This window comes from Ectothiorhodospira haloalkaliphila ATCC 51935 (assembly GCF_000633935.1).
GTDB classification, from domain to species: domain Bacteria; phylum Pseudomonadota; class Gammaproteobacteria; order Ectothiorhodospirales; family Ectothiorhodospiraceae; genus Ectothiorhodospira; species Ectothiorhodospira haloalkaliphila.
In genome coordinates this window covers 346,460-404,130 of record NZ_KK214996.1, presented here as the reverse complement: position 1 = coordinate 404,130, position 57,671 = coordinate 346,460, and the positions used below count along the sequence as shown (strand labels likewise).

Sequence of the window (57,671 nt, the reverse complement as noted above, 5' to 3'; positions counted from 1 at the left end):
CGGCCGCGGCCATGTCGGCGCGCCCGGCGTTCACCATGGGCAGGATGGACTCGAAGCGATCCGGCACCAGGATGCGCAGCTCCACCCCCAGATGCTCGGCAAACGCCGAGGCCAGGTCATATTCGAAGCCGCTGGTGCCGTTGGCCCAGGGTTGATAGGTGGTATTGCCCAGGCGCGTGGCCACCACCAGTTCACCCTTGGCCAGCACACGGTCCAGCTCGGTCACGGGCCGCGCCAGGACAAACAGCAGGGTGAGGGTCACCAGCAGCAGGAAGGCGACAATCTCCATGCGCTGTGCCAGGGTCAATGCGGGGCGTCGGCGTCTCAAGGGCTTAAAAAGACATGGGCGGATGGGCTATAATGCCTGACTTCGCCAAGACCGTCAGGAGAGGTGCCGGAGCGGTCGAACGGGGCGGTCTCGAAAACCGTTGTACGCGCGAGCGTACCGAGGGTTCGAATCCCTCCCTCTCCGCCATAAGTTGTGCCCAAGCCCCTGTCCCAGGGGCTTTTTGCTTTCCATCACCGGAAGTACACGATGACCTCGCCCACTCCCTTTACCTCCCGGGTGACCCGCGTCAGCTGTCGCGCCAGGGCGCGCGCGCCTTCCAGGGTTTCGAAGTTTTCGGGGGAGAGGTGCAATTCCAGGTGGATTCGGCCGTCCAGGTAGTGCAGCACCACGTTGTCCAGCGGTAGCGCCCCGGGGACGGATTGCCACTGCAGGTTCAGCTGTCGCATCAATTCGGATCGGCAGGGCAGGTGGCTGCTGGGGGCGTGTGTCCGGTCATCCTCCGGGTCCACATGCACCAGCACCTCGCGCAATTCGGGACGTGACTGCCGCAGGGTCTTGGCCACGGATTCGCTGATGCGATGGCCCTCGGAGACGCTGATCCTTGGGCCCACCATGATGTGCACATCGGCCAGTAGCGCACTGCCCATACGCCGGGTTCGCAGTTCATGAACGCCATGGATACCGTCCAGGTGCCTGACCGAATCCAGCATCTGTTGTTGTTCTTCCGGCCCCACGCCGGTGTCGATCAACTCGCTCACGCTGTTCCAGATCAGCTTGGCGCCCATCAAGCTGATCAGCAGGGCCACCAGCACGGCGGCCACGGCATCCATGAAGGCAAAACCCGCCAGGGTGGCCCCAATGCCCACCAGCACCACCAGTGACGAGACCACGTCGGAGCGGTGGTGCCAGGCATTGGCATGGAGCAGGCTGGAGTCGATGCGCCGCGCCGCCCGCACGGTGTAATGGTAAAGACCCTCCTTGGAGATGATGGCTAGGGCCGCCAGGGCCAGGGCCGCAGGGGCCGGGCTGAGCAATTCCTCCGGCGACTGCAGGCGCCGGAAGGCATCCAGGGCGATGCCCAGGGCGACACCGATGAGGGCCAGCCCCACAATCACGGTGGCCAGTGTCTCGATGCGGGCATGTCCGTAGGGGTGGTTGTCGTCCGCCGGGGCATTGGCCTTGCGGGCGGCAAACAGTACCATGAAGTCACTGAGCAGGTCCGACAGGGTATGTACGCCATCGGCGATCAATGCCTGAGACTGTGCAAGAAAACCGCCCACCACCTGAGCCGTAGCCAGGGAGGCATTGGTGGCGGCCCCCACGAGGGTCACGCGGCGCGTGGTGCGGTACCTTTCCTCGCTGGGATGGGTATCTGACATGGGGCTCCGTGGGACATCATGGGCCATGGCTGGCGGGAGCCGCTGGCCCGCATCGCCCCGGTGGATCTCCCGGGAAGTGTATCCCCCATGATAACCCGATTATATCGGGCGATGGTATTCCGGGGGATTCTTGGATGCCTTAGAGTGAGGGGATGCGTAAAAGACTCCACCCAAGCGCCGGCAACGTGGTACTGGTTTACGCCCTGATCGCGGGACTATGGATCATCACCTCAGGCTGGCTACTGGATCTGGCCCTTGATGACGGGACAGTGCAGGTTCGTCTGGAGATCGCCAAGGGCCTGCTCTTCGTGCTGGTCACGTCCGTACTGCTGTATGGATTGTTGCGTTCCTGGGCCCATCGCCTTGAGGATAGCGAGCGTCTCATGAACATGGCCGCCGGCCTGGCCCATGTGGGCGGCTGGCAGGTGGACCTGCAAACCGGCGTGGTGCACTGGTCGCGGGAGGTCTGCCGCATCCACGATATGCCCCCTGGCACCCGGGTCAAAGTGGAAGACGGTATCGCGTTCTATGCCCCGGCCTACCGGGACAGGATTCGCCAGGTATTCCGGGCATGCGCCGAGGAAGGCATCCCTTACGACGAGGAGATGCAGATCCTCACCCGCGAGGGCAAGCCCGTCTGGGTGCGCACCATTGGCCGGGCCGTGCGCGACGAGCAGGGGCGGATCACTCGGGTTCAAGGAGCCTTTCAGGACATCAGCGCCCGCAAGCGCGATGAGGCGAAACTGCGCCAATGGGCCACGGTGTTCGAATCCAGTGACGAGGGCATGATCATCACCGATGATCGCGCCCGCATCCTGATGGTGAATGCCTCCTTTACCCGGATCACGGGTTATGGCCCGAAGGAGGCCGTGGGGCGCAATCCCAGCCTACTCAGTTCCGGCCGCCATACCCGGCTCTTCTTTCGTCGCATGTGGGACACCATCAGTCTGACGGGGGGCTGGCGGGGCGAGTTGTGGAATCGTCGCAAGAGCGGTGAGCTCTATCCCCAATGGTCCACCATCAATGCCGTACGCGATGCCGAGGGTCGCCTGACCCATTTCGTTGGCGTCTTTTCCGATATTTCCGACCTCAAGAGCTCTCAGGAGCAGATCGAACGGCTGGCCCACCGGGATGCCCTGACCAACCTGCCCAATCGACTGTTGTTCCGCACCCGCCTGGAGCAGGCCCTTATCCGCGCTCGCTCCCATGCCTCGCAGGTGTCGGTGTTGCTGCTTGATCTGGATGGCTTCAAGCACATCAATGATAGCCTGGGCATCCGCATGGGCGATCAACTGCTCTCCAGCCTGGCCGAACGTTTCACCGCTATTTTGCAGCGTGGCGAGACCCTGGCGCGCATGGGCAGTGATGAATTCGCCATCCTGGTGGAGCAGGGGGCGGATGAGGAAGCCCGGGTGGAGCAGGTGGCCGAGGCGATCATTCAGGCGGTGCAGCTCCCCGTGAAGATACGCAACAACGATGTCTTCATCACTGCCAGCATTGGTATCGCCAGCTTCCCTCAGGACGGCCACGAACAGGATCAACTGCTGCAGCACAGCGATGCGTCCATGCATCATGCCAAGCAGGCGGGCGGTAATACCTATGCCCAATACAGTCGGGATTTCACCGATTACGCTCGGGATCGCGTGCTTCTGGCAGCCGATCTGCGTCAGGCGCTGGAGCGCAACGAGCTGGTATTGCACTATCAGCCCCAGGTGGATCTGATCAGCGGGGAGGTGGTGGGCCTTGAGGCCCTGGTTCGCTGGGAGCACCCGACCCAGGGCATGATTTCGCCGGGTCGCTTCATCCCCATGGCCGAGGATACCGGCCTGATCCTGCCCCTTGGGCGCTGGGTGCTGCGCCAGGCCTGTGTGCAGGCCAGGGCTTGGCGGGAGGCCGGGCTCGATTTTGGCACCGTGGCCGTGAACGTGTCGGGAGTGCAGGTGCAGCGCAGCGATTTCGTGGAGACCGTGGGTGCGGTGTTGCGGGAGACCGGGGTGGACCCGGCGCTGCTGGAACTGGAAATCACGGAAAGCTTCGTGATGGACCGCCGTCAGGGCTCCGAGGAGTTATTGCGCCAGCTCAAGTCCCTGGGCGTCTTCCTGGCAGTGGATGACTTTGGCACCGGCTATTCCTCATTGTCCTACCTCAAGTCACTGCCGTTCGATGCCCTGAAAATCGATCAGAGCTTCATTCGCGGCATTTCCCTGAACCCCCACGATGCAGCCATTGCCAGTGCCATCACCACGTTGGGTGGGCACCTGAACATGGAAGTGCTGGCCGAGGGGGTGGAAACGCGGGAGCAGCAGGAGGCCCTGCTGGCCCTCGGCTGCCACCGGGCGCAGGGGTATCGCTTCAGTCACCCGGTGGCCGCCAAGGACATTCCGGAGATACTGCGCCGTGCAACGCTGATGCCGGACGACGCAAAGATCCCCCATCACTGACGAGCCAGGAACCCGGGGCCGGGAGGGCTTCTGGCGGTCAGTCCGTGATGGCCTTATAGTGGGGGAGTCCATCCACTTCGGCCCAAGCGGTCAGTCCACCATGCCATCCGATCAGACCCCAGACGACACCCACGAGCCCCAGGATGCCCCCCAGGAGGATGCTGGGGAGGTGCTTGAGGGCGCTGGGCCAACGCAGGATTTCGCTGGCCATGTGGTGGGTATTGGTGCCTCTGCCGGAGGGCTCGAGGCTCTGGAGCGTTTGTTCGAGTCCATGCCTGACGGAACGGGCGCGGCCTTTGTGGTGGTTCAGCACCTCTCCCCCGACCACAAGAGCCTGATGGCCAACCTGCTGGCCCGCCATACCAGCATGCCGGTGATCACGGTTCGTGATGCCATGGAACTGGAACCGGAGACCATCTACCTGATCCCGCCCGGCAATCTGATGACCATTGCCGAGGGCCACTTGCGCCTCAGCCCCAAGAACCCCCGGGCCCTGTCCCTGCCCATTGATCTGTTCTTTTCCTCCCTGGCCAAGGAGTTCGGTCACCGCTCCATCGGTGTCATCCTGTCGGGTACCGGGTCTGACGGTACCCGGGGCTCCGTGGCCATCAACGACGCCGGTGGACTGCTGCTGGCCCAGGATCCGGAGAGTGCCAAGTTCGACGGCATGCCACGCAGCATCATCGCCACGGGTCTGGTGGACGAGGTGCTGCCCCCGGACACCCTGGGCGAACGGATCCGCGATCATATCGAGCAAAAGCCCGACACCCAGGTGACGCCGCCTCCCAAGACCGCCTCTGACCTGGATTCGGGTTCGGCCCTGGAGGGAATCTTCCATTTGCTGCACAACCACGGCGGGGTCAACTTCCGGGACTACAAGCCGGCCACGGTGCTGCGCCGGATCGAGCGGCGCATGCAGGTACGCCATGTGCCGGATTTCGAACACTACCTGGAATTGCTGGAGGGGGATTCGGGAGAGGTGTCGGTATTGCGGCGGGAGATCCTCATCCCGGTGACCAATTTCTTCCGCGACCCGGAGGCCTTCGACACCCTGGCCAGCAAGGCGGTGGAGAATATTGTCAGCCAGTCCGGCAACAACCATTCCATCCGTGTGTGGGTGGCGGGTACGTCCACCGGCGAGGAGGCCTATTCCATTGCCATCCTGTTTGCCGAGGCCTTCGAGCGGGCCCACCGCTGGCCGGACCTGAAGATCTTCGCCACCGACGTGGAGCAAAAGAACGTGGATGCCGCCAGCGCTGGCACGTTCTCCGAGGCCATCATGGCAGAGGTGTCACCGGAGCGGCTGGAGCGCTTCTTCATCAAGCGGGGCAGCCACTTCGTGGTCAAGCCGGAACTGCGTCAGACCCTGGTCTTTGCCCGCCATAACCTGGTGGAGGATCCCCCCTTCACGCGCATGGACATGGTGTCCTGCCGCAACGTGCTGATCTACTTCCTGCCCGCCACCCAGGAGCGGGCCCTGCGGCGGTTGCAGTATGCCCTCGCACCAGGCGGTTACATGTTTCTGGGCAGCAGTGAATCCCTGGGCGAACTCAGCCCGGATTTCACGCCGGTCAGCAGCAAGTACAAGCTGTTTCAGATGCTGCGCAGCGCCCCGCTGCCCATGGAGTCACACCATGCCAGCGTCCCGCCGATCAAGAGGGGCACGCATGCGCCCGCTGGGCGCCAAAGCAAGGCGTTTCGCTCCCGGGATGCCTCGGCCATTGAGTCCGCGCAGCAGGTCTTGCTGCAGGAACACGCCCCGCCCAGCATCCTGCTGTCGGAGTCGCTGGAACTCATCCATGTGTTTGGGGAGGCTCAGCAATTCCTGCATTTCCCCTCCGGCAGCATCACCCTGGAGATCTCCAAGCTGCTGCCCTCGGGAATCGTTCCCGTGGCCCAGGCCCTGCTGCGTCGGGCATCCAAGAGCGGCGAGGTGATCCGCTCCGAGGCCAGCACCTTCAAGATGCCCGATGGCAGCACCGAGCGCCTGCGCCTGAATGTGCGCCGTCTGGACGGGGATGAGCGCAGCAGTACCTTCCTGTTGCTGTCCTTCGAATCCCAGGATGCCGTGATCCCGGAGGGGAGCGACAACGAAACCCACTCCCTGGACATGAGCGTGGAGGCTGTGGATCGTATCAACTCCCTGGAGCAGGAACTGGGGGCCACCCGGGAGAGCCTGCAGGCCACCATTGAAGAACTGGAGGCCTCCAACGAGGAACTGCAGGCCACCAACGAAGAAATGATGGCGGCCAACGAAGAGTTGCAAAGCTCCAATGAGGAACTGCAATCGGTGAACGAGGAGCTGTACACCGTCAATGCGGAGAATCAGGAGAAAATCCAGATCCTCAATCGCCTCAACGCGGACATGGACAGCATGGCCAAGGCAGCCTCCATCGCCACCTTGTTCCTGGATGAATCCATGCACATCACCCGTTTCACCCCCGAGGCGCAGCAGATCTTCAAGATCCGTGACGGGGATGTGGGGCGACGCATCGACGACTTTACCCACAACTTGATGTACCCCGGGCTCATGGATGACTTGCGCGAAAGCCTGCGGGAAGGGCGCATGAACGAACATGAGGTGTGTTCGGAATCAGGCAATTACTATCTGGTGCGCATCCTGCCTTACACCCTGCAGGGAGCCGCCTCCCGGGGGGCAGTGATCACCCTGGTGGACATCACCTCGGTACGGGATGTGGTGCGCCTGCAGGCAGTACTGGATTCTCAGACCCATCAGGTGGCGGTGCTGGACAGCAGTGGCATGATCCAGATCGTCAACAAGGCCTGGCGAGAGGCCTCCAGGGCACAGGCGAAGGATCCCATGGTGGCGGCTGGTCCGGGGGATAATTTCCTCGAGTCCTGCTATGCGCGCAGCGCCCAGTCGAGTGAGAAAGAGGAGTACGCCGTGAAGGCAGAGCGGGGCCTGCGCCAGGTGCTCAAGGGAGCTAGCGAGGGGTTTGGCCTGGAGTATCGTTATCCGGGTTCGGATCCTGCCCGCTGGTTCCTGTTGCAGGTGGGCAAGGTGCACCACCCGGAGGGTGGAGCCATCGTCAGCCGTCTGGAGATCACTGACTGGATGGCTGGTCCGAAGTGATGGTTGGGCAGTCCCAGTGGAAAACGAGTTGATTCGGGGGCACGGGGCGGCTGAAGAGAAAGCCCTGGGCCAGGTCGCAGCCTTCCTTGAGTAGGAACTGGACCTGCTCCTTCTGCTCCACCCCCTCGGCCAGGGTTTCCAGGCCCAGGCTGCGCCCCAGGCCGATGATGGCGCGTGTGATGGCCTCGCCATTGGTGTCCAGACCGATGTCCTGGATAAAGGAGCGGTCGATTTTCAGCCGGTCCAGGGGCAGGCGCTTGAGGTAGGACAGGGACGAGTATCCGGTGCCGAAGTCGTCCACCGAGAGCTTGACCCCCATCATCTTGAGTTTCTGTAATACGGACTGCGCCTTCTCCGGTGCCCGCATGATCAGGGATTCGGTCACCTCCAGTTCCAGGCACTCCGCAGGCAGGTTGTATTCCGCCAGGCAGTCGCGCACCGTGCTCACCAGCATGTCCCGCTCCAGTTGTTGCACGGAGAGGTTCACTGCCACGCAACTGACGTCCCGGCCTTCGTCTCGCCAGACCCGCATCTGCCGGCAGGCCTCACGCAGCACCCAGGCGCTGATCTCGCCGATCACCCCCATCTCTTCGGCCAGAGGGATGAAATGTCCGGGTGACACCAGCCCCAGCGTGGGGTGTTCCCAGCGGGCGAGGGCCTCCACCCCAAGCAATGAACCACCCTTCAGCCTAACCTGGGGCTGATAATGCACCCGTAGTTCGTTCCGCGCCGCGGCGCCGCGCAGGGCGGATTCCATCTTCAGTCGATCCATGACGCCTTCCGAAAGGCTCGGGACAAAAAACTCATAGGCGTTACGCCCCTGAGTCTTGGCCTCGTACATGGCCATGTCAGCATTCTTGAGCAGTGCATCGGCGTCCACCCCGTCGTCCGGATAGGTGGCCACGCCGATGCTGGCGGTAATCACCAGTTCATGACCCTCCAGCAACATGGGGGCCTCCAGCACATTCAGTAACTTTTCACACAGGGTGTTGATTTCCTGAACGTTGATCTCATCTTCCAGCAGCAGCACAAACTCATCCCCGCCCAGCCGGCTCAGGGTGTCCGAGGCACGCACGGTGTTCTTCATGCGCTGGGCCACAGTCTGCAGGAGCAGATCCCCCAGGTTGTGGCCCAGGGTGTCGTTGATGGTCTTGAAGCGGTCCAGGTCCAGGAAGAGCAGGGTGAGTGTGGCATTCTTGCGCTCTGCCCGACGCAGGGCATGCTTCAGGCGGTCTCGCAGCAGGGCCCGGTTGGCCAGTCCGGTGAGTGGGTCGTAATGGGCCATGAACTCCAGTTGCTGCTGAGCCTCCTTGATCTGGCCAATGTCGCTGAATACCCCCACATAGTGGATGATTTCGCCATCATCGTTGCGCACGGCGCTGATGGTGAGCCATTCCGGGTAGATCTCGCCGTTCTTGCGTCGATTCCATATCTCGCCACGCCAATGGCCCAGCTGCAGCAGGTTGCGCCACAAACGCTGGTAGAAGCTGGTATCCTGCCTTCCCGAATGCAGCAGGGCCGGTGTCTGGCCCAGGGCGTCCTCTTCCGTGTAGCCGGAGATGCGTGTGAAGGCCGGGTTCACAGCCACGATGCGCCCCTGCATGTCCGTGACCATGATGCCTTCATCGGCAGCCTGAAAGACCCGGTCGGCCAGCCGCAGGCGTTCTTCGGCGCGGTTGCGTTCGGTGATGTCATGCACCACCGAGTGCAGCAGTTCCCGTCCTTCCACCTGAATCCTGCCGCTGTATACCTCCACCTGGCGTCTTTCGCCCGTGGCCAGACGATGCACGAAACGGAAATGCCTATGCCCGCCGCGCTGGACCCGGGCCATTTCTGCCTGAGTTTCCTTGTCTGACAGGGCGTTGATGTCGCTGATGCGGTGGTTACGCATCTCCTCGCGGGTCCAGCCATAGAACTGGCAGGCCCCAGGATTGGCGTCCACGATTTGCCCATCCTCCGGGTCCACCAGGAGCATGATGGAATGAGTGTTCTCGAACAGACTGCGGTACCGGGCCTCGCTCTCGCTCAGGGCTGCCTCCGTGGCACGGCGCTTCTTTTCCAGCTCCAGGTGTTGCAGGGCGTAGGAGAAGTCCTCGGTGATGTCCTGGACCAGCCGGTCTATTTGGGGGGTGAAGCCTGCCTGGGTGTCGGAGAAGAAGCTGGCCACGCCCACCAGACGATGGTCGCGGATCAGCGGGTAATGCCCGAAGGTCTGGATCCGGTTGGCCTGTGCCCACTGGCGCCATTGGGGCGGCGTGTCCGGATCTTCCCGGTTGGCGTAAACGTAAGGCTGCCGGTTGATCAGTTCCCAGGCCTCGTCAAGGGGCATGGTCTCTATCTGTTCGGGCTTGAGGCCCTTGCAGGCACGGGGCTGGGGAGGATTCTCGCCGTTGCGCAGGCTGATGACGCAGGCGGTGAAGCCGCCGTGCTCCACGGCAATGCGCGCCAGGTTGTCCAGCAGGGGTTGTTCGTCTTCAATGCGGACGATGGCCTGATTGACCGCGCTCAGGGTGGCATACAGCAAGCTGACCTGAGCCACCTCCAATTCTGCGCGCTTGCGGTCGGTGATGTCCCGGTTGATGCCCCGGCGCCCCTGATAGCTGCCATCTTCGGCGATGACAGGCTGGCATTCGTGTTCGATCCAGCGGATTTCGCCATCCAGATGGCGCAGCCGGAACTCCATGAGCTCATGGGGCAGCTGATCCCGGCACTCCTGGATGTCTTGCTCATGCTGCTGCCAGCGTTGCCGGTCCTCGGGCTCAAGGAGGCGGGCAAACAGCCCCGGGTCCTCCATGAAGGCCTCGGGAGGATGACCGCTGACGGCCAGACACCCGGGGGAGACATAGCGATACCGCTCTTCGGGGCCATACCAGTAGTCCCACACCGGTGAGTAATCGGCCAGGACGCGGTACCGGGCCTCGCTCTCGCTCAGCTCCTGGTGAGCATGCTGCAGTTCCGCCTCGTGACGCAGGTGCTCGGTGAGATCCACCACGGCGCATACGAATTCATTCTCCCCTCCCTGACGCCCCGGCAGACGGGCTACATGCAATTCGCCGTGAAAGGTATCGCCCTCGGTGCGCACGAAGGTGAAGCCTTCGCAGAAGGCCTTGCCCTGTTCCCCAGCCTGGATGAGGATCCGGCTCAGATCCCCCTCGTTATCATGATGGACCAGCCGGCGCAGAAAGTGGTGCCGCAGATGGGAGTGGCGCAGCCCGAACAGGTGGGCCGCCTGGTGGTTGGACTCCAGGATCAATCCGGTCCGATCCACCACCAGGGCCGCCACGGGGATGCCGGAGAAGAAGGCGGAGTAGCGCCCCATGGAACGCTCGGCCAGCAGCTGGGCCTCACGCAACTCGGCGTTTTGCACCTCCAGTTCGGCCTGGTAGATGCGCAGGTGCTCGGTGACCTCGGCCAGGTCGATATGGCCCTTGTCAAAAAGATCCTGGGAAAGATCAAAGTCGCCGGCGCGCAGGGCCTGCTCGGCCCGGGCGCGAATCGCCGCGTCAATCTTCTTGGTGGGTTTGTTGCGGGACATAGGCGCCGGTTACGGGTTCACCGGTGTTGAGTGTGCTACCGTTAGGCCCTGTGAATACACTGGCAAGGCCACTGTTTTGTGAGCTGGTTCACGTCTTGCTGATCCGCATGATACTTCATTTGTGAAATCCTCGCCCATCCCCGGGCCTCAGGCCGATCCAACAGTATGAACAACACTCAGTCTGAAATAATCGATTCCTTGCCGGTGATTGATCCGCGTCGGTTTCGGGATGCTCTGGGTCGCTTTGCCACCGGCATCACGGTGATCACCTGTCTCGATCCACAGGGAGAGGTGCCCAACGGGTTCACGGCCAATTCCTTCAGTTCCCTGTCGCTGGATCCGCCGCTGGTGCTGTTCAGCCTGCGCCGCGATGCGGGATGTCTGGGGGCCTTCGAGCGTGCCAGGGCCTTTGCCGTGAATGTGCTCGCGGAGGATCATCAGGGCCTCTCGAACCGGTTTGCGGGCAAGGAGGCAGGACGCTGGGAGGGCCTGGAGTTCGAGGCCGGGCAAACTGGCGCACCGTTGCTGCCGGGAATGCTGGCGCAGTTTGAATGCCGCACCGAGATGATTCATGACGGCGGCGATCACCGTATCTTCGTGGGCCGGGTGTTGCGACTGACCATGCCCCGCGAGGGTGAGCCGCTGGTCTACTATCAGGGCGATTACCGTTTTTTGGCCAGGGATTAACCGGGTCCGGAAGGATGTGCCCGTCGCATGGGCGCGGGCCGTTTCGGGAGGCTCTCCAGCATGGCCACCACTGGCCCCGGGCGACCGAAATAGTAACCCTGGTGGGTGTGGCAGCCATGCCGGCTCAGCCATTCCCAATGCTCCCGGGTTTCCACCCCCTCGGCGATCACCCTCAGGCCCAGTGTGCCTGCCAGGGCCACAATGGTGCGGGCAATGGCGGCATCGTTGGGGTCGGTGAGCACGTCACGAACGAATGACTGGTCGATCTTCACATCGTCCAGGGGCAGCTGCTTGAGATAGCTCAGGGAGGAATAGCCGGTGCCGAAGTCGTCCAGGGCGAACGAGATGCCCCGGGCCCGCAGTTGCCGCATCTTGCTGATCACGTCCTCCACGTCTTCCACCAGCAGGCTTTCGGTGATCTCCAGCTTGAGGCGACGCGGGTCTGCACCGGTCGTGTTCAGGGCGCGCAATACTCCGGGCACGAATTCCGGATGCCGGAACTGGCGGGCGCTCACATTGGCGGCGAGCTTCAGGTGCTTCAGGCGAGGGTCCCGGGCCCATTCGGCCAGTTGGGCGCAGGCCGCCTCCAGCACCCACTGTCCGATGGGCAGGATCAGCCCGGTATCCTCCGCCAGGGCAATGAACTCGCCGGGCGGCACCAGGCCCCGCTGCGGGTGTTGCCAGCGCAGCAGGGCCTCGGCGCCCGTCAGTGTACCGTCGTCGTCCACCAGTGCCTGGTAATGCAGTACGAACTGTCCCTCCGCGAGTGCCCGGCGCAGATCAGCCTCCAGGGCGGCCCGGGCCGTCACCGACGCCTGCATGCCCGGGTCGAACAGCCGCTGCGTGTTACGACCTGCCGCCTTGGCCTGGTACATGGCCAGATCAGCCCGTTTCATGAGTTCGTCCGCGCTCATCAACTCCCGATGGAACAGTGTGATGCCCACACTGGCCGTACTGTGATGCTCCTGCCCATCCAGCAGATAAGGATGGTTCAGGGTGGCCAGAATCTTGTCGGCGACGATCTCCGCCTGTTGCGTGGCCTCATGAGGGTGGTGGCTGAGCCTGCGCAGCATGACCACGAACTCATCACCCCCAAGACGGGCCACAGTGTCGCTCTCGTGCACGCAGCCGCTGATGCGCCTGGCCGCCTGCATGAGCAACAGATCTCCCTGGTCATGGCCCAGGGTATCGTTGAGGATCTTGAAGTTATCCAGGTCAATGAACAGCAGGGCCCCGTGATGGTGCCCCTGATGGCAGTGCTGCACCGCCTCCTGAAGATGCTGGGCGAGCAGGCGACGGTTGGGCAACTGGGTCAGCGGATCGAAAAAGGCCAGCGTCTTGATCTCGTCCTCGGCCTGCTTGCGGGCGGTGATGTCCCGAGCGATCCCCTGAAAACCGACAATCTGCCCGGTTTCATCCCGGGAGGGCAGGGCGCTGGAGTTATGCCATCGCCAACTCCCGTCCTGATGCCTGACCCGGTACTCGATGTCCTGGGCATGATGACCGTGGCGCATGACATGGCTGAACGCCTGGTGGCAAATGGGAAGATCCTCGGGATGAACGAACTCCGAGAAATGGCGCCCCACGACACTCTGCGGGTCGTGCCCCATGAGCGTCTTCCAGCTGGGGGAGACAAACTCGATGTGGCCGTCGGGTGAGAACAGGTAGAGGATGTCGTAGCTGTTTTCCACCAGAAAGCGGTATTTTTCCTCGGAGCGCCGCAGGTCCGTCTCCGTGCGCTTACGCGCCGCGATCTCCTCACTCAGGGCCTGATTGGCCTGTTTCAACGAGCGATGGCTGTGATGAAGTTGCGTGTCGTAACGAACGGTGCTCAGATAGCCACGCAGGACCAGCAGACCAAGGCCGGCAACGGTCAGCCAGGCGATGCCCAGGGTCCACAGCTTTTGCCACCAGGCGGCCATGAGGGTCTGCTTCGCCTCGCCCACCACCACCAGGAAGGGCAGGTCCCGCACCAGCTGCGCCGTGTAGGAACGATGCACTCCGTCCACCGGAGAGACGATGCTGAAATGGACAGTATCCGTGGCCTGGTGGAGCAGGGGGCGGAGTGCTCCAGCTTCCACGGGCTGACCCAGTTGGGCATCGAAGTCAGGAACCGTATCCCGGGGACGACGTGCCAGTAATCTTCCCTCGTGATCGAGAATCGTCAGGCTGCTGCCGCGCGTGAGTTCGGTGCGCTCCAGCCAGTGGTCGAAGAATCCCAGGTCCAGGCGCACCCCCAGGAGTCCGGCAAATCTGCCGTTGGCGTCACGCAGGGCCTGGGCATGGGCAACCAGAAAGCCATTGGCCTCGCTGGAGAAGAAGGCCTGGGATACCTGGCGCTCAAGGCTCGGATCATCGCGAAGGGCCTGGAAATGGGCCTGATCACTGATGTCATGGCCCACCCCCCGGGCAGCGCGGGAGGTATGCGTCATCACACCCTCACGGTCGAACAGGGCAATGGCATGGGCGTGAGGGAGGAGTTGCAAATGCCGGTCGAGCCACTGATTCGTCCGCGCATGGGCTTCCGGATCGTTGTCCTCGCTTGCCAGGCTTTCGGGACGAATCTCGCCTGCCATGCTGCGCAGCAGCGCCCCGCTGGTCTCAAAGGCCGCATACAACCACTCGCTCACCAGGATGCTGGTGGCGTGGGTGCGTTGTTGGGCGGCTGCCATCTCCTTCTCCCGGGAGGTGGTGAGATCCCAGGTGATGGCCAGGGCCAGTACCAGACACAAGCCCAGGTACGCGGCCCAGGCCTTGAGGCTGATGCGTGGCGGAAGACCATTGCTGGGTGACGGGCCTTGATTCATCGGGGGTCTTGGCGGAGGCATCGGGATGGGGCCCGAGCATCATTCCAGGGTCAGCTCGGCGGGCGCGTGTCTTCGCCATTTATATCATTTACCATGCAGGCACACTCACGATCAGGATGGAAACATGCAGATCTTCCGACCGATGGCGATTGCCGCCTTCACCTTGATGATGCCCCTGAGCAGCCTGGCGGACCAGCCCAACCTGCAACCGGGAGAGTGGGAATTCACCTCCATCAGCAGCACCATGGGGCATGAGGCCCCGGAGGAGGATGCTCATACGGAACGAGGTTGTATCACGGAAAACGATATCGCCGAGGGTGCTCGTTTCCTGATCGCCGATCAGGGGTGCGAAATCACGGATATGGAGTCGACACCTGCCAACCTGGCCTACAGCATGATCTGCGAGGAGGATGGTGATGTGGTGGAAATGCGGGCCACCTTCGAGTTCATGAGCGACAGCCTTACCGGTCGTATCACCTCCTATCTGGATACGTCCATTGGCAAGATCCCCATGCACACGGAGGTGAAGGGGCAGCGTCTCGGGGAGTGTGACTGAATCTCGGCTCATGCATCCATCACGGGTGCATCACGGCGGTCAATCACCCAGATGATCAAAGACACGTAACAAGCCCTTCTCCCCCCGTGGGGGAGAAGGGAGTGTCGGTAGCTGACAGGGTTCTTTCGCGTCAAACCTCGTCCCGGTGACCCGTCTCCCCATACACCCGCTGCGCCGCCCGGATGGCGTGGCCCCGCTCGATGGGTGCATTCATCTCCGTGAGCACGGCCTCCAGGGCGTGCAGGCACAGCAGCACGTTTCGCTGGTTGCAACCAAAGCCCATCAGGCCGATGCGCCAGATCTTCCCGGCCAGTGGCCCCAGGCCTGCACCGATTTCCAGACCGTAGCGCTCCAGTAGTTGAGTGCGCACAGCGGCCTCGTCCACGCCTTCGGGCACCTTCACGGCATTGAGCTGGGGCAGGCGGTGGGGCTCGTCCACCAGCAGGCTCAGGCCCATGGCCTCCAGGCCGGCCTTCAGCGCCTCGTGATGATGGCGATGACGCGCCCAGGCCTCTTCCAGGCCTTCCTCGCGCAACAGCACCAGGCACTCGTGCAGGGCATACAGGGCATTGATGGGGGCGGTGTGGTGATAGGCCCGCTTGGCGTTGCCCGAGCCCCAGTAGCCCATGATCAGGTTCAGGTCCAGGAACCAGCTCTGCACCGGGTGTTTGCGGTTACGGATGCGCTCCACGGCACGCGGGCTGAAGCTCACCGGTGACAGGCCGGGGGTGCAGGAGAGGCATTTCTGGGTGCCGGAGTAGATGGCGTCCACGCCCCAGTCGTCCACCCGCACCTCGCTGCCGCCCAGGCCGGTCACGGTATCCACGATCACCAGGCAATTCCGGGCATGGGCCACCTGGGAGAGGGTTTTTACATCGGAGCACACCCCGGTGGAGGTCTCCGCGTGGACAAAGGCCACCAGGCGGGCGTCCGGGTGGGCGGCCAGGGTGTTTTCCAGCTTCTGCGGATCCACGGGTTGGCCCCATTCCTCTTCCACCACGATGGGGGTGCCGCCGCAGCGGATCACGTTTTCCTTCATGCGCATGCCGAACACGCCGTTGATGCACACCACCACCTCGTCACCCGGCTCCACCAGGTTGGCAAAGCAGGTTTCCATGCCGGCCGAACCCGGGGCGGAAACAGGCAGGGTAAGCTCGTTTTCCGTCTGGAAGGCGTACTGCAGCAGCACCTTCATCTGATCCATCATGCCCACGAAAGCGGGGTCCAGATGGCCGATGATCGGCCGGCTCATGGCGGCCAGGACCCGGGGATTGATATCGGAGGGACCGGGGCCCATCAAGGTGCGCACGGGGGGGTGGAAGGAGGGATAGGTCATCATGGTTAGGGTCTGCTGAATGGGTGGATTTCTTTAAGCGTATGAAAAAATTATGGAAGTATAAGGCGGTGAACCGGATGAGAGAAGGGTGCGCGGATCTCAGCCTTGCGTGATTCCATCCATCAACTGAACCCAGTGTCGCACCGGCGTGCCCGTCCCCGACTGCAGATGCATGTGACACCCGATATTCGCCGTGGCAATCACCTCCGGAGCCTCCCGCTCCAGATTCGTCAGCTTGCGCTGCTGCAGCTGCCGTGACAATGCCCGCTGCAGAATGGAATAGGTCCCGGCCGACCCACAGCACAGATGCACATCCCGCACTGCCACCAACTCAAAACCTGCCGCCCGCAGCAGCGCCTCCACCCGACCGCTCAGCTTCATGCCATGCTGCAAAGAGCAGGGCGGATGAAAGGCCACCCGCCGGCCATCGGCGTCCACCCCCAGGCGCCGAACATCCTCCGGCGTGATCACCTCGCAGGGATCACGTGCCAGTTCCGCCACCCGCCGGGCCCTGTCCCGATACGCCGGATCCGCCGCCAGCAGATGGCCGTAGTCCTTCACCTGCACGCCGCAACCGCTGGCAGTGACCAGGATGGCCTCCAGGCCCGCCTCAATCTGTGGCCACCAGGCATCGATGTTGCGCCGTGCCCGTTCCCGGGCGGCCTGCTCGTCATTCAGGTGCATCTCCACGGCCCCGCAACACCCCCCGCCGCCACGAACAACACTCACCCCCAGGCGATCCAGCACCCGGGCCAGGGCCGCGTCGATATCCGGCTGCAGGCCGGGCTGCACGCACCCCTCCAGGGTGAGCATGCGTCGCTCGTGCCGCGTCTCCGGCCAGGGGCCCTGGACGGCCCGCGGGGGCACCCAGTGACGGAAGGGAGGCGGCAGCACGGGCCGCAGGCCCTGACCGGCACGCAGCAACCCATTGAACAGGCGGCGCCGGGGCAGCACATAGCGCAGGGTGGCTCGCTGCAGGCGTTCATGCCAGGGGCGAGAGACCTGCTGTTCCACCTGGGCACGGCCCACCTCCACCAGATGCCGGTAATCCACCCCGGAGGGGCAGGTGGTCATGCAGTTGAGGCAGGTGAGGCAGCGATCCAGATGGGTCTGGGTGCGACGGCTGGGTGTCTGCCCTTCCAGCACCTGCTTGATCAGGTAGATGCGCCCCCGGGGGCCGTCCCGCTCATCCCCCAGCAACTGATAGGTAGGGCAGGTGGCATTGCAAAAGCCGCAGTGCACGCAGTTGCGCAGGATGCCGTCCACTTCCTCGCCGGTCGGCGTTTCCTTGATGAAGTCCACCAGTCGGGTCTGCATGTCACACCTCCGGGTACAGGCGGCCGGGGTTGAGGATTCCGTGCGGATCAAAGGCAGCCTTGAGTTGTCGATGCAATTGCAGCAACGGCGGCGCCAGGGGGTGGAATGGCTCGATGCGACCGCCATGGCCGCGGAATACGGTGGCATGCCCGCCCTGTGCCTGGGTGGCCTGGCGGATGGCATCGGCCGGGCCCTGGGACCGGAACCAGCGCAGGGCACCCCCCCAGTCCAGCAGACACTGCTCCGGCACCAGATCGGCCGGCGCCCCCGGGGGCAGGCTCAGACGCCACAGGGGAGCGCCCGATCCCTGGAAGAACGGATGGGTCTGCTCGCGAATGCCCTCCCAGAAGGCCTCCGCATTCTCCATTGCATCCCCGCCGATCACCTGCGCGGCCTGCTCCACGCCCTGGCGAGCGCCGCACAGGCGTACATGGAGGGTATCGTCCAGATGGCAGGCGGCGGAGACGGGGAGTGGACGGTTGCCCCAGCCGAGCAGGGAGTCCAGGGCCCGGATAGCGCTGGCGGGCTGTACGATGGTGAGGCTGTGGGCGGGCCGCGGCAACACCTTGACCGAAACCTCCAGCAGCACCCCCAGGGTGCCCATGCTGCCTGCCATCACCCGGGAGACGTCGTAACCAGCCACGTTCTTCATCACCTGCCCGCCAAAATGCAGGACCTCGCCCAGGCCGTTGATCATGCGCACACCCAGTACAGCGTCACGCACGGCGCCGGCGTAGGGGCGTCGTGGCCCCGACAGTCCGCTGGCCACCGTGCCCCCCAGGGTGGCTTCCGGGCCAAAGGCGGGTGGTTCGAAGGGCAACATCTGGCCATTGGCCTGCAGAAGTTGCTGGATCTCGCTCAAGGGCGTGCCAGCACGGGCCGTGAGTACCAGTTCAGTGGGCTCGTAGTCGATGATGCCACGGTGTGGGGTCATATCCAGAGGGTCGCCGGATACGGCGCGCCCGTAGAAGGATTTGGTCATGCCGCCCCGGATCTCCAGGGGTCGCCCCTGCCGGGCTGCGTCGGCAATCAACTCACTGAGGGTTTGCGTCAAATCCTGATCGGTCATGTGCTCCCCTGAGAGGTGGGCCTGGATGCGGTGGGAAAGCTGTTCAACGCCCATTGCGGGTGGATCTGCAGGATACTGAGCTTGGCGTGGGGCATCTGTTTACCATAGGCGGCGCCGGTATCCAGATAATAGATGTTCTCCCGACGCATGGCCTCCTGGACGGGGGTATGCCCCACCACCAGCAGGGCCAGGCCCTCCACGGGCGTGATGGCTTCATCCTTGAGTACCTGGCCGATACGCTTGCGGGACCAGGTGGCGTATTCACGGGTTCGCTGGTCCCGCTCCAGCTGTTCCAGGAACGCCATCCAGTTGAGCCGGGGCGGGACGTCGGCATGCACAATTCCCACCTGGCCGGGTTCGGTGTCCGCCTCCAGGGCGAAGGGCAGGGCGCGCAGCCGGCGGCGGAAGCGGTCCTGGGTGATGGGGTCCACATCCATCCACCACTCGCCACCATTGAGCGTCACCCAGCTGGTGGCCAGATCCCGGTCGACTTCCGATTCCAGCAGCAGGCGCTCGTGATTGCCCTGCACGGCGAAAAACCAGGGCTGCTCGAGAAACTCCAGGGCCCGATGGGATTCGGGACCCCGGTCGATCAGATCCCCCACGGAGATCATCCGGTCCTGGTGCCGATCGAAGCCCAGTTCGTCCATGGCCCGCTCCAGTGCGGAGAACATGCCATGCAGATCCCCCACCACGAAATCCCGTCCTCCGGTGTTCCTTTCCAGCCGCTTGAACGCACTTCCCATGCCGTCAGACCCCTGATTTTGTATGGCTTTGCCCCGCTGGCCAGGGGTGGCCGTGGGCGGGGGCGCGGGTTATGATCATCGACCTAGCAAGGGGGCTTTGCCAAGCATTTTCATGTCAATCGACTTCACCCACAGCACATTGCCCTGTTTTCTGGACTTCGAGGCCTCATCTCTCACCCGGGGCAGTTATCCTGTCCAGGTGGCCTGGTCTGACGGGGCAGGGCGCCTGGAGTGCTGGCTGATCCGTCCTGCCCCCGAGTGGAACGATTGGTGCGATCAGGCGGAGGAGATGCATGGCATCAGCCGCGACATGATCGAGGAGGGCGGCTGTGACATCACCTGGCTGTGTCGGCGCATGAACCGTGCCCTGGCCGGCAAGGTGGTCTTCACCGATGGTGTGCATCTGGACCGATTCTGGTTGCAGCGACTGTTTGTGGCCGGCAGCTTCATGCCCCGTTTTCGACTGGGGGATGTGTTCAAGTTGCTGGAACCCCGCCTGCCAGCCCCCGAGTACCGGGCCCCGGATCTGCTGCAGTGCCTGATGACCCAGGCCCGGCGGGATACCCCGGGTTTCGCCCATCAGGCCGACAGCGATGTACGCTATCTGCTCAACCTGTGGCGGCGGGTGCGCAATCACCATCCCGCTGTTTCCTCCCCGAATCCCGGGCGGCGCGTCCTTCCCGCTGTGCCCACCGAGGGCTTCAATGCACATCAGCAGACCGCCAGCCCTTCCCTGGCCGGCGAGCCGCGCTGAATCAGCCCCGGGCGCGTCGGCGCTGCAGGGCGATGATCCCCCCCAGAAGCAATAGCGCGGGGAGGTAGAACCACTCCGGTGCAGGACGGTCCGCCGGTACCATCACTTCAGTCACGTTCCAGCCGGATTCCAGGCGCATGCGCTCGGCCGGGCTGCCGAAGGATACGAAGCTGATGCTCACCTGATCCCCCAGGGTCATCAGCCCCAGGCCCGCATCGGCCAGGCGCTCATCACCCGGCCCGGGATCCCCCATGGGCAGCATCACCACCCGTTGCACCTCCCTGCCATCCATGTCCATGCCCTCCACAGCGAAGCGCAACTGTCCGCCCTGGGGCGTCGCCTCGGCGATCTCCTGGATTTCTCCGGGGGGCAGGCGGTCATAGCGCGGCTCGATACGGTCCATGAGCAGGTTGGGAGCGAACAGTACCAGGGAGATGCCCAGCAGCAGGATGGATTCGTGAATCCGGCTGCGGGTGACCAGCCAGCCCTGGGTGGCGGCAGCGAAGACCAGGATGCCCACCAGCGCCCCGAAGACCGTGAGCAGCAGTTGCCACAGGCTGTCCACGCCGATGAGCAGCAACTGGGTGTTGAAGACGAACAGGAACGGCAGGGTCACCGTGCGCAGGCTGTAGATGAAGGCCTGCACCCCGGTGCGGATCGGGTCGGCCCGGGAGACGGCCGCCGCCGCAAAGGAGGCCAGGCCCACCGGGGGCGTCACGTCGGCCATGATGCCGAAGTAGAAGACGAACAGATGCGCGGCGATCAATGGGATCAGCAGCCCGTGCTGGGAGCCCAGCTCCACGATCACCGGGGCCATGAGGGTGGCGACAATGATGTAGTTGGCGGTGGTGGGCAGGCCCAGTCCCAGCACCAGGCAGATCAGGCCGGTGAGCAGCAGCATGAGCAGCAGATTGCCGCCGGAGAGGAACTCCACCATGTCGGTCATGGCCAGCCCGATCCCGGTCATGGCCACGGTACCCACGATGATGCCGGCGGCCGCTGTGGCCACGCCGATGCCCACCATGTTGCGGGCACCTTTCACCATGCCGTCGGCCAGTTCGTGGCCGCCACGCAGCAGGGCCCTGAGATAGCTTCGGGCGGCCGGGTCGTCGGGGGGTACATCGTTGGCGAAGGCCTGCTGCCCCCGGAACAGCACGATCAGCGGTCGCTGGGTGAGCATGATGAAGATCATGAAGGCCACGGCCCAGAAGGCCGACAGCCCCGGCGAGAGCCGCTCCACCACCAGGCACCACACCAGCACCACCACCGGCAGCAGGAAGTGCAGGCCGCCCTGGATGGTGGATCGGGGATCGGGCAGTTCCATATGATCATCGTCCACCATCTGCACGGCCGGGGCGCGACAGGCCGTCCACAGCAGGCCCAGGTAGGCGGCCAGGACCAGCACCCCGATGATGTAGGGTGAGGCATCGCCGCTCACGGTCTTGATCCAGCCCAGGCCGTAATAAGTGGCTCCGGCCAGCACGAACAGCCCCGAGAGGGTCAGCCCCCAGCCCAGGAGACGCCCGGTGACCGTGGAAGCCACCCGCCGGGGCAGGCCCTCCATACCGGCCTTGAGGGCTTCGAGATGGACAATGTAGAACAGGGCGATATAGGCGATCACCGCGGGCAGAAAGGCATGCCGGATCACCTCCACATAGGAGATGCCCACGTATTCCACCATGAGAAAGGCCGCGGCCCCCATGACCGGCGGCATCAGCTGGCCGTTCACGGAACTGCTCACCTCCACCGCGCCGGCCTTGTAGGCCGGAAAGCCCACCCGTTTCATCAGCGGGATGGTGAAGGTGCCGGTGGTGACCACATTGGCAATGGATGAGCCCGACACCACCCCCGTCATTCCCGAGGCGACCACCGCCGCCTTGGCGGGCCCACCGCGCAGGTGCCCCAGCAGGGAGAAGGCCACACGGATGAAATATCCGCCGGCCCCGGCCTTTTCCAGCAGGGCGCCGAACAGCACGAACAGGAAGACAAAGCTGGTGGACACCCCCAGGGCGATCCCGAACACCCCTTCGGTGGAGAGCCACTGCTGTGACATGGCCCGGGCGAAGGAGGCGCCGCGATGGGCGATCAGATCCGGCATCCAGGGCCCGGCGAAGGTATACACCAGGAAGATCACGGCAATCACCATCAGCGCCGGCCCCAGCACCCGCCGGGTGGCCTCCAGCAGCAGGGCCATGCCGATCCCGGCGACGATCAGATCGGGGATCGTGGGCGCCCCTGGCCGCTGCGCCAGTGCATCATGGAACAGAAACAGATACCCGGCACACAGCGCCGCCACCATCGCCAGCACCCAGTCCGCCACCGGCACCCGATCCAGCGCTGCCGGCCGCAGCAATGGCCAGGCCGCCAGCAGCACGCCGGCACCAACGGCGGCAAACACCCCCGCCCGCGGCAGCTCATGCCAGACCTGATACCCGGCCAGCCCCCAGAGCCCCAGCCCCACCAGAATGAAGAAATACCCCGCCAGCGGCCGCATCCGCGCCATGGGGTTGACGGCCGGGAAGGCCAGGAAGGCCAGCAGCACGGCGAAGGCCAGGTGAATCGACCGCGCCTTGGTCTCGGAGACGATGAAAATATCGAACCAGTAGGGCAGGGGGGAGGCAATCCATATCTGAAACAGCGACCAGGCCAGCGCCACCGCAAAGATAAGCCCCCGCGTCACCTTCCCCGGCGACCGCGCCCCGGTCTCCACCTGCCCGGCCAGCATGCCCTGATGATCCGTCTGCATTCAGTCAACGCCTTTCTGATGAACGCTCCTTGATGGAGCCAAGCGAATGACAGCCCCTCTCTCCCGGGAGAGAGGGAAATGACCTCCCCTACCGGCGCAGTGCCCCACCGGCCACCTTGTCGATCACTCCATTGACGAACTTGTGACCCTGATCCGCGCCGAACTTCTTCGCCAGCGCCACCGCCTCGTTGATGGCCACGCGGGTGGGCACGTCCGGGCAGTGATGCAACTCGAAGGTGGCCAGGCGCAGGATGGAACGCTCCACCGGGTCCACCTGGGCCACCGGGCGGTCCAGGAAAGGGGCGATCAGCTCGTCCACCGCATCCACATTTTCAGTCACCCCTAGCAGCACATGGCGGAAGTGCTCCCAATCCGCCCGCTCCATCTCCGGGTCCCCCTGGAAATCGGCCAGGATGTCCTTGGGGTGGTAATCGGTGAGCTGCCATTGATACAACGCCTGCATCGCCAGCCGGCGGGCGTGGCGACGGGCGTGAGTCAGGCGCCGGTGTTGCAAGGCATCGGGATTCATGCGCGCAGCGACCGGACCAGGCTGATCATCTCCAGGGCGCTCATGGCGGCATCGGCGCCCTTGTTGCCCGCCTTGGTGCCGGCCCGTTCGATGGCCTGCTCGATGGTGTCGGTGGTCAGCACACCAAAGCTGATGGGCAGGGCATGCTCCAGCTGGATCTGGGCCAGGCCCTTGGCGGCCTCTCCGGCCACATAGTCGAAATGAGGGGTGGAGCCGCGGATCACGCAGCCCAGGGCGATCACGGCATCGTAGCTTCCGGACTGGGCCATCACCTTCACTGCCAGGGGCAGTTCATAGGCGCCGGGCACCCGCACCACGGTGAGGTTCTGGTCCGGCACCCCATGGCGACTCAGCGTATCCTGCGCCCCTTCCAGCAGACGCTCGACGATGAAGGAATTGAAGCGGGACAGCACCAGGCCGATCCGGGCCTCGGAAGCGGCGGTGAAGGTGCCTTCGATGGTGTGCAGGTTTGCAGTCATGACAGGGGTGTTCCGTTAGCGTTCGTTGACATATTCCACCACCTCGAGGCCGAAGCCGCCGAGTCCGTGGAAACGTTTGGGTGCGGAGAGCAGGCGCATCCGGCTCACGCCCAGATCCTTGAGGATCTGAGCGCCGATGCCATGGGTGCGCAGTTCGGCGGGTTCGTGGTCGTCCTGCCCGGGCGAGCGGTTCGGGCCGCCGGTCAGAGCCATTTCCCGCAGACGCCGGACCATCTCCCGGTTGTTCACGGGCTTGTGGATGATCACCGCCACGCCACGGCCCTCGCGGGCGATGCGTTCCAGGGCACCGCGCAACGGCCAGCCGCAGCGATCGCCCCGGTAGGCCAGGGTATCGCACAGACTGCCGCCCAAGTGCACCCGCACCAGGGTGTCGTGATCGCCGCCCACGTCGCCCTTGACCATGGCGTAGTGCAGCCCCTTGTGCAGGGCATCTTCATAGGCCACCAGGCGAAACTCGCCGAATTCGGTGGGGAAGGGGCATTCAGCCACCCGCTCGACGCTGCGCTCGTTCTCGATGCGATAGCGGATCAGGTGCTCGATGGTGCCCATCTTCAGGTTGTGCTCCTCGGCAAAGCGCTCCAGATCCGGACGCCGCGCCATGGAACCGTCTTCGTTGAGGATCTCCACGATCACCGCCGCCGGCTCGAAGCCCGCCAGGCGCGCCAGGTCGCAGCCGGCCTCGGTATGACCGGCGCGCACCAGCACGCCACCGGGCTGGGCCATCAGCGGGAAGATGTGGCCGGGCTGGACCAGGTCCCCGGCGGCGGCATCGGGTGCCACGGCGGTGCGCACCGTATGGGCCCGATCATAGGCCGAGATACCCGTGGTCACCCCCTCGGCGGCCTCGATGGACACCGTGAAATTGGTGCCGTGCTTGTCGTTGGTGTCTCCCACCATCAGCGGCAGACGCAACTGACGGCAGCGCTCCCGGGTGAGGGTGAGACAGATCAGACCGCGGCCGAAGCGGGCCATGAAGTTGATGTCCTCCGGGCGCACCCGGGAGGCCACCATGAGCAGATCGCCCTCGTTCTCACGATCCTCGTCGTCGACGATGATCACCATCCGCCCCTGGCGCAGGTCCTCGATGATTTCTTCAGTGCTATTGAATGACATGGTTCGGCCGGTATTTGAATCCAGGGGGATGAGTGGGCCGCATGGCCCAGGGGCATGACGGGTGACTAGAGTTGCTGACGGCGTTCGGCGACGAACCCCAGAATCAGGAAGGCCCCCGCCACAGTGGGCGCAAGCCAGAGGGTATCCACCATCATCAATCCCTGTGCCACCCAGGGGGCCAGGAAGACGGCGATGGCACCAAAGCCGAACACGCACATCAGCACGAAGACAAGCAAACGGAACACCAGGGGATAAGGACGGACCACCGCCTTGACCGCCCTCAGGATATCCTGTCCGTAGACCACCAGCAGCGTGGCCACCAGCGCCAGGGCGATCTGGGTGGTGTAACCACGCATCCAGAGGCCGGCCTGCAATAAGGTGTCGTTGATCCAGTCCATCATGGTCCCGATTGAAAATCCGCCAATGCGAAAGGAGCCTTATTTCAGAAAGCCATGTTCAGCCAGAAATGCCTCGCTGATGCCGTGTTTGGGCTGGGCGGCCTTGTCTCCCAGCAGCAGGCGTTCCAGATAGCGGGCAATGATATCCACTTCGATGTTCACGCGGGTACCCACGCGATAGCCGTTGATGATGGTCTCCTGCTGGGTGTGGGGCACGATGTTCACGGTGAACACGGCGCCTTCCACGGTGTTCACCGTCAGACTCACGCCATCGATGCAGACCGACCCCTTGGGGGCGATGTAACGGGCCAGCTCATCCGGCACCCGCACATGATACCGCCAGGAACGCGCCTCCTGCTCCACGGTCGTCACCTCGCCCAGACCGTCCACATGACCGCTGACCAGATGGCCGCCCAGTCGGGTGGTGGGGGTGAGGGCCTTCTCCAGGTTCACCGGGTCGCCGATGCCCAGCGCCCCCAGGGAGGTCTTGGACAGGGTCTCCCGGGAGACATCCGCCTCGAAGCCATCGCCGGGCAGGGCCACCGCCGTCAGGCACACGCCGTTCACGGCGATGCTGTCGCCCAGTTGCACGTCGGTCAGGTCCAGCTTGCCGGTGCGCAGGGTCAGGCGGCAGTCGCCACCCCGGTCCTGCGTGGCGGCCAGGCTACCCACGGACTGGATGATACCTGTAAACATGGAAGGGGTCTCCGGGTCGATTTCAAGGGGCTAAGATACAGGATTATCCATCCAGGGATCACGCTGCCGAAGGGCGCGCCGTCACCCGCCAGTCGCGGCCCACCGGGCGAATATCGCGGATCTCCAAAGGAACCCGCCCGGCCATCCGCTGGATGGGCAGTTCCATCAGGCCCCGCGCGTCGCTGCCCATGAGATGGGGCGCCAGATACACGACCAGCTCATCCACATACCCCGCCTGCATCAGGGCCCCCGACAACCGCAGCCCTGCCTCCACATGCACCTCGTTGACCTCCTGCGCCGCCAGTGCCGCGAGCACGGCACTCAGATCCAGGTGACCCCCGGCCCGGGGAACACCCTGCACCCGGGCGCCCGTGCCGGCCAACTGCGCCTGCAGTTCCTCCACCCGGTGCTCGGTGGTGAACACCTGCACCGGCGCCGCATCCTGGAACAGACGTGCGGCGGCGGACAGCTGGCCCTGTCGGTCCAGCACGACCCGAAGGGGCTGCTTCACGACACCATCCACACCCAGTTCGGCGGCGGCGATGCGCACGTTCAGTCGCGGGTCATCGGCCAGCACCGTGCCCATGCCGGTGAGCAGGGCCGAGGCCCGGGCCCGCAGACGCTGCACATCCTGGCGTGCCGCCTCACCGGTGATCCACTGGCTCTCCCCGGAGGCCATGGCGGTACGCCCGTCCAGACTGGCCGCCATCTTCACGCGCACCCAGGGCCGTCCACGCCGCATGCGACTGATGAACCCCGGGTTGAGGTCATGGGCCGCCTCGGCCATCAGCCCATGGGCCACGCCCACCCCCGCCTGGCGCAGGCGTTCCAGGCCCTGACCGGACACCAGCGGGTTGGGGTCCTCCATGGCCACCACCACCCGGCCCACGCCGGCCGCCAGCAGGGCATCCACGCAGGGTGGGGTGCGCCCATGATGATTGCAGGGTTCCAGGGTCACGTAGACCGTGCTGTTCCGCGCCTGCTCGCCGGCCGCGCGCAAGGCTCGCACCTCGGCGTGGGCCTCGCCGGCGCGGACATGGTAGCCCTCGCCCACCACCTGCGCGCCGCGCACCACCACGCAGCCCACCCGCGGGTTGGGGTCGGTGGTGTACAGGCCCATGGCCGCCAACTGCAGGGCGCGGGCCATGAAGCGATGATCGTCGGGAGAGAAATCAGTCATGGTGGGATTCGGGCGGAGGCAGACTCAGTCCTTGTTGCCCTGGGGATCCTTTTCCAGGCGTTCGACCACTTCGCGAAAGGCCTGCACATCGGCAAAGCTCAGATACACCGAGGCAAAACGGATATAGGCCACCTGGTCCAGCCCCTGCAGTTCCTCCATCACCCATTCGCCAATACGTTGGGCCGGAAGTTCCCGCTCACCCTGGCTCATGGCCTTGTGCTTGATGCGGGTGAGGGCAGCCTCGACCCGATCCGTGGGGACGGGGCGTTTTTCCAGGGCGTGCATCATCCCGGCGCGCAGCTTGCCCTCGTTGAAGGGCTCGCGACCGCCATCGCGCTTGACCACCCGGGGCAGGTTCAACTCCGCCCCTTCAAAGGTGGTGAAGCGATCACCGCAGGCCGCGCATTCCCGACGGCGACGCACCTGCTCGCCTTCGCCGGCCAGCCGTGAATCCACCACCCGGGTATCCGGGGCACCGCAGTAGGGACACTTCATGTTGCGACCTCCTCGCCCCTCACCCCAACCCCTCTCCCGGGGGGAGAGGGGCTTGTGATGCGCGAGCGTTAGCTGGCGTACACCGGCAGGCGCTTGCACACATCCAGCACACGGGCCTTGACCTGCTCGATGACCGACTCATTGTTCAGATCGTCCAGCACGTCGCAGATCCAGCCGGCCAGCTCGCGGGACTCCTTCTCACCGAAACCACGCGTGGTGATAGCCGGGGTGCCGATGCGCAGGCCGCTGGTGACAAACGGGGACTGGGGATCATTGGGCACCGCGTTCTTGTTCACGGTGATGTTGGCGCGGCCCAGGGCGGCGTCCGCGTCCTTGCCGGTGATGCCCTTGTCGATCAGGTCCACCAGGAACAGGTGATTGTCGGTGCCACCGGAGACCACCTTGTAGCCGCGCTTGATCATCTCATCGGCCATGGCGCGGGCGTTCTCCACCACCTGCTGCTGGTAGGCCTTGAAGTCCGGCTCCAGGGCCTCCTTGAAGGCCACGGCCTTGCCGGCGATGGCGTGCATCAGCGGGCCACCCTGGGTGCCGGGGAAGACCAGGGAGTTCAGCTTTTTCTCGATCTCCGGATTGCTCTTTGCCAGGATGATGCCGCCGCGCGGGCCGCGCAGGGTCTTGTGGGTGGTGGAGGTGGTCACGTCGGCGATCTGCACGGGGCTGGGATACACGCCACCGGCCACCAGACCGGCCACGTGGGCCATGTCCACCAGCAGGTAGGCGCCCACCTTGTCGGCGATGTCGCGGAAACGCTGCCAGTCCACCACGCGGGAATAGGCGGAGAAGCCGGCCACCACCATCTTCGGCTTGTGCTCCAGGGCCAGGCGTTCCACTTCGTCGTAATCGATGTAGCCCTGGTCATCGATGCCATAGGTGATGGCATTGTAAATCTTGCCGGAGAAGTTCACCTTGGCGCCATGGGTGAGGTGGCCGCCGTGGGCCAGGCTCATGCCCAGCACGGTGTCGCCCGGATTGAGCAGGGCCATGTAAACGGCTGCATTGGCCTGGGAGCCGGAGTGGGGCTGCACGTTGGCGTAGTCGGCGCCGAAGAGTTGCTTGGCGCGATCGATGGCCAGCGTCTCGGCCACGTCGACGTACTCGCAGCCGCCGTAGTAACGTTTGCCGGGGTAGCCTTCCGCGTACTTGTTGGTGAGCGCGGAGCCCTGGGCTTCCATGATGCGTGGGCTGGCGTAGTTTTCGGAGGCGATCAGCTCGATATGCTCTTCCTGACGGCGTGATTCGGACTGGATGGCCTGCCACAGCTCATCGTCGTATCCGGCGATACTCATGTGGGTGGAAAACATTCGGTACTCCCCGCAAAGCGGATTGATTAGACTTCGGAAAAAGGCTTGAATGTTAGCGGATTTTGGCGCCAGACGCACGTAAAACCCTGAAAACAGTCACAACCTGGCCCTCACACACTGGAGGACGAAGCATGCGCAAACGGTTGATGAAGAAAGGCTTTACCCTGCTTCTCGCGGGGCTTGCCACCACCCTGGTCAGCAACCCGGTCATGGCCGATCAGCGGTTCCTCACCATCGGCACGGCGGGCGTCACGGGCGTGTATTACCCCACCGGACAGCGTATCTGTCAGCTGGTGAATCGCGACCGCGCGGAGCACGGCATTCGCTGCAATGCCGAGAGCACCGGCGGCTCGGTGTTCAACCTCAATTCCATCCGCGCCGGGGAGATGGATCTGGGCGTGGTGCAGTCCGACTGGCAGCATCATGCCTGGCAGGGTACCGACCGCTTTGCCGATGCCGGCCCCGATGAGAACCTGCGCGCCGTAATGTCCCTGCATCCAGAGCCTTTCACGGTGCTGGTGCGTCAGGACAGCGACATCCAGCATTTCGAGGACATCAAGGGCAAGCGGGTGAACGTGGGCAACCCGGGGTCGGGTCAGCGGGGCACCGTGGAGCGTCTGATGGAGGCCTATGGCTGGACCATGGACGATTTCTCCCTGGCCTCGGAGCTGCCCTCCCGGGAGCAGGGTCAGGCCCTGTGTGACAATCGCATCGATGTGGTCCTGTTCACCGTGGGTCACCCATCCTCCGCCATCCAGGAGCCCATCGCCACCTGCGGCGCCCGTCTGGTGCCGGTGAGCGGCGAGGTGATCGATGGGCTGGTGGATGACACACCGTATTACTTCAGCGCCACCATCCCGGCGGGCATGTATCCCGGCCAGGAGGATGACGTGGACACCTTCGGTGTGGGCGCCACGCTGGTTTCCTCCACGGCCACCACCGAGCAGGCGGTGTACAGCCTGGTGAAGGCGGTCTTCGACAACTTCGAGACCTTCAAGGGCATGCACCCGGCCTTCGGGGTGCTGGAGAAGGAGAGCATGGTGCAGCAGGGGTTGTCGGCGCCGTTGCATGAGGGGGCCAAGCGGTATTATCGGGAGGCGGGGCTGCTGGAGGAGTGAATGCCCTCCGCACCCTCACCCCAACCCCTCTCCCGCCAGCGGGAGAGGGGCTAACAGCGCCCTATTCAAGTGAAAGAATTCAACCTCATCCAACGCTACTTCACCCCCGCCAGCCTCGCCCCCGACACCCTCCTGGGCGTCGGTGACGATGCCGCCATCATCCAGCCGCCCGCCCACCAGCACCTGGCCGTGTGCGTGGACACTCTGGTTGCCGGCGTGCATTTCCCCAAGGACACCCACCCCCGGGACATCGGCCACAAGGCCCTGGCCGTCAACCTCAGCGACCTGGCCGCCATGGCCGCCACCCCCCGGTGGGCCACCCTGGCACTCACCCTGCCCGAACACGACGACACCTGGCTTACAGCCTTCGCCGACGGCTTTCACACCCTGGCCCGAGAACACGGCGTTGATCTCATCGGCGGCGACACCACCCGCGGACCGCTCACCATCACCGTCCAGGTCATGGGCCATGTCCCCCCGGATCAGGCCTTGCGCCGCGACGGCGCCCGGCCCGGCGACCACATCCTGGTCACCAGCACCCTGGGCGACGCCGCCCTGGCCCTGGCACAATGGGACCACCCGAACCCGGCCCCCACCCTGCGCGCCCGCCTCACCCGACCCACCCCGCGCATCGCCGCCGGACACATCCTGCGCGGCCGCGCCCATGCCGGTATCGACATCTCCGACGGCCTGGTCCAGGATCTGGGGCATGTGCTCAAGGCCTCGGGCATGGGCGCCACCCTTCAGGCCGGCGCACTGCCGCTCTCCGAGGCCTTCCGTCATGCCATGGGGGATGGCACGAACTGGCAATACCCCCTGGCCGGCGGCGACGACTACGAACTGCTGTTCACCCTGGGGGAAGCGGATGTGGAACCCATCCGTGAACAACTGGCAGGGCAGGGCTGCCCGGCCACCGTCATTGGCCGCATCGAAGCCGAACCCGGCCTGCGGGTGTTGGGCCCCGATGGTGCACCCCTCACCCTCGAACAGGGTGGTTACTCTCATTTCGGCAACTGAAAACACCGACCCACATCATGCCCAACAAATCCACACAAACACCCCCGGCCCGCCAGATCCTCCGCGACCCGGTGCACTTCCTGGCCTTCGGCTTCGGCAGCGGCCTTTCCCCCAAGGCCCCCGGCACAGCAGGCACGGTGGCGGCCATCCCCATCTTCCTGCTCCTGCAGGGGCTGCCCTTGTGGGCCTACCTGCTCATCACCGCCCTGGTGGTGGCCGTGGGCATCTGGATCTGCGGCGAGAGCTCCCGACGCCTGGGGGTACACGACCACCCTGGCATCGTCTGGGACGAGATTGCCGGCTTTCTCATCACCATGATCGCCGCCCCGGCCGGGTGGATCTGGATCCTCGTGGGGTTCCTGCTATTCCGCCTGTTCGACATCCTCAAGCCCTGGCCTATCGGCTGGCTGGACAAGCACCTGGAAGGCGGCACCGGCATCATGCTGGACGATGTACTGGCGGGCATCTATGCGCTGATCGTGCTGCAAGCCCTGGCCTGGTGGTTGATCTGAGTCGATTCCCGAATACGATGAAGCATCCCCTTCTGGGAGCAGCGTCGGTCGCCTGCTGATCTCCGGCGGCAGGGATCAATGAAGAGCCACCTGTGGGAGCGGCCCTCGGCCGCGAATGGCCTTTCGAAAAAAACTCCGATGTGTCCGGACCTCGGGGGGAGCGGGTTCCTGTAAGCGGGCTTCAGCCGCAGGAAGCGGCTGCAGAGCCTACATGGATGTATTCACGGCGTCCCGCTGGAGGGAACCCGCTCCCCCCGAGGTCCACTCCGATCTCTGATCTGGGGCTGCAAACGAGGACTCAGCCATTCGCGGCCGAGGGCCGCTCCCACAGGGGCAGGGTGGGCGTCGTCGGCGCCGATTTCGGCAGCCAATCCAACAGGGGCCAGCGGCAGTTGACAGGAGTGCGCGGCGGCGTGGCGCGCTATAATTTCCTCATGAGAACTTACCTTTCCCGTTTCGCTTTGGTCACCCTGGTGACCGGTCTGCTGTTCCTGTTGGCATCGCCGGGCGCGGCCGCACTGGATATCCAGGTGGTGGGGGTGTTCGGTGAGCAAGCGGTGATGGAGGTGGACGGCGAGCGCCGCGTGCTGCGGGTGGGGGAGGTGAGTCCAGAGGGCGTTACCCTGCGGGCGGCGGATAGTCGCAGTGGTACGGTCACCGTGGAGGTGAATGGGCGCACGACGCAGATCGGGATCGGCGCGGGTCGTGCGGGGGGCAGTTTTCAGCCACGTGCTTCAGGATCGGCTCGCGTGTATCCCAATTCCCAGGGGGCACTAACCACCGCGGGGGCGGTGAATGGTCATGCGCTGACCTTTCTGGTGGATACGGGGGCCTCGGCGGTGGTGCTGAATGCGGTGGAGGCGCGGCGGCTGGGGGTGAACTATGCGCGCGGCACGCTCACGCCGGTGCAGACGGCGTCGGGGACGGAGTTTGCCTACCGGGTCACGCTGGATCGTGTGCGGGTGGGAGGGATTGAGCAGCGCAATGTGCCGGCGCTGGTGTTGCAGGGGCGGGAGCCGCCCGTTGCCCTGTTGGGGATGAGTTTTCTGGGGCGGGTGGACATGCGCAATGAAGGGAGTGCGCTGGTGCTGGAGGGGCGGTATTGAGGCCTCTCACTGAGGCCCCTCACCCCAACCCCTCTCCCCAACCCCTCACCCCAACCCCGCTCCCCGGCGGGGAGAGGGGCTTTAGGTTGTCTGAGCCCGCCCCCACCGGCTCGCCAGCCGCTCATGAATCGCCAGCAGCGCCGGGATGACCAACAGCACCAGCACCGTCGCGAAGGCCAGTCCAAAGACGATGGATACCGCCATGGGCACCAGGAACTGGGCCTGCACCGAGCGTTCGAACAGCAGCGGCATCAGGCCGGCGATGGTAGTGAACGAGGTGAGCACCACGGCGCGCAAGCGTTGGCAGGAGGCCTCGATGATGGCCTCATCCTGGGCCAGGCCCTCGCCACGCAATGATTGATAGAAACTCACCAGGATGATGGAGTTGTTCACCACGATGCCCGTCAGGCCGAACAGGCCGAACAGGGACAGGATGGTGAGCTCCATGCCCAGCACCCAGTGACCCACCAGGGCGCCCAGCAGGCCAAAGGGAATGATGGCCATCACCACCAGGGGCCAGCCGTAGGAGCCGAACACCCAGGCCAGCGTCAGGTAGATCAGGGCCAGGGCGAAGATCAGGCCCGTGCGCATGTCCCCCAGGGTGTCCGCCTGATCCGCAGCGCGCCCCTCGAAGGACCACTCCACCCCATGACGCTGGGTGAGTTCGGGCAGGACGTCTTCAGCCAGCTGTTCACGGATGCGCCCGGCATTGTTCACCGAACGATCCACCTCGGCCGAGACGGCAATGGCCAGCCGGGTCTCGGCACGGCGCAGGGTCTCGAAGCCCTGACGGGGACTCAACTGGGCCACGGTGTCCAGGGGAGCCATGCCCCCATCGGGCAGGATGACGGCGAAACGATCCAGGGTGACCGTATGATGCCGTTCGTTATCCGGTAACAGCACCCGCACCTCGATCTCCTCCAGGCCCTCCTGGTAGATCTGGGCCAGGTGACCATCGAAGGCTGCCCGCAACTGCTGGCCGAGTGATTCCGTGGTCAGGCCCTGGGCCAGGCCTTCCGGGGTGAGCCGGTAGATGAGCTGTTCACGCCCGAAGGGCATGTTGTCTTCTACCGCGAACACGCCGGGGAAGTCATTGAGGGTTTCTGCCAGATCCAGGCCTGCAGCCTTGACCCGGTCGGGATCATCCCCTGTCAAACGCACATCCACGTCCCGCCCTGGCGGCCCGGCCTGACGCTCGGTGATGCTGAACATCTCCATGCCCGCCGGTTCGCGGATGCGGGACTGCCATTCGCGGATGAACTGGGTGTTGCGCACCTCACGCTGGTCGGGTGAGATGAGTTCCACGAGGATGGAGCCGAACTGATCGCCGGACGGCGCCTGATCGGCCCCTCCGCCTTCCACCCCCTTGCCGGCGCGGACCACCACGTTGCGCACCAGATCGCCGCCCAGGGCCTCTTCGGTGGCGTAGAGCTCTTCTTCCAGGTGTTTGAGGAAGCCGTCCACGCGCTGTGGCGGGGTGCCTGCCACGAAATGAGCCGAGGCGTTGATCACCGTGCCCTCCGGAGAAGGGAAGAAGGTGAACCCCAAGCGGCCTCCGGCCAGCAGACCCACCGCCAGGATGAGTACCGCCACGCCGCCCGCCAGAGTGAGACCCGCATTGTTCACTGAGCCGGTGACCAGGCGTCGGAATGGGCCTTGCCGGAAGGCCTCAAAGCGTTGATCGAAGCCTGCCCGAAAGGACCCCGGACGCGGTGGCTGGACCTTCTCCAGGCTGTTCTTCAGGTGGTAGGGAAGCACCAGGAAGCTGATCAGCAGGGTGGCCAGGATCACGCAGATCACCACCAGCGGGATGTCGAACAGGATATTGCCAATGATGCCGCCGATGAGCATCAGTGGCAGGAAGGCGGCCACGGTGGTGAGCGAGGCGGAGATCACCGGGGCCAGCATGCGCCTCGCCCCGCGTTCGGCGGCCTGATCGGCCTTCATGCCCCGTTGATACTGGGTGTAGGCGTGTTCGCTGACGACAATGGCATTGTCGACGATGATCCCCAGGGACATGATGAAGCCGAACAGGGAGATCATGTTGATGCTGCCGCCCAGGGCCCACAGGGCCAGGAAGGCGGCAGTGAAGGACACGGGGATGCTCAGGGCCACCCGCAGTGCCAGGCGGCCATTGAGGAACAGGAAGAGGATGCCCAGTACCAGCAGCAGGCCACCGGCCCCGTTCTTGAGGAGCAGCCCGATGCGTTCCATCAGGGGCTCGTAGAATTGGTCGTAGACGTGGATGTCCACATCCGGGGGCAGGGTGGGTTCCACCTCTGCCAGCCAGTCCTGAATGACCGCGGCGGCTTCCAGGGCATCGTCCTGTTCGGTGCGTTGCAGGGCCAGTTCCACGGCGGGTTTGCCCTGATAGCGGATGAAGGTTTGATTGTCCCGGGGGCGGCGCTCGATCTCGGCCACGTCGCCCAGCAGGATCAACCCGCCCTCGGTCTCGGAGCGCAAGGGCAGGCGCGCGAAATCCATGGCCTCGCGGCCCTGTTCCAGGCTGCGCAGTTGTCGGGCAGTGTCGTCGCGGCCCACGATGCCGGCGGGAAGATCCCGGGAAAGGTCATCCACGCGCTCCCCCACCTGGTTCAAGGACATGCCCAGGTCCAGCAGCTGAGCGGTAGGCACCTGGATGGCCATCTGCTCCTCGGGCAGGCCGGTGAACTCCACCCGGGCAATCCCTGCATCCAGCAGTTGGCGTTCCAGGTCTCGCACCATTGGTCGCAGTTCCCGCAGATCATCGGGGCCGGTGATCAGCAGCCGGGCGATGGGCTCATACCGGATCACCCGTGTGACCACCGGGGTTTCGGCGGCGTCTGGAAGGTTGCGTTGCTGGGCCACCCGGTCCTTGACCTGGTCGGTGGCCAGGGTCATGTCGGTGCCTGACTCGAACTCGAGGGTGATGGCGGCGACACCCAGGGATGAGGTGGAGGTGAGGTTGCGCAGACCGTCCACGGTGCGCAGTTCCTGCTCCAGGGGGATGGTGATGCCCTGCTGCACGTCCTCGGCGCTGGCGCCGGTCCAGGTGACCTGCACGGTGACAAAGTCCAGCGCAAAGGTGGGGAAGAACTGGGTATTGAGCTTGAGCAGGGCCCAGGACCCGGACAGCAGCATCAGCACCACCAGCAGATTGGCGGCCACGGGATGACGCAGGAAGAAACCGATCACACCTCGGGAACGGGTCATGGGTTACTCGCCCTCGACGCTGACGCGCAGCCCGTCCATGGCATTGGGCAGGCGGGTGACGATGATCCGATCGCCAGTGGACAGTTCGGGGCTGGCCACCAGCACTCTTTCATGACCGGAGGCGTCGGTCCATTCGCCGATGCGTTCCACGCCGATACGACGCATGCGGTCCTCCTCCAGGCGATAGATGCGTTCCAGACCGTACAGGGCCTCGAAGGGTAGGGCGATCACGTCCGTTTGCGCCGGCAGGGAGAGGCGCACGGTCATGAAGCGGCCCAGGGGGATCTCCCCGGCGCCTGAGTGGACCCGGAAGATGCCTTCCACGCCTGCACCACCTGCGGGGCTTTCGCCGGCGAGTCGGGCGAGGGTGAGGGAGACTTCCAGACCGTCCACCTGACCCATGGCTTGAGGCGCATCGTGCGCCTCAAGCGCCGCCCGCACGCGCGGCATGTAGGTGGCGGGGATGCGGGCGCGCACCTCCAGGGCCTCCAGGTCATAGAGGGCCACGAGGGCGTCGCCCACGCGCACCCGGTCTCCCGGTGCCACCTGCACCTGGGAGATGCGGGCGTCGAAGGGGGCGGTGAGGCGGCTGCGCTCCAGATCCAGCCTGGCCTGTTCCAGCAATGATTCGGCGCGGCGGGCGCGGGCCTTGATTTGCTCACGCTGGGCTTCGAAGTCTTCCACTGCCAGTCGGCGGTTGGCCACGGCCAGGGCCTGTTGCTCCAGGGTGCGCTGGGCATCCTCCACAGCGGTGGGGGAGCCCACGTTACGTCGTTGCAGGTCCTCGGCGCGCTCCACGGAACGTCGGGCCAGTGCCAGCAGGGTCTGTTCCCGCTTCAGGGCTTCCTGGTCCCTTGCATGACTGCGTTCCAGGGCACGCAACTGGGCCTGCAGATCATCCAGGTCGGCCTGTCGCTGGTCCACCAGCAGGCTCAGTTCGCGCCTGTCCAGTTCCACCAGGGTGTCGCCGGCCTCAACCCGCCGCCCTTCCTCCGCGGGCACCTGGGTCACGTCGGCCTCCACCGCAGCCCGGAGGCTGGCGGCCCTTGGCGAGGTGACGTGGCCGTACAGGGTGAGTTGTGGCGATAGCGTCTGCAGTTCGATTTCCTGCACATCCACACGCCAGGCCCGCTCAGCCACCTCCCGGGGGGGCTGTTCCGGGCGGGTGATCAGGAGCAGGATGAAGCCAAGGATGCCCAGGGCAAGGAGGATGAGGGGCAGGAAGCGGCGAACCGGTTGGGGTAGCTTCATTGGGAGTGAGGGAGTCCTTGTTGGGCGTGCGACCGGATCCGGCGTGGCCGCGGTGGTTTTGGAATCATTCTACTCATGGACGGGGAGGCGATGCCAAGGAAACCGTCAAAACCCTAACGTCCCAGCGGCAGGAAGACCGGCATGCCATCCACTTCACCGACGGCCAGGGGCTGGCTGTACAGCTTCTCAAGCGCCTTTGGCACCAACATGTCCCGAGTGGTTCCCCAGCAGGCCTCACCGGTGGGGTACATGAGCAGCAGGTGATCGCAGTAGCGGGCAGCCAGGTTCACGTCATGCATGGTGAGGATCGCCCCGCGCCCCTGGGTCACCATCCCGCGGACGATATCCAGTACCTCCACCTGGTGATGCAGGTCCAGGTGATTGGTGGGTTCGTCCAGCAAAAACACCTGGGGGTCCTGGGTGAGCGCGGTGGCGATGGCCAGTCGCTGTCGCTCGCCTCCGGACAGCGTGGCGATGGGGCGTTCCTCCATGCCGGTGAGGTCAACCCGGGCCAGGGCCGCCTGCGCCGCGGCGTAGTCTTCCGCCGATTCCAGTTCCCAGGCGCGCAGATAAGGGTGACGGCCGATGAGGGCGGTTTCCAGCACCGATGCGGGGAAACCATCCTGACGATCCTGAAAGACCATTCCCAGATGCCGGGCGATCTGGCGCCTGGGCAGTTGGTGGATGGGTTTGCCCTCCAGCCGCAGGCTTCCACGACGCGCCGGGCGCAGTCCTGCCAGGGTGTGCAACAGGGTGCTCTTGCCCACCCCGTTGGGGCCCAGCACGCCCCAGCATTCTCCGGCCCCCACACCCAGGTTGAGGGGCGCGCCGTCCGGGCGGCCGGGGATGTCGACGACCAGGTCGACCAGTTCCAGCAGGGGGGATGCCATGGTCACCTGCTCCTGTGCAGAAGATAGAGGAACACCGGCACCCCCAGCATTGCCGTGATCACCCCCACCGGCAACTGCTGTGGTGCGATGATGGTGCGCGCCAGGGTGTCTGCCAGGGTGAGCAGGATGCCTCCCGCCAGGGCCGAGGCGGGCAGGATGATGCGCTGGTCATTGCCCAGCACCAGGCGCAGCATATGAGGCACCACCAGGCCGACAAAGCCGATGCTGCCCGCCACTGTCACCGCCGTTGCGGTGACCAGGGCGGCCACAATATAGATGGTCCATTCCAGTGGCCGCACCGCCACTCCCAGCGCCGCAGCTTGCATGGGTCCGCGGGCCAGCACGTTGAGGCTGCGCCCCAGGGGCATGGCGGCCAGCACCACCAGCACCAGCACTGTCCAGGCCGGCCAGATGCTGTGAGCGTGGGACAGGTCCCCCATCAACCAGTACAGCATCCCGGGGAGTTCCTCGGTGGGGCTGACCGCCAGCATGAAGCTGATGAAGGCCCCCCAGCCGGCGGCCACCACCACGCCGGTGAGCAGCAGGCGGGTCGGCGTCCAGCTGCCGGTACCATGGGCCAGGCCGAAGACGATCAGGGTGGAGATCATGGCGCCGATGAAGGCCGAGCCGGAGACCACCACGGTGCCCAGCCCTGCCAGCATGGCCAGTAGGGCGCCCACCGCCGCACCGCCCGACAGGCCCAGTACATAGGGGTCGGCCAGGGGGTTGCGCAACAGGACCTGCATCAGGGCGCCGGCCACCGCCAGCAGTCCGCCGGTGGCAAAGGCGGCCAGGGTACGGGGCAGGCGCAGCTCCAGGATCAGGGTGCGATGCAGGGGCTCGCCGCCGCCGGTCAGCACCGCCAGGGTCTCGGCAGGGGTGAGCGGCACGCTCCCCACGGCCACGGCCGTCATCACGGCGGCCAGCGAGCCCCCCAGCAGGATGGTCAGGATGAACGCCAGGCGCGTCACTCATCGCCCTCCGGGCGACGTTCGCGGGCGGTTTCAAGGAAATCGCAGATCATCCGGGTGCCTTCCAGGATGCGCGGCGTGGGGCGCTGGATCAGGGACGGGGGAATGAAGAAGAGATTGTCCCGCTGCACGGCGGTCATGTCGGACCAGCGGCGCCAGTCCTCCACCCATTGTGGGTTGTCCTCGCCCATGCCGCCGCCGATGATGGTTTCGGGGTTGGCGGCGAGGACGACCTCGCGATCCAGGCGTGGCACCTTGGTATCCAGGTGGCCGAAGATGTTCTGGCCGCCGCAGAGGCGGATGGCCTGGGAGATGAGGTGTTCGTCATTGAGGGTCATCAGCGGGCGATCCCATACCTGGTAGAAGACGCTGACGGGGGGTTGTTCGCCATAGCGGTCTTCGAGTTCGGTGAGGGTGCGGCGCACCTGGGCACCCGCCTCTTCGCCACCCGTGGTGTGCCCGGTGAGATGTCCCAGGCGCTCCAGCCCGGAGGCCAGTTGTTCGAAGGTTTGCGGATTACTGAAGTAGAGGGGGTAGTTCAGGGCTTCCAGGCGTTCCAGCTGGGCCCGCACGTTGCCGCTCTCCCAGGCCACCACCAGATCCGGTTTCAGGGCCAGGATGGATTCCAGATCCAGTTGTTTGTAGCTGCCTACCCGGGGGATGCCTTCGGCTGCTTCAGGGTAGTCGCTGTAGTTGACGGCCCCAACGATCTGATCACCCGCCCCCAGGGCAAACAGGTTTTCAGTGATGTGCGGAGCCAGGCTGATGGTGCGTTTGGCCGGCGCCTCCAGGTGCACCTCCCGGCCCTTGTCATCGGTGACGGTCACGGGCTGCGCGTGAGCGTTGGTGATTGCTGGAGCGCTTGTAAGAAGGGCGCAAATGGCAGCTATTTGTGCCCATTTGCGGGGAAATGGAGGTGTATGGCTTATGTGGTTGGGGTGTCTCATGGTGTTGGGGTCGGGCGCTTGAAAGGAGGGCATCATAACAGCGATGCGGGTGCTGACCACCTGCATGATCCTCCGCACCCACCGGTATCCAACCCTCCCAGCGCCCGCCTCCTGTAGGAGCGGCCCTCGGCCGCGAATGGGTCTGATACCTCCTGTGTGCCTGGGTTTTGCACCGTGCCCAAAGGCCTTCCTCCCATGCGCCTGGGCTTTGCTGCATGCCTGGGGTCTGCCTCCAGGGTGCCTGGGCTTTGCAGTATGCCTGGGGTCTGCCTCCAGGGTGCCTGGGCTTTGCGCCGTGCCCAGGGTCTGCCTCCGGGGTGCATTTCTTGCGGCGGGACGCCGTGAATACGTCCCTGTAGGCTTGACCGCCGCATCCATGCGGCGAACACCCGCCTCCAGAAACCCACCCCGGAGGCAGACCGGACGCGTTGGGGCTTGCGTTCGGGGGGGGGCTCCCAGGCTTGAATGGAGCCTTGTGGGAGCGGCCCTCGGCCGCGAATGGGCGCGCCTCAGGTGCATGGATGTCCATCTGCCCTGACAGTAACCCCTGCGGCCCGCATTGGAATATCCACAATCGTTTGCGTATGATACCGCCTCGCTTCAGGTGCCAGATGATTGACATCCGTCTGGTGAAACGGGAAGCCGGTATGTCTGCCAGATTCAGCAGACCAGTCCGGCGCTGCCCCCGCAACGGTAGGCGAGACGAGGGTTTCTGCATGTCAGCGCAGCAACCCCGGCAAGGCGTGAAGCCACTGCGCGCAAGCGTGGGAAGGTGCCTTGACCCGGTCAAAGATGACCCGTCCGCGAGCCCGGAGACCGGCCTGATGCGTTCACGCGGCATTGCGGAGGGCTTTGCGCGGCTCGTCTTCTCGGGTCTCATTCCGGTGGATCTGGCTTTCCGGTGCGCCTTGCACCGATGGGTCTGATTGATCCGCTGCTCTCCTAGTGCCGCACCCTGGCCCATACACAGGTGCGCGGGCGGCGCACCGGAGAGCACGTACTCATGCAAACCCGATCCTTCCTGCCGGCAGCCGTTCTGCTGGCCATTCCTTCCCTCGCTACTGCCCAGGAACAGGTGGCCCAACTGGACCCCATCCTGGTCACCCCCACCCGCACAGTCCAGACCACCGACCAGACCCTGGCCTCCGTGACCGTGATCGAGCGGGAGGAGATCGAGCGGTTGCAGCCGAAGGAGTTTGTGGATTTGTTGAGGGGGCGGGCGGGTATTGGCCTGACCCAGAACGGGCCTTTTGGCAAGACCACCAGTCTTTTCATGCGTGGGACTAACTCGGATCACACTTTGTTGCTGGTTGATGGGGTGCGGATGGGATCAGCAACCACGGGGCAAGCTGCGTGGCAATATTTACCTCCTGCAGAGATTGAGCGCGTAGAGATTGTCCGTGGACCACGAACCAGTCTTTATGGGTCGGATGCTATCGGTGGAGTTATTCAGGTGTTTACCAAGGAAGGGGATGGTCCCGCGAAACTTCGGGCACATCTGGGTGCAGGCTCTTTCAATACCAGGGAGATGGGTGCGGGCCTGTCCGGTTCCACGGGAAGTACTCGCTACAATCTCTCAGTCAGTCATTTATCCACTGATGGCATCAATGTGCAAGACGAGACCGCCGATGATCGCCGGGATGGTTATGAGAATAGCTCCGTGTCGGCCCGCTTGTCTCATGAGTTGAAAAACGGCTTTGAGATTTTCGGCTCTCTGCTACATGCGGAAGGTGAGAGTGATTTTGACAGTGGTGGGTCGGGTGATAGGCAGGAATTCAGACAGCACGCCTCACAATTTGGCGTGCGTGGGCAATTGGCGGACATTTGGTACAGTACTTTTTCAGTTGCCCATAGTCGAGATGAGTTGGAAACATTTAGCGACTGGCCTAGTAAGTTTGAGACATCGAGGAATCTTTTTAATTGGCAAAATGATGTGGCTCTCGCGGAGCGCCACATGCTCACGTTAGGTATGGATTACCAAAATGACCGTGTCAATGTCTCCAGCGACTATTCGGAAACTCGCAGAGATAATGTCGGATTGTACGCGCAATGGCAGGTGGAGTTGGGTAGGTATGATCTGGCATGGAGCCTGAGGCACGATGATAATGAGACCTTTGGCCACGAAACCACCGGCCAAATTGCTTGGGGAATGCAATTACAGGAGCAATGGAGCTTGCGTGCCAGTTATGGCACTGCATTCAAAGCACCGACATTCAATGAGCTTTACAATCCAATGCTGAGTTGGGATCCTCCGTTCGAGCCCTACGGCAATCCTGATCTCGACGCAGAAAAGTCGGAAAGCCTAGAAGTTGGGTTGAATTATGCGTCAGGCCTTTTTTTCGGCGATTTAGCTATTTTTTATACCGAGGTGGAGAATTTGATTTCCGGGTGGCCGGCTCAGAATACTGATGAGGCAAGAATTCGCGGAATGGAGCTTGAGTTCGGTATTCTTCAAGAGGATTGGAGTGCGCTGGCGGCCTTAACTCACCTGGACCATGAGGATCGTGAGACGGGCAATAGATTGCAGCGGCGCCCCGAAACTACAGCACGTGTGGATCTGGATCGGTTCTGGGGTGACTTTACGCTGGGTGCGACAGTGGCGGCTGAAGGTTCCCGGTACAATGATCCTCTCAATAACGAACGGCTGGGTGGCTTTGCATTGCTTGATCTGCGAGCGTCTTATCGCATCACTCCCGAATGGCGACTCAGCGGCAAGATCCAGAATGCGCTGGACAAGCACTACGAAACGGTAAAGGGGTACAACCAACCCGGCCGCGCCTTCTTCGTCACGTTAAACTACCAGCAACAGTGACCTCCGCCGCCCCTCATCCCCGGCCCTTCTCCCCCGAGGGGAGAAGGGAGTTGGTGGAGTTTCCCCTCAAGGGGTTGGGGTGAGGGCGACGATGTGAATCCACGAGGCCGACCATGACCACTCACCATTGCCCAGCCCTGCTCATCACCGCCACCGGCTCCGGTCAGGGCAAGACCACGGTGACGGCGGCACTGGCCCGCTACCACCGTAACCAGGGGCGGCGGGTGCGGGTGTTCAAGGCGGGGCCGGATTTCCTCGACCCCATGATCCATCAGCAGGCCAGCGGACACCCCGTGCACACCCTGGATATGTGGATGACAGGGGAGGAAGACGCCCGGCAACGTCTGTATGAAGCAGCGGGCGAGTCGGATCTGATCCTGGTGGAGGGCGTGATGGGCCTGTTCGACGGGCGACCTTCCAGTGCCGACATCGCCGCCCGGTTCGGCATCCCGGTGATGCCGGCCATCAGCGGGGCCGCCATGGCCCAGACCTTTGGTGCCCTGGCCCATGGTCTTTCCACCTTTCGCTCCGACGTGCCCTTTGCCGGTGTGCTGGCCAATCGCATCAGTGGTGAACGACATTACGGCATGCTCATGGAATGCCTGCCCGAGCACCTCATCGCCTTTGGTTATCTGCCCAAGTCCGCCGATGCCGCGTTGCCCAGTCGGCATCTGGGCCTGGTGCAGGCCGAAGAGATCGCGGATCTCGATGCGCGACTCGAGGCCGCTGCGGCGCAGCTGGTGTGGAAGCCGGAGGGGCTGCCGCCGCCGGTGGCCTTTGAGCCGGGTCGTGCCGCGCCGGTGCCGCGATCCCTGGAGGGTCGGCGCATTGCCATCGCCCGGGATCAGGCCTTTGCCTTCATTTATCCCGCCAATCTGGAGTTGCTGGAACGGATGGGGGCCAGTCTGCGGTTCTTCTCTCCGGTGGCCGGGCAAGGCTTGCCCGAGGCGGATGCGGTTTATCTGCCTGGGGGGTATCCGGAGTTGCATATGGAGGCACTGGCGGCCAATGTCGGATTGAAGCGGGACCTGGCTGCCCATGTGCAGGCCGGACGACCGCTGCTGGCCGAGTGTGGTGGGATGCTCTATTTGCTGGACCGGCTGGAGGACAAGGAGGGGCAGGGCGCGGAGATGGCTGGCCTGCTGACGGGGACTGCGCGGATGCAGGGGAGGCTGGCGTCGCTGGGTCCCCAGGAGGTGACCTTGCCTGAGGGTGTCCTGAGGGGGCACACCTTCCATCACTCGGCCATGGAGTCGCCGCTGACGCCGTTGGCGCGGTCGAGGTGCCCCAATGGGCGTGCGACGTCAGAGCCGGTGTATCGGGTGGGGGGGATGACGGCGACGTATGTGCATGTTTATTTTCCCTCCAATCCCGAGGCAGTGGGGAGATTGTTTGGTGGGTGGGGATGAGGGGGAAACGGAGGGCACCATGCCCAAGATGGCTGTTCGAAGTGCTGAGATGACACCTGCATGCTGACATTCACCCTCATCCTGGCAGCCCTGCTACTGGACCGCCTGCTCGGGGAACCCCGGCGCTGGCATCCGCTGGTGGGTTTCGGCGCGCTGATTGATGCGGCGGAGCGCCATGGTTATGCCGACGATCGACGCCGCGGGGCCTGGCTGGTGGCGGGGCTGGTGATTCCGCTGGTACTGTTCAGCGCCTGGTTGACCGCGCCCGCCTGGGGTTGGGCGGTTGAACTCATCCTGCTATACCTGGCCATCGGCTGGCGCAGCCTGGGCGAGCATGGGCGCGGCATCGGTGCCGCCCTGTTGCAGGGGGATCTGCCACAGGCCCGCGAGCGGGTGGCCTTCCTGGTGAGTCGGGACACCCAGAATATCGACGAGACGGAGATCAGCAAGGCCACCGTGGAATCGGTGCTGGAAAACGGTAACGATGCCGTCTTCGCCCCCATCTTCTGGTTCGTGGTGGCGGGTGCCCCCGGGGTGGTGGCCTACCGGCTGGTGAATACGCTGGATGCCATGTGGGGTTACCGTAATGACCGCTACCGGCATTTTGGCTGGGCGGCGGCGCGGCTGGATGACGTGCTCAATTACATCCCCGCGCGCCTGACGGCCCTGGCTTATGCCCTGGCCGCGGGCGGGATCGACGGAACGCGTCGGGCCTTCCGCTGTTGGCGCCATCAGGGAACGGCGTGGAAAAGCCCGAACGCCGGCCCGGTGATGGCGGCTGGGGCGGGCGCCCTGGGTGTGCGTCTTGGGGGGGCGGCCATCTACCATGGACGCAGCGAGGGGCGCCCGGATCTGGGCGAGGGCGCGGATGCCCAGGGCGTGGATATCGATCGGGCGCTGGACTTGATGCGCCGGGCCATGGGGATCTGGCTGGTGGTGTTGGGAATCGGTGCCCTGGTCATCATGATGTGATGAGGCCAGATGATTGCCCCGCCAACCCCCTGTGGGAGCGGCCCTTGGCCGCGAATGGCTTTTCGAAAAAGACTCCGGACTGTCCGGACCTCGGGGGGAGCGGGTTCCTGTAAGCGGGCTTCAGCCGCGGGAAGCGGCTGCAGAGCCTACATGGATGTGTTCACGGCGTCCCGCTGTAAGGAACCCGGTCCCCCCGAGGTCCACTCCGGTCTCAGGTCGGGGCGGCGGCCGATGACTCAGCCATTCGCGGCCGAGGGCCGCTCCCACGGGGGATTGCCGCAGCCAAAGCGGTTTTTACAAGGGCTCTGAAGTATCAGGATGTCGGGGGCGCCCCAAGGTCTCCCTCATCAAAGGATGCCGTTTCAAAGGATGCCGTTTCGCACTGATCTGGAGGCTGACACGCTTGACCCAATCCAACGCAGACAACCCGGCAGGCTCACCCTTGGCACCCTTCCTGCCACACGGGGGACGTCTGCGTGCAGCAGCCCGGGAAGAGGGCATTCCCCTGGAGGAATGGCTGGATCTGTCCACCGGCATCAATCCCAATGGCTGGCCGGTGCCCCCCGTACCCGGCGCGCACTGGGTGCGTCTGCCGGAAGAGGAGGATGGCCTGGAGGCGGCCGCGAAACATTATTATGGGAGCCCTGCCGTGCTGCCCGTGGCCGGCTCCCAGGCAGCCATTCAGGCCCTGCCCACCTTGCTGAAGCCAGGACGGTGCGTAGGCGTGCTGCACCCCAGCTATGCTGAGCATGCCCATGCGTGGGAGAGGGCCGGTCACACGGTGCGGGCCCTGGCGCCGGAGAGCATCGAAGAGCATCTGCCTGCACTGGATGTGCTCCTGCTGGTGCATCCCAACAACCCCACCGGGGCCCTGTTCGGTCCCGCTCGTCTGCAGTCCTGGCATCAGCGTCTGGCAGACAAGGGCGGCTGGCTGATTATCGACGAAGCCTTCATGGACGCCACACCGGAGCGCAGTCTGGCCCCCATCTGCCCCCAGCCGGGCCTGATCGTACTGCGTTCCCTGGGCAAGTTTTTCGGCCTGGCCGGTGCCCGGGTGGGGTTTGTCTTTGCCGAGGCGGATATCCGCCAGCGCCTGGCTGCCGCCCTGGGGCCCTGGACCGTGACCGGGCCCTCGCGCTGGGTGGCCACCCAGGCCCTGGAGGATCTCGACTGGCAGGAGCAGACCCGCTTGAGCCTTTATGAGGCCGGGGCACGGCTCAGGGATTGCCTGGATACTCACGGCCTGCCGCCCGATGGCGGCACTTCCCTGTTTCAGTGGATACGCACCGACCAAGCGCGGGAGCTTCACCAGGCGTTGCGGCGCCAGGGCATCCTCACCCGGTTGTTCACCGAGCCGCTCAGCCTGCGTTTCGGCCTGCCAGCCAATGAGCAGCAGTGGCAACGCCTGGAAGAGGCCCTCTCGGAAACGCTTCGGGAAAACGGCGCATGAGCCGGGGCACCCTGATGATCCAGGGCACCACCTCCGATGCGGGCAAAAGCACCCTGGTGACCGCTCTGGGGCGTGCCCTGGTAAGGCGTGGCCTGGCGGTGGCTCCCTTCAAGCCCCAGAACATGGCCCTGAATAGTGCCGTTACCCCCGAGGGTGGAGAGATCGGACGGGCACAGGCGGTGCAGGCTGCGGCCTGCCGGGTGGCGCCTCATACCGACATGAATCCGGTGCTGCTCAAGCCCTGTTCGGATCAGGGGGCCCAGGTGATCCTGGATGGCCAGCCCCTGACCCTGTCCAACGCAGGCGACTACCAACGTCTGAAGCCGGAGTTGCTGGGCCGGGTGGTGGCTGCCCATGAGCGTCTTGGGGCCCGGTACGACGCGGTGCTGGTGGAGGGTGCCGGCTCCCCGGCAGAGATCAACCTGCGCGAGGGGGATATCGCCAACATGGGCTTTGCCGAGGCGGTGGATTGCCCGGTGATCCTGGTGGCGGATATCGACCGTGGCGGTGTGTTCGCTCATTTGGTGGGCACGCTGGCGCTGTTGTCCGAGTCCGAGCGTCGGCGGGTGGTGGGTTTCGTGATCAATCGTTTTCGCGGCGATATCCGATTGCTGGAGTCGGGCCTGGAATGGCTGGAGCGAGAGACCGGCAAGCCGGTACTGGGCGTGCTGCCGTACCTCAAGGGGCTGTACCTGGAAGCGGAGGATGGGCTGCCCGAGGCGCCCGATATACCGGTAAAAGGCGGCCCGCAGGGCGAGCCGGCCTTGAATGTGGTGGTGCCTGTGCTGCCCCGCATCAGCAACCATACCGACTTCGATCCCCTGAGGCTGCATCCCCGGGTGAATCTTGTCTGGGTTGGGCCAGGGGAAACCCTGCCGCCTGCGGACCTGATCATCCTGCCCGGATCCAAGGCCGTGCGTGCGGATCTTGCCTGGCTGCATCAACAGGACTGGGTGAAGGACATCTTCCGACACCTGCGTTATGGCGGCCGCCTGCTGGGCATCTGCGGTGGTTTTCAGATGCTGGGGCAGTTGCTCCACGACCCTGAAGGTGTGGAAGGAGAGTCGGGCAGCAGCAATGGCCTGGGTCTGCTGGAGATGGAAACCACCCTGGCTCAGGGCAAGCAACTGCGCCAGGTGCAGGGACATCTGCATGATGGCGCGCCCCTGGAAGGTTACGAGATCCACGCCGGGGTGAGTCGCGGAGCGGCCCTGGCCAGGCCGGCAACACAACTGAGCCATGGCCCGGATGGGGCCTTGTCGGACGACGGCCAGGTGATGGGCACCTATGTTCATGGCCTTTTTGATCGTGGCGAGGCCCTCAGTTCCCTGCTCGCCTGGGCTGGGCTGGATGCCGTTGAGGGCAGGGACCTGTCCGATGACCGGGAGGCTGGTTTCGAGCAACTGGCCGATGCGGTGGAAACACATCTGGATATGGCCCGGATTCTGGAGTGGCTGGAGTCAAACTGATGAAAGAACTGATCCTCGGTGGCGTTCGCTCCGGCAAGAGCGCCCTGGCTGAACGCCTGGCATTGGAGAGTGGTTTGCCGGTGACCTATGTGGCCACCGCCCGGATGCGTGATGACGAGGAGATGCGCCAACGCATCCAGCATCACCAGGACCGCCGTCCGGATGACTGGGGCCTGGTGGAGGCGGGTGCCGAACTGGCCGATGTGCTTCACCAACACGCCCGGCCCGGCCACTGCCTGCTGGTGGATTGCCTGACTTTGTGGCTCACCCACCTGCTCTGGGACGAGGAGGAGGACACCTGCCGCCAGGAACAGACCCGTTTCCTGGAAGCACTGCCGGCACTGCCCGGACACCTGATCATGGTCAGCAATGAGACCAGCATGGGCATTGTCCCCATGGGAGAGCTGACCCGACGTTTTTGTGACGAAGCCGGCCGGCTTCATCAGGCCGTGGCGGCGCGCAGCGACCGCGTGGTGTTGACCGTGGCCGGCCTGCCCCTGGTACTGAAAGGAGAAAGTCTTTGAATCATGAAACCCCCTGGCTGCAGGTGCCTGCTGCCGATATCGACGAACAGGCCCGCCTGGATGCGGAAGAACGCCAGACGCGCCTGACCAAACCCCTGGGCTCGCTGGGCCTGCTGGAACCCCTGGCCTGCCGCCTGGCCGGCATGCAGGGCAGCGCCACGCCCCGCGTGGATAAGGTGCAGATCAGCATCTTCGCCGGCGACCACGGCGTGGCGGCCGAAGGGATCTCACGGTTCCCCCAATCGGTGACAGCGGAGATGGTGCGCAACTTTGCCCGGGGTGGAGCGGCCATCAGCGTACTGGCTCGATCCCTGGACGCCCAACTTGAGGTGATCAATCTGGGCACCGTCACCGATACCGGCCCCCTGGAAGGGGTGCTGGACGTGCGCGTGGGTCCGGGCACCGCGAATTTTGTCGATGCGCCGGCCATGGACATACATCAACTGGCCCTGGCCATGAACGCAGGCCGTCACAGCGCCGAGCGGGCACGCCTGGCGGGGACCGAACTCTACATTGCCGGCGAGATGGGCATCGGCAACACCACCGCCGCCGCTGGGCTGGCCTGCGCCCTCATGGGGCTGGACCCCCGCGAGCTGGCGGGCCCCGGCACGGGGCTGGACGTGGCCGGGGTCAGCCACAAGGCCGATGTGCTGCGCCGGGCTCTGGCCTTCCACAGGGACCACCTGGAAGATCCGGTGGAATGCCTTCGTCGTCTGGGGGGCTTCGAGATCGCCGCCATGAGCGGTGCCTATCTGGCCTGCGCCCAGATGGGGATGCCCATCATGGTGGACGGTTTCATCAGTTCCGCTGCGGCCCTGGCCACGGCGCGCATCTGTCCCAGTGCCCGCAACTGGATGATCTTTGGTCATGCCTCGGCCGAGCCGGGTCATCGTCACGTGCTGTCGTCCCTGGCAGCCGATCCTCTGCTGGATCTGGGCATGCGACTGGGCGAGGCCAGCGGTGCCGCCACCGCCGTACCCCTGCTGCGCTTGGCCTGTGATCTGCATGGTCGCATGGCCACCTTTGACGAGGCCCAGGTATCGGAGCCCGACTGAGCGTGTCTTCTTCCTATATCGACCTCATGCGTCACGGCGAGACCACAGGTGGTTTCGCCTTTCGCGGCAGCCTGGATGATGCCCTCACGGATCTGGGGCGGGCCCGGATGCAGGCCGGCCATGATCGGCACGGCCCCTGGCAACAGATCATCAGCTCCCCCTTGCGACGCTGTCTGGCGCCGGCGCGAGACTGGTCCCGGGATGCGGGCATACCGCTACAGGAGGAGTCGCGGCTGCGGGAGATGCATTTCGGCACCTGGGAGGGTCGCACTGCGGCGGATCTCATGGAGAGCGAGCCCGAGGCCCTGGGGAAATTCTGGCAGGATCCGCTGAACCACATCCCGCCGGGGGCCGAGCCCTTGGTGGATTTCCGTGAGCGGGTGTTGCAGGCCTGGCAAGAGGCCCTGGCGAGGGTGGAGGCGGGACCTCAATTGCTGGTCACCCATGGCGGGGTGATCCGGCTGATCCTGCTCCATGTGCAGCAACGCCCTCTCTCGGATCTGCTGAAACTGGATGTGCCCCATGCCTGCGTCTACCGCATTCATCTGGAGGATGAGGGGCAGGTCAGTGGGGTCAGTGCCCTGGGGGCCGTGGAGATGGAAGCAACCGCCGGAGATCACTCATGAAGCCTTTCCTGGTGGCCCTGCGTTTTCTCACCCGTTTTCCCGTCTCCTGGAACAACCCCACCGATCGGCAGGTGGGGCAGTCGCTGTTGCATTACCCCACGGTGGGACTGCTGATGGGCCTGTGCCTGGCGGCCCTGGCCTGGGGCCTGGGCGAGGGAGTGCTGGTCGCGGCCTTGATCATCGTCGCCTGGGTGATGCTCACCGGCCTGATGCACATGGATGGCCTGGCCGATACCGCCGACGCCTGGATTGGCGGGTTGGGCGACCGCGAGCGCACCCTGGAGATCATGAAGGATCCCCGTTGCGGGCCCGCCGGCGTGACCGCTCTGATTCTGGTGCTGCTGGTCAAGTTCGCCGCTGTACTGGAGTTGCTGGCACTGCTGGGGCAGGGGGCCTGGATGGCGCTGGTCCTGGCGCCCCTGTTGGGGCGGGCTGCCTTGCCGCTGCTGTTTTTGACCACCGACTATGTGCGCCCCGGTGGCATGGGCAGTCTGCTGGCTGAACATTTCCCTCGGTCGGCGGCGTGGGTGGTCACTGTCATGGTGGCCCTGGCTGTCCTGGCGGTGCCGCTGGGACTGGGGCTGGGCTGGGCGGGGGCGTGGGCCCTGGTGGGTGCCGGCCTGGTGTTCATCCTCGGTCGTGCCTGGATGCGTCACCGCATCGGCGGTACCACCGGGGATACTGCGGGGGCCCTGGCGGAATGTGTGGAGACGGGCGTGCTGGTGGCCGTGGTGCTGATGATCTGAGCCTGCCCCGGATCGAAACTTGATCCGGGGCAGTTGGCCATGATGAAGCCACCCGAGCCCTCTGCTACTCTATGCGGCTTGATAGCTAACCCCACAACCGAGGGACTCCATGAAAGTTCGCACCCGTTTCGCCCCGAGCCCGACAGGTTATCTCCATATCGGTGGCGCCCGTACTGCGTTGTTCTCCTGGCTGTATGCGCGCAAGCACGGCGGGGAATTCGTGCTGCGTGTCGAGGATACCGACCTGGCTCGATCCAATGCGGAATCGGTGAACGCCATCCTGGAAGGCATGAGCTGGCTGGGCCTGGAGTATGACGAGGGTCCCTTCTACCAGACCGAACGATTTGACCGTTACAAGGAAGTGGTGGAACGCCTGTTGGACGAGGGCCACGCCTATCGCTGTTACTGCACCCGGGAAGAAGTGGACGCCATGCGTGAGGAACAGATGGCGCGCAAGCAAAAGCCCCGCTACGACGGACGCTGCCGCATACGCAAGGAGCCCCGTGAAGGCGTCGAACCGGTGATTCGCTTCAAGAATCCGGTGGAAGGCGTGACCACCGTGGACGACATGGTGCGTGGCCGCGTGACTTTCCAGAACAGCGAACTGGATGACCTGATCATTGCCCGTTCCGACGGTACCCCCACCTACAACCTCACCGTGGTGGTGGATGACTGGGACATGCAGATCACCCATGTGATCCGCGGGGATGATCACCTGAACAACACCCCCCGGCAGATCAACATCCTCAAGGCCCTGGGTGTGGAGCCACCGCGTTACGCCCACCTGCCCATGATCCTCGGGCCGGACGGTGCCAAGCTCTCCAAGCGCCATGGGGCCGTTAGCGTAATGCAGTACAGGGACGACGGTTTCCTGCCCGAGGCCCTGATCAACTATCTGGTGCGCCTGGGCTGGTCCCACGGGGATCAGGAGATCTTCACCCTGGACGAACTCATCGAACTGTTTGATATCGATGATGTGAACCACTCGGCCTCCGCCATCAATCCGGAAAAGCTGCTGTGGCTCAATCAGCATTACATCAAGACCCTGAGCCACGACTACATTGCCCGCCAGCTTTCCTGGCACATGGGGCAGCGCAACGTGGATCCTTCGGGTCACCCGCCACTGCGGGACGTGGTGGACGTGCAGCGGGACCGCGCCAAGACGCTGGTTGAGATGGCAGATGCCAGCCTGTACTTCTACCAGGACTTCGACGAGTACGACGACAAGGCGGCCCGCAAGAACCTCAAGCCCGAGGCCGCCCCGGTGCTGCAGGCCCTGCATGGCGCCCTGGAGGCCCTGGCCGAATGGGAGCCGGAGCCAATTCATCTGACAGTGGGTGGTGTTGCGGAACGTTTGGAGTTAAAATTGGGCAAGGTTGCACAGCCCCTTCGGGTGGCGGCAACCGGGGGTTCCGTCTCTCCCTCCATCGATCAGACCCTGTATCTGCTCGGTCGGGAGCGCACCCTCAAGCGTATCAAGCAGGCCGTTGAATGGATTGAGTCACAAACTGTTGACAACACCTGAAACGGCCAGTAATATACGCACCTCCTTCGGGGCCATAGCTCAGCTGGGAGAGCGCTTGCATGGCATGCAAGAGGTCGGCGGTTCGATCCCGCCTGGCTCCACCAAATGATTTACCCGGTGATCAGGAAGCTCCGGCATGTATCGATTAGGCAAGATCTCGATGCTCGTCGGAACGCTGATCTGTTTGATCAGCCTGATCACCGGTTTTACTGCCTTGTTCACCGGTTACGATGACCTGGCAAAATATTTTCTCTCGTTGGTACCGATCAGTTTCCTGTTGGTCTTCACTGGACTGGTCACCGTTGTTTTAACGGGGCCTAGGGACTGAGTTTTACCTGAGAGGGTGGTTTTGAAGGGCCTTGTCCTGACCTTTCAAAATCACTTGAAAAAGTTCTGGCAAAAATGAATTTTTCTGCTAGAATGCCCGCTTTCTCTAGTCCCCATCGTCTAGAGGCCTAGGACACCGCCCTTTCACGGCGGCGACCGGGGTTCGAATCCCCGTGGGGACGCCATCTTGAAGATCAAGGCCCGGATGACCAGCAATGGCATCCGGGCCTTTTTCGTTATGGATCTTCCGTCACGTGACCGCATTCCCATTGGCTTAACTTGTTCACCGAGTATGATGGGAGATGATTTCCCTGGATGGAGCATCTCAATGAACAAGTGGTTCCTGGTCGGCGTTGCCGGCGCATCCCTTTTGGCACTGGTGGGCTGTGGCTCAGAGCAAGATCGGGTTGAGCCCGCCGGGGGTAGCATTGAGCCGGACCCAGCCCGGCTCGGTAGTGTGCTCTGGGATTGCGGAGGCATACCTGTGATCACTCGCCTAAGGGGAGAAATCCTCGAGCTGGTCATGGATAACCATGTTCACCACTTTCAAGCCGAGCCCGCTGCCTCCGGTGCCCGTTACGCCGGCACGGTGAATGGCGACACTGTCTCCTTCTGGAACCGTGGAGATGAGGCTGTACTCACGCTGGATGACGAAACGCGGCTGGACTGCCAGATGGCCCAGGCACCGACCTATCGCGCTCAGGGCAATGAGCCCGGCTGGCTGGTGCAAATCGGGCCGGATACGCTGGAGATTTCCATGGACTATGGCCAGCGGGAACTCACCCTGGCCACCCCGGAAGCCGTCAGGGATGACTCAGGCGTGCTCTACGCAGCCCCTACGAACGAAGGCCCCCTGGAGATCCGCATTGAGTCAGGGCTTTGCCGGGATAGCATGAGTGGCATGAGCTATCCGGATCAGGTGAGGCTCACCTGGGGCGAAACCGTGGTGAGAGGGTGCGGGGGTGACCCTCATGATCTGCTCGTGGGTGATGAATGGCAGGTGGTGAGCATGGATGAGGCGCCCCTGCTGGAAGACTCACATGCCACGCTCGCTTTTCTGCCCGGTGAGCGGTTGGCGGGACTCGCTTCTTGCAATCGCTATATGGGCGCCTATCAGCTGACTGGGGAAACCATGGAAGTGGGTCCCTTGGCCAGTACCCGAATGGCCTGCGCTGAGCCGCTCATGGATCAGGAGCTTTCCTTCATGCGATTGCTGGAGTCTGTGCGGCAACACCATTTTGATGAAGATGGGGCCCTGATACTGGAAGCCGATGAGGGTCGCAGCCTTCGTGCGGTGAGGGGAGGCGAGTAATGTTTTGTGTGGTGGCTGCAAACCATTGATGCCCCATAATTATTCCGGTCATCTGGATGATGGTCTCATATCTCCTCAGGGATATCGCGGCGATGCTATTGTCGAATAACGGAGGGGGTCGTCCCCTTGCCAAGGCCGGGCGGGCCTCAATGTCACAGGATAGGACAACACCCTGGTTGGTGAACGCCCCGGGTGGGGGAAATGTGTCTTCCACCCCCGGGGTGCCGCTTGCCACCATTCACTCGGATCGTGACGGGATCATCCTGGATCTCAACGACATGGCCGGCAGCCTGCTGCGGCTCAATGAGCGCCAGGGCAAGGGGATGCGAGGACGTCTGCACCTGGGGGAGTTGGTGGCCCCCGGTGAGCCTGAACTATTTGAGAATCTCTTTCGTGAGGCCACCGAACACGGGGCTTCTCTCGCCCAGGATGTGGCTTGCGCGGACACTGCCGGGCGCAGTTTCCGGGTGGATCTGCAAGTGGCATGTGAACCCGGGCGCGACGGTGAACCGGACCGATTCGTGTTTTTGCTCGCAGAACGCCTGCGTAACCGCCCCCTGGCTTCCCAAACCGATGGTCTGCTGCGGCATTTTTATGACCTGCACGTGATGGGTATGGCCATCCTGAACCCGGTGGATCTCCGCTGGCGCGAGGTCAACGACCGGTTATGCGAAATCCTGGGTTACGAGCGCAGCGTGCTGCTTGAGCGGTCGTGGGAGGAGATCTCCGATCCATCGGATCCCGTGTTTGACCCGCAGACCCTCCAGAAACTGTGCTCCGGCGGCACGCAGGCCCATACGGGAGAAAAGCGCTTCCTGCATCGGGATGGCCATGTGGTGTATGCGGGCATCCACCTGCGCGCAGTGCGCGATGCCAGGGGCGGCCTGCGATGCTGCATCGTCATCTTGCAGGACCTCACGCAGATTCAGCAGACGGCCCGGGAAGCTCGCCGGGAAAAGCACCTGCACACCATGATCAGCCGGGTCAATCAGGCCATCGTTCGCAGTCGTGGCCTCAAGCCCCTGTTGCAGGAGGTCTGCCGCATCAGCGTTGAGATGGGTGGGTTCAGTGCCTGCTGGATCGGTGTGTGGGACCTGTCGGATACCCGCAATCTGCGGGTCTTCGTTCGAGCCGGCGAGGATGTGGGCGACGTGGATCCGTTCCATAGTTCCAGGGAATGGCAAAAGGATCCGATGCCGAATGACGGCGAGCGACTGGTGCTCAATGAACTCCGTCCGGATGAGGGGCTCCCGGGTTCCCGGGCCGCAGCCCGGGCTGGCCGACGGTCCGTGGCCCGGTTTGCCATTGGGAGTCGGGGAGCCGTCACCGGTACGGTGAACCTTTTTTCCGACGAGCATGGTTTCTTCATCCCCTCCGTGGAGGCGCTCCTGGTGGAGATGGTCGATGATCTCTCCGTGGCCCTGGACAGGCTCACTGCCATGGAGGCCCTGGAACTGGCCAACAAGGTGGTGGAATCAAGCCCGGTGGTGCTGTGTCGCTGGTCGCCTCAGACTGGCCGGCCGGTGGAATATATCTCCAGCAACGTGTCGCGGTGGGGGCTTTCGGCTGCAGAGCTGGTTTCTGGGCAGATCCCCTTCCTGGACGTGATACACCCGGATGATCGAGCCCGATCGCAGGCAGAGGTCGCGGAGCATGTGCGCCTGAGACGTCCGCGATATCGCCAAGAGTATCGAGTGGTCACGGGGACCGGCGACATCATATGGATCGAGGAATTCACCCGCGCGGAATATGGCGAGGACGGTGAGCCTCTGGTCTTCGAGGGGGTGTTGACGGATATCACCCCCCGAAAACAGGAAGAGCAGCGAGAGGCTGCCCGTAGCCATGTGCTCTCACTGCTGGCCCAGGGGGCTGAGCTGCAGATCATCCTGGATGTACTGGCCGAGGAGGTGGAACTGGAATGCCCGGACATGCGCTGCAGCATCATGCTCGCTGACGACGCCCATGGCGCCTTGTTGGTGGGCGCTGCTCCGAGCCTGCCGGCCTTTTTCACTCGCGCTGTCAACGGCACTCCCATACAGGAAAATATCGGTAGTTGCGGGCATTCGGCGGCCACCGGCAAGGTGGTGATCTCGGAGGATATCCAGACGGATCCGCGTTGGGCTCCGGGCAAGAACGTTGCCCGGGAGGCCGGTCTGGCCTCCTGCTGGTCGGCACCGATCCTGTCGACCCGTGGACAGGTGCTCGGGACGTTTGCCGTCTACCATGAATACATCCACAGCCCCAGCGCACGCGACATTCATCTGATTCAGGAAAAGGCCAACCTGGCGGCCATTGCCATCGAGCGCACGCGGGATGCCGAGGCCTTGAAGGAGAGTGCGGAACGCTGGCGTTTTGCCCTGGAGGGGGCCGGGGATGGCGTCTGGGACTGGAAGCCGGACACCGACGAGGCCGTCCTGTCTCATCGGTGCAAGGAAATCGTGGGTATCGACGATGGAGGCGCCACACCCCATTACCAGCAGTGGCTGGCTCGGGTGCACCCCGACGACCTTGATCATCTCAACGAGCATCTGTGGTCGCATCTGGATGGCCGCTTGCCCAACTTTGTCTGCGAGCATCGGGTGCGCGATAGCCGAGGCGGCTGGCGGTGGATCCTGTCCAGGGGGCTGGTGGTGCGCCGTGATGAGCGTGGCAAGCCCCTGCGCATGGTGGGCACGGTCACGGACATCAGCGAGCGCAAGCGCATGGAGCAGGAACTTCGGGAGATGGCCACCACGGACTATCTCACGGGTCTGGCGAATCGCCGGCACTTCCTCTCTCGTGTCACCGAGGAGATCGCCCGCCTGGAGCGCAATGGCCATCGGGCGGTGGTGATGATGCTGGATCTGGACCACTTCAAGGCCGTGAACGACAATTTTGGTCACTCCGCAGGTGACGCGGTACTGCGGCATTTTGCCCACCTGATGCGCGACTGTCTGCGCAAGACGGACACCCCGGGCCGGGTAGGGGGGGAAGAGTTTTCCGTGCTCCTGCCGGATACCGCCATCGAGGCAGCCCTGCACCTGGCCGAGCGTTTGCGTGCCCGGGTGGAACAGGTGCCGGTGAACGTTCACGGACTGAGCATTCCGGTGACGGTGAGTATCGGCCTGACCCCCTTATGCTCCACGGATATGTCGCCGGATGATGCCTTGCAGCGGGCTGACAAGGCCCTGTATCAGGCCAAGTCCTCAGGTCGCAACCGTGTGGAATTTCTTACCGCCCCGGATTCATAGGGGGGCCTGGGGTGCTTCAAGGTCTGATGGGAATTACCCAAGGAATTGTGTGAAAGGTTACAATACCGCGCTTAAACACATTGAATGACGCGGAGAAGCCATCCCATGGTCGCAGGTCTGGACGAAAAGCTGGAACCCATCTATCAGGAAGTGCTGCACAGAAACCCGGGGGAAACGGAATTTCACCAGGCTGTGCGGGAAGTACTGGAAACCCTCGGCCC

Annotated in this window: 45 protein-coding genes, 3 tRNA genes and 1 riboswitch (2 of these 49 running past the window's edge); of the genes, 26 read left to right on the top strand and 22 right to left on the bottom strand. The window is 64.1% G+C overall.

Annotated features, from left to right (window positions below):
* On the bottom strand, positions 1-328 hold the beginning of the coding sequence (gene mltF, locus ECTHA_RS0103655; protein ID WP_238984733.1) for a membrane-bound lytic murein transglycosylase MltF. Its footprint begins 1,133 nt before the window's first position; the window shows 328 of its 1,461 coding nt (coding positions 1-328); it begins with the start codon at positions 326-328; its stop codon lies beyond the left edge, outside the window.
* Between the two features lie 57 nt (positions 329-385).
* Here mltF and ECTHA_RS0103650 point away from each other — a divergent pair.
* Positions 386-475, top strand: a tRNA-Ser gene (locus ECTHA_RS0103650).
* A 44-nt stretch (positions 476-519) separates the two neighbouring features.
* On the opposite strand, the gene ECTHA_RS0103645 is transcribed toward ECTHA_RS0103650, so the two are convergent.
* Complete coding sequence (locus ECTHA_RS0103645; protein WP_025281621.1) at positions 520-1,668, bottom strand: cation diffusion facilitator family transporter; 1,149 nt, start codon at positions 1,666-1,668, stop codon at positions 520-522.
* 152 nt (positions 1,669-1,820) lie between these two features.
* On the opposite strand from ECTHA_RS0103645, the gene ECTHA_RS17005 reads away from it, so the two are divergent.
* Positions 1,821-4,109, top strand: coding sequence for a putative bifunctional diguanylate cyclase/phosphodiesterase (locus ECTHA_RS17005; RefSeq protein ID WP_084306694.1), 2,289 nt, complete (start codon positions 1,821-1,823; stop codon positions 4,107-4,109).
* Positions 4,110-4,209: 100 nt separating this feature from the next.
* Positions 4,210-7,203 (top strand): chemotaxis protein CheB, encoded by a 2,994-nt coding sequence (locus ECTHA_RS17000; protein WP_035369264.1) that lies wholly within the window; start codon positions 4,210-4,212, stop codon positions 7,201-7,203.
* On the opposite strand, the gene ECTHA_RS18880 is transcribed toward ECTHA_RS17000, so the two are convergent.
* Positions 7,175-10,738, bottom strand: coding sequence for an EAL domain-containing protein (locus ECTHA_RS18880; RefSeq protein WP_025281623.1), 3,564 nt, complete (start codon positions 10,736-10,738; stop codon positions 7,175-7,177). The two genes, ECTHA_RS17000 and ECTHA_RS18880, sit on opposite strands and share 29 nt — an antisense overlap.
* A 165-nt stretch (positions 10,739-10,903) precedes the next feature.
* On the opposite strand from ECTHA_RS18880, the gene ECTHA_RS0103625 reads away from it, so the two are divergent.
* The gene (locus tag ECTHA_RS0103625) at positions 10,904-11,425 is read left to right on the top strand and encodes a flavin reductase family protein (protein ID WP_051582563.1); all 522 of its coding nucleotides are present in this window, start codon (positions 10,904-10,906) and stop codon (positions 11,423-11,425) included.
* Here the strand turns inward: ECTHA_RS0103625 and ECTHA_RS18875 are convergent.
* On the bottom strand, positions 11,422-14,232 hold the full coding sequence (locus ECTHA_RS18875; protein ID WP_025281625.1) for a bifunctional diguanylate cyclase/phosphodiesterase: 2,811 nt from the start codon (positions 14,230-14,232) through the stop codon (positions 11,422-11,424). The genes ECTHA_RS0103625 and ECTHA_RS18875 overlap by 4 nt on opposite strands.
* A 124-nt stretch (positions 14,233-14,356) precedes the next feature.
* Between ECTHA_RS18875 and ECTHA_RS0103615 the strand changes: the two genes are divergently transcribed.
* A complete protein-coding gene (locus ECTHA_RS0103615) occupies positions 14,357-14,788 on the top strand; it encodes a DUF3617 domain-containing protein (RefSeq protein WP_025281626.1) in 432 nt (143 codons plus the stop codon).
* Between the two features lie 130 nt (positions 14,789-14,918).
* Here ECTHA_RS0103615 and ECTHA_RS0103610 read toward each other — a convergent pair whose 3' ends face one another.
* The 4 genes from ECTHA_RS0103610 to ECTHA_RS16985 form a co-directional block, all read right to left on the bottom strand.
* A complete protein-coding gene (locus tag ECTHA_RS0103610; RefSeq protein WP_025281627.1) occupies positions 14,919-16,124 on the bottom strand; it encodes a pyridoxal-phosphate-dependent aminotransferase family protein in 1,206 nt (401 codons plus the stop codon).
* Positions 16,125-16,223: 99 nt separating this feature from the next.
* Positions 16,224-17,441 carry a glycolate oxidase subunit GlcF gene (gene glcF / locus ECTHA_RS0103605; protein WP_025281628.1) on the bottom strand — a complete coding sequence of 406 codons (1,218 nt, stop codon included), beginning with the start codon at positions 17,439-17,441 and terminating at the stop codon, positions 16,224-16,226.
* Between the two features lies 1 nt (position 17,442).
* Entirely contained in the window at positions 17,443-18,510 is a 1,068-nt protein-coding gene (glcE, locus tag ECTHA_RS0103600; protein ID WP_025281629.1) for a glycolate oxidase subunit GlcE, read from the bottom strand.
* The gene (locus tag ECTHA_RS16985; RefSeq protein ID WP_025281630.1) at positions 18,507-19,256 is read right to left on the bottom strand and encodes a metallophosphoesterase; all 750 of its coding nucleotides are present in this window, start codon (positions 19,254-19,256) and stop codon (positions 18,507-18,509) included. The genes glcE and ECTHA_RS16985 overlap by 4 nt, the downstream gene beginning before the upstream one ends.
* Positions 19,257-19,368: 112 nt before the next feature.
* On the opposite strand from ECTHA_RS16985, the gene ECTHA_RS16980 reads away from it, so the two are divergent.
* Positions 19,369-20,010, top strand: a complete 642-nt coding sequence (locus ECTHA_RS16980; RefSeq protein WP_174411987.1) for a 3'-5' exonuclease family protein — start codon at positions 19,369-19,371, stop codon at positions 20,008-20,010.
* Between the two features lies 1 nt (position 20,011).
* Here ECTHA_RS16980 and ECTHA_RS0103585 read toward each other — a convergent pair whose 3' ends face one another.
* The 9 genes from ECTHA_RS0103585 to glyA form a co-directional block, all read right to left on the bottom strand.
* Positions 20,012-22,756, bottom strand: a complete 2,745-nt coding sequence (locus tag ECTHA_RS0103585; protein ID WP_026623508.1) for a TRAP transporter permease — start codon at positions 22,754-22,756, stop codon at positions 20,012-20,014.
* An 88-nt stretch (positions 22,757-22,844) separates the two neighbouring features.
* Positions 22,845-23,285, bottom strand: a complete 441-nt coding sequence (gene nusB / locus ECTHA_RS0103580) for a transcription antitermination factor NusB (RefSeq protein WP_025281632.1) — start codon at positions 23,283-23,285, stop codon at positions 22,845-22,847.
* A complete protein-coding gene (gene ribH, locus ECTHA_RS0103575) occupies positions 23,282-23,764 on the bottom strand; it encodes a 6,7-dimethyl-8-ribityllumazine synthase (RefSeq protein WP_025281633.1) in 483 nt (160 codons plus the stop codon). Before ribH ends, nusB begins: the two co-directional genes overlap by 4 nt.
* Positions 23,765-23,779: 15 nt before the next feature.
* Positions 23,780-24,898, bottom strand: a complete 1,119-nt coding sequence (gene ribBA, locus ECTHA_RS0103570) for a bifunctional 3,4-dihydroxy-2-butanone-4-phosphate synthase/GTP cyclohydrolase II (RefSeq protein WP_025281634.1) — start codon at positions 24,896-24,898, stop codon at positions 23,780-23,782.
* A 65-nt stretch (positions 24,899-24,963) separates the two neighbouring features.
* Positions 24,964-25,299 carry a DUF3392 domain-containing protein gene (locus tag ECTHA_RS0103565; RefSeq protein ID WP_025281635.1) on the bottom strand — a complete coding sequence of 112 codons (336 nt, stop codon included), beginning with the start codon at positions 25,297-25,299 and terminating at the stop codon, positions 24,964-24,966.
* A 36-nt stretch (positions 25,300-25,335) separates the two neighbouring features.
* Positions 25,336-25,992 (bottom strand): riboflavin synthase, encoded by a 657-nt coding sequence (locus tag ECTHA_RS0103560; protein ID WP_025281636.1) that lies wholly within the window; start codon positions 25,990-25,992, stop codon positions 25,336-25,338.
* 58 nt (positions 25,993-26,050) lie between these two features.
* Positions 26,051-27,172, bottom strand: a complete 1,122-nt coding sequence (ribD, locus tag ECTHA_RS0103555) for a bifunctional diaminohydroxyphosphoribosylaminopyrimidine deaminase/5-amino-6-(5-phosphoribosylamino)uracil reductase RibD (protein ID WP_025281637.1) — start codon at positions 27,170-27,172, stop codon at positions 26,051-26,053.
* Between the two features lie 24 nt (positions 27,173-27,196).
* Positions 27,197-27,667 carry a transcriptional regulator NrdR gene (nrdR, locus tag ECTHA_RS16975; RefSeq protein WP_025281638.1) on the bottom strand — a complete coding sequence of 157 codons (471 nt, stop codon included), beginning with the start codon at positions 27,665-27,667 and terminating at the stop codon, positions 27,197-27,199.
* Positions 27,668-27,735: 68 nt separating this feature from the next.
* Positions 27,736-28,989, bottom strand: a complete 1,254-nt coding sequence (gene glyA / locus ECTHA_RS0103545; RefSeq protein ID WP_025281639.1) for a serine hydroxymethyltransferase — start codon at positions 28,987-28,989, stop codon at positions 27,736-27,738.
* A 131-nt stretch (positions 28,990-29,120) separates the two neighbouring features.
* On the opposite strand from glyA, the gene ECTHA_RS0103540 reads away from it, so the two are divergent.
* The 4 genes from ECTHA_RS0103540 (at position 29,121) to ECTHA_RS0103525 (ending at position 32,742) form a co-directional block, all read left to right on the top strand.
* Positions 29,121-30,107, top strand: a complete 987-nt coding sequence (locus tag ECTHA_RS0103540; protein WP_025281640.1) for a TAXI family TRAP transporter solute-binding subunit — start codon at positions 29,121-29,123, stop codon at positions 30,105-30,107.
* Between the two features lie 69 nt (positions 30,108-30,176).
* Positions 30,177-31,124 carry a thiamine-phosphate kinase gene (thiL, locus tag ECTHA_RS0103535; protein ID WP_025281641.1) on the top strand — a complete coding sequence of 316 codons (948 nt, stop codon included), beginning with the start codon at positions 30,177-30,179 and terminating at the stop codon, positions 31,122-31,124.
* A 17-nt stretch (positions 31,125-31,141) separates the two neighbouring features.
* Positions 31,142-31,636 carry a phosphatidylglycerophosphatase A family protein gene (locus tag ECTHA_RS0103530; protein ID WP_025281642.1) on the top strand — a complete coding sequence of 165 codons (495 nt, stop codon included), beginning with the start codon at positions 31,142-31,144 and terminating at the stop codon, positions 31,634-31,636.
* 434 nt (positions 31,637-32,070) lie between these two features.
* Complete coding sequence (locus ECTHA_RS0103525) at positions 32,071-32,742, top strand: retropepsin-like aspartic protease family protein (RefSeq protein ID WP_029762440.1); 672 nt, start codon at positions 32,071-32,073, stop codon at positions 32,740-32,742.
* An 81-nt stretch (positions 32,743-32,823) separates the two neighbouring features.
* Here ECTHA_RS0103525 and ECTHA_RS0103520 read toward each other — a convergent pair whose 3' ends face one another.
* From ECTHA_RS0103520 to ECTHA_RS0103500, 5 genes are all read right to left on the bottom strand, one after another.
* Positions 32,824-35,934, bottom strand: coding sequence for an efflux RND transporter permease subunit (locus ECTHA_RS0103520; RefSeq protein ID WP_025281644.1), 3,111 nt, complete (start codon positions 35,932-35,934; stop codon positions 32,824-32,826).
* 3 nt (positions 35,935-35,937) lie between these two features.
* A complete protein-coding gene (locus ECTHA_RS0103515) occupies positions 35,938-37,185 on the bottom strand; it encodes an efflux RND transporter periplasmic adaptor subunit (protein WP_026623505.1) in 1,248 nt (415 codons plus the stop codon).
* 113 nt (positions 37,186-37,298) lie between these two features.
* Positions 37,299-38,075 (bottom strand): ABC transporter ATP-binding protein, encoded by a 777-nt coding sequence (locus ECTHA_RS0103510; protein ID WP_025281645.1) that lies wholly within the window; start codon positions 38,073-38,075, stop codon positions 37,299-37,301.
* A 2-nt stretch (positions 38,076-38,077) separates the two neighbouring features.
* Positions 38,078-39,046, bottom strand: a complete 969-nt coding sequence (locus ECTHA_RS0103505; RefSeq protein WP_025281646.1) for a FecCD family ABC transporter permease — start codon at positions 39,044-39,046, stop codon at positions 38,078-38,080.
* The gene (locus ECTHA_RS0103500; protein ID WP_051582593.1) at positions 39,043-39,993 is read right to left on the bottom strand and encodes a cobalamin-binding protein; all 951 of its coding nucleotides are present in this window, start codon (positions 39,991-39,993) and stop codon (positions 39,043-39,045) included. Before ECTHA_RS0103500 ends, ECTHA_RS0103505 begins: the two co-directional genes overlap by 4 nt.
* Before the next feature lie 585 nt (positions 39,994-40,578).
* A riboswitch (cobalamin riboswitch) is annotated at positions 40,579-40,832 on the top strand.
* Positions 40,833-40,996: 164 nt separating this feature from the next.
* Here ECTHA_RS0103500 and ECTHA_RS0103495 point away from each other — a divergent pair.
* The 16 genes from ECTHA_RS0103495 to gdhA form a co-directional block, all read left to right on the top strand.
* Complete coding sequence (locus tag ECTHA_RS0103495; protein ID WP_026623503.1) at positions 40,997-42,805, top strand: TonB-dependent receptor domain-containing protein; 1,809 nt, start codon at positions 40,997-40,999, stop codon at positions 42,803-42,805.
* A gap of 113 nt (positions 42,806-42,918) precedes the next feature.
* Positions 42,919-44,214 (top strand): cobyrinic acid a,c-diamide synthase CobB, encoded by a 1,296-nt coding sequence (locus ECTHA_RS0103490; protein ID WP_025282093.1) that lies wholly within the window; start codon positions 42,919-42,921, stop codon positions 44,212-44,214.
* 60 nt (positions 44,215-44,274) lie between these two features.
* Entirely contained in the window at positions 44,275-45,186 is a 912-nt protein-coding gene (gene cbiB, locus ECTHA_RS0103485; protein ID WP_025282092.1) for an adenosylcobinamide-phosphate synthase CbiB, read from the top strand.
* A gap of 472 nt (positions 45,187-45,658) precedes the next feature.
* Positions 45,659-46,636 carry a threonine-phosphate decarboxylase CobD gene (gene cobD, locus ECTHA_RS0103480; protein ID WP_218915905.1) on the top strand — a complete coding sequence of 326 codons (978 nt, stop codon included), beginning with the start codon at positions 45,659-45,661 and terminating at the stop codon, positions 46,634-46,636.
* Complete coding sequence (locus ECTHA_RS0103475; RefSeq protein WP_025282090.1) at positions 46,633-48,105, top strand: cobyric acid synthase; 1,473 nt, start codon at positions 46,633-46,635, stop codon at positions 48,103-48,105. The genes cobD and ECTHA_RS0103475 overlap by 4 nt, the downstream gene beginning before the upstream one ends.
* Positions 48,105-48,629, top strand: a complete 525-nt coding sequence (cobU, locus tag ECTHA_RS0103470; RefSeq protein ID WP_025282089.1) for a bifunctional adenosylcobinamide kinase/adenosylcobinamide-phosphate guanylyltransferase — start codon at positions 48,105-48,107, stop codon at positions 48,627-48,629. Before ECTHA_RS0103475 ends, cobU begins: the two co-directional genes overlap by 1 nt.
* On the top strand, positions 48,626-49,684 hold the full coding sequence (gene cobT, locus ECTHA_RS0103465) for a nicotinate-nucleotide--dimethylbenzimidazole phosphoribosyltransferase (protein WP_025282088.1): 1,059 nt from the start codon (positions 48,626-48,628) through the stop codon (positions 49,682-49,684). Before cobU ends, cobT begins: the two co-directional genes overlap by 4 nt.
* Before the next feature lie 2 nt (positions 49,685-49,686).
* On the top strand, positions 49,687-50,310 hold the full coding sequence (locus tag ECTHA_RS16970; RefSeq protein WP_025282087.1) for a histidine phosphatase family protein: 624 nt from the start codon (positions 49,687-49,689) through the stop codon (positions 50,308-50,310).
* Entirely contained in the window at positions 50,307-51,056 is a 750-nt protein-coding gene (locus ECTHA_RS0103455; protein WP_025282086.1) for an adenosylcobinamide-GDP ribazoletransferase, read from the top strand. The genes ECTHA_RS16970 and ECTHA_RS0103455 overlap by 4 nt, the downstream gene beginning before the upstream one ends.
* 109 nt (positions 51,057-51,165) lie before the next feature.
* Positions 51,166-52,581, top strand: a complete 1,416-nt coding sequence (gene gltX / locus ECTHA_RS0103450) for a glutamate--tRNA ligase (RefSeq protein ID WP_025282085.1) — start codon at positions 51,166-51,168, stop codon at positions 52,579-52,581.
* A 28-nt stretch (positions 52,582-52,609) separates the two neighbouring features.
* Positions 52,610-52,685, top strand: a tRNA-Ala gene (locus ECTHA_RS0103445).
* Positions 52,686-52,717: 32 nt separating this feature from the next.
* Positions 52,718-52,909 carry a hypothetical protein gene (locus ECTHA_RS0103440; RefSeq protein ID WP_025282084.1) on the top strand — a complete coding sequence of 64 codons (192 nt, stop codon included), beginning with the start codon at positions 52,718-52,720 and terminating at the stop codon, positions 52,907-52,909.
* A gap of 108 nt (positions 52,910-53,017) precedes the next feature.
* Positions 53,018-53,093: transfer RNA gene (locus tag ECTHA_RS0103435), tRNA-Glu, on the top strand.
* Positions 53,094-53,113: 20 nt separating this feature from the next.
* A complete protein-coding gene (locus ECTHA_RS16965) occupies positions 53,114-54,220 on the top strand; it encodes an META domain-containing protein (protein WP_084306688.1) in 1,107 nt (368 codons plus the stop codon).
* Between the two features lie 203 nt (positions 54,221-54,423).
* Positions 54,424-57,450: a GGDEF domain-containing protein gene (locus ECTHA_RS18870; RefSeq protein WP_169738272.1), complete on the top strand. Its 3,027-nt coding sequence runs from the start codon at positions 54,424-54,426 to the stop codon at positions 57,448-57,450.
* A 105-nt stretch (positions 57,451-57,555) separates the two neighbouring features.
* Positions 57,556-57,671, top strand: the 5' end (the start) of a protein-coding gene (gene gdhA / locus ECTHA_RS0103420; RefSeq protein ID WP_025282080.1) for an NADP-specific glutamate dehydrogenase. Its footprint extends 1,234 nt past the window's final position; only the first 116 of its 1,350 coding nucleotides appear in the window; the start codon lies at positions 57,556-57,558; the stop codon falls past the right edge of the window.

Bases quoted from the DNA above. Each gene is read 5' to 3' on its own strand.
- ECTHA_RS0103645 (WP_025281621.1), bottom strand. From the start codon at position 1,668: ATGTCAGATACCCATCCCAGCGAGGAAAGGTACCGCACCACGCGCCGC.
- ECTHA_RS17005 (WP_084306694.1), top strand. From the start codon at position 1,821: ATGCGTAAAAGACTCCACCCAAGCGCCGGCAACGTGGTACTGGTTTAC.
- ECTHA_RS17000 (WP_035369264.1), top strand. From the start codon at position 4,210: ATGCCATCCGATCAGACCCCAGACGACACCCACGAGCCCCAGGATGCC.
- ECTHA_RS18880 (WP_025281623.1), bottom strand. From the start codon at position 10,738: ATGTCCCGCAACAAACCCACCAAGAAGATTGACGCGGCGATTCGCGCC.
- ECTHA_RS0103625 (WP_051582563.1), top strand. From the start codon at position 10,904: ATGAACAACACTCAGTCTGAAATAATCGATTCCTTGCCGGTGATTGAT.
- ECTHA_RS18875 (WP_025281625.1), bottom strand. From the start codon at position 14,232: ATGAATCAAGGCCCGTCACCCAGCAATGGTCTTCCGCCACGCATCAGC.
- ECTHA_RS0103615 (WP_025281626.1), top strand. From the start codon at position 14,357: ATGCAGATCTTCCGACCGATGGCGATTGCCGCCTTCACCTTGATGATG.
- ECTHA_RS0103610 (WP_025281627.1), bottom strand. From the start codon at position 16,124: ATGACCTATCCCTCCTTCCACCCCCCCGTGCGCACCTTGATGGGCCCC.
- glcF (WP_025281628.1), bottom strand. From the start codon at position 17,441: ATGCAGACCCGACTGGTGGACTTCATCAAGGAAACGCCGACCGGCGAG.
- glcE (WP_025281629.1), bottom strand. From the start codon at position 18,510: ATGACCGATCAGGATTTGACGCAAACCCTCAGTGAGTTGATTGCCGAC.
- ECTHA_RS16985 (WP_025281630.1), bottom strand. From the start codon at position 19,256: ATGGGAAGTGCGTTCAAGCGGCTGGAAAGGAACACCGGAGGACGGGAT.
- ECTHA_RS16980 (WP_174411987.1), top strand. From the start codon at position 19,369: ATGTCAATCGACTTCACCCACAGCACATTGCCCTGTTTTCTGGACTTC.
- ECTHA_RS0103585 (WP_026623508.1), bottom strand. From the start codon at position 22,756: ATGCAGACGGATCATCAGGGCATGCTGGCCGGGCAGGTGGAGACCGGG.
- nusB (WP_025281632.1), bottom strand. From the start codon at position 23,285: ATGAATCCCGATGCCTTGCAACACCGGCGCCTGACTCACGCCCGTCGC.
- ribH (WP_025281633.1), bottom strand. From the start codon at position 23,764: ATGACTGCAAACCTGCACACCATCGAAGGCACCTTCACCGCCGCTTCC.
- ribBA (WP_025281634.1), bottom strand. From the start codon at position 24,898: ATGTCATTCAATAGCACTGAAGAAATCATCGAGGACCTGCGCCAGGGG.
- ECTHA_RS0103565 (WP_025281635.1), bottom strand. From the start codon at position 25,299: ATGATGGACTGGATCAACGACACCTTATTGCAGGCCGGCCTCTGGATG.
- ECTHA_RS0103560 (WP_025281636.1), bottom strand. From the start codon at position 25,992: ATGTTTACAGGTATCATCCAGTCCGTGGGTAGCCTGGCCGCCACGCAG.
- ribD (WP_025281637.1), bottom strand. From the start codon at position 27,172: ATGACTGATTTCTCTCCCGACGATCATCGCTTCATGGCCCGCGCCCTG.
- nrdR (WP_025281638.1), bottom strand. From the start codon at position 27,667: ATGAAGTGTCCCTACTGCGGTGCCCCGGATACCCGGGTGGTGGATTCA.
- glyA (WP_025281639.1), bottom strand. From the start codon at position 28,989: ATGTTTTCCACCCACATGAGTATCGCCGGATACGACGATGAGCTGTGG.
- ECTHA_RS0103540 (WP_025281640.1), top strand. From the start codon at position 29,121: ATGCGCAAACGGTTGATGAAGAAAGGCTTTACCCTGCTTCTCGCGGGG.
- ECTHA_RS0103530 (WP_025281642.1), top strand. From the start codon at position 31,142: ATGCCCAACAAATCCACACAAACACCCCCGGCCCGCCAGATCCTCCGC.
- ECTHA_RS0103525 (WP_029762440.1), top strand. From the start codon at position 32,071: ATGAGAACTTACCTTTCCCGTTTCGCTTTGGTCACCCTGGTGACCGGT.
- ECTHA_RS0103520 (WP_025281644.1), bottom strand. From the start codon at position 35,934: ATGACCCGTTCCCGAGGTGTGATCGGTTTCTTCCTGCGTCATCCCGTG.
- ECTHA_RS0103515 (WP_026623505.1), bottom strand. From the start codon at position 37,185: ATGAAGCTACCCCAACCGGTTCGCCGCTTCCTGCCCCTCATCCTCCTT.
- ECTHA_RS0103510 (WP_025281645.1), bottom strand. From the start codon at position 38,075: ATGGCATCCCCCCTGCTGGAACTGGTCGACCTGGTCGTCGACATCCCC.
- ECTHA_RS0103500 (WP_051582593.1), bottom strand. From the start codon at position 39,993: ATGAGACACCCCAACCACATAAGCCATACACCTCCATTTCCCCGCAAA.
- ECTHA_RS0103495 (WP_026623503.1), top strand. From the start codon at position 40,997: ATGCAAACCCGATCCTTCCTGCCGGCAGCCGTTCTGCTGGCCATTCCT.
- ECTHA_RS0103490 (WP_025282093.1), top strand. From the start codon at position 42,919: ATGACCACTCACCATTGCCCAGCCCTGCTCATCACCGCCACCGGCTCC.
- cbiB (WP_025282092.1), top strand. From the start codon at position 44,275: ATGCTGACATTCACCCTCATCCTGGCAGCCCTGCTACTGGACCGCCTG.
- ECTHA_RS0103475 (WP_025282090.1), top strand. From the start codon at position 46,633: ATGAGCCGGGGCACCCTGATGATCCAGGGCACCACCTCCGATGCGGGC.
- cobU (WP_025282089.1), top strand. From the start codon at position 48,105: ATGAAAGAACTGATCCTCGGTGGCGTTCGCTCCGGCAAGAGCGCCCTG.
- ECTHA_RS0103455 (WP_025282086.1), top strand. From the start codon at position 50,307: ATGAAGCCTTTCCTGGTGGCCCTGCGTTTTCTCACCCGTTTTCCCGTC.
- gltX (WP_025282085.1), top strand. From the start codon at position 51,166: ATGAAAGTTCGCACCCGTTTCGCCCCGAGCCCGACAGGTTATCTCCAT.
- ECTHA_RS0103440 (WP_025282084.1), top strand. From the start codon at position 52,718: ATGTATCGATTAGGCAAGATCTCGATGCTCGTCGGAACGCTGATCTGT.
- ECTHA_RS16965 (WP_084306688.1), top strand. From the start codon at position 53,114: ATGACCAGCAATGGCATCCGGGCCTTTTTCGTTATGGATCTTCCGTCA.